Source organism: Flavobacterium sp., from assembly GCF_044357305.1.
Taxonomy (GTDB): Bacteria; Bacteroidota; Bacteroidia; order Flavobacteriales; family Flavobacteriaceae; genus Flavobacterium.
The window spans coordinates 1-57,671 of sequence record NZ_JBIKPS010000005.1; the positions used below are offsets into that span (position 1 = coordinate 1).

A 57,671-nucleotide genomic window follows, 5' to 3' on the forward strand; every position below is an offset into this window, starting at 1 on the left:
ATTTCTTGAACAACTTGCAATTTAAAAGACATAGTATAGTCTTTTTGTGTACGCTTTACATAGCGACTTTCTTCATGTTTTTCCATAAGGATACTTTTTGTGTATCGCTATTTCAGGACAAGACATTGTATGTAGAAAATTAATCCCCTTTACGCACGTTAGATTTTTTTTTATTTACAGGTTCTTTTTTTAAATATTTTATTGTTCCGGAACGCATTATGAAGGGAACAAATACGTAGCCAGTAATATTTCCCGACTTAACTTGATAATATTTGTCATTTACTTTTTTTATTATAAGAATTTTATATCCGACGATATTTTCTAAAGAATTTCCATTTACCATATCGGGTATATTATAAATAGGAATTGTGTCACTAGTATCTATATATCCCGCGTATGTAGGCAATGAAGAAAAATCAAATTCGCCTGCTGATTTACTGGTATTACTACCACTATTACTTATATTTTTGTCATTATAGTTATAACTTTTAGCTGAACCATTCATTATAGTTAATCGATTACCATCTAATTGAATTTTACCTAATTTTTCAATAACAGATTGCCCTAGAAGTAGTGGAGCAGAAGTTTGATGAGCAATTGAAGCACTAATATTGTACAATTTTAAACCACCGAATTCAATTTCTTTTATATTCAATTTTGTTCCCTTTTCAACATCACCATTTGCTATACTAAAGTAAACACTTTCACCTAGATCTTCTTTTTTTAAATATCCATTTTTGAGCATAAACATTGCCTCAGTTAATGATATTGATACATCAGAAGCTCCAGTATCGAAAATAAATTTTAATGGTAACCCATTTACTTTACAAGGGACTTTATAAACTCCATTTTCTTTCTCCATAAGAATTGTAGTTTGTGAATATCCAAAGAATGATGTTATAAAAAATATTATCAACAGAATGCTTTTTTTCATTTTATTTATTTGTTTATTGTGCCACTTAAATTTCCTATGTTTCAAATAATAAATCATATAATTTTTATATGATAAAAAAAATTGACATAAACTCCAGTTTTAAAGATATTAAAATTGTCATAAGTCAATTATTAATGCGGTAAAAATAGAAATTTATTATAGATAATATAAGTTTAAATAAACTTTTTCATCGTCCTAGTTATGAATTTTATATATTATTTACAATAGCGATATAAAATAACTCTCCGCATATCGTTTATAAGATTTAGATTTTCATGGAAACGTTTTTCGCTTTGTTCCAAAAGCTTTAATGCTTGAACGCTTTTAACGTGTTCTTCGTGGTCTTTTATCTCTTGATTAACTTTCATTGAAAATTCCTTTCTAATGTCTTGTAAGCTCAAAAATGGGATTACTGAACCTTTAAGGAATTGATGCCAAAATTTTGTTTTCCAAAGTGCATAAGCAGTTAAATTGATGGTATCAAAATCAGATTCGTTTTCAAATAGGATAACGAAACTGTTTGTAAATGGCTCTTTTTGTGGTTTTCCGCTGTTCATCCCTTTGTTAAGTAGGAATAAATGAGGTTTAGAATAAATAGCGTCTTTTCGGTGGGTTTTAATAGAAAATTTCAGCATAACATTTGGCTTTAAAAATTGATACTATTTTTCAATTTTTCGCAGATTTTCTGTTGAATTACTGGAGTGCCTCGCGATGCTCGACTCATAAAACATTTCAAAAGAAAAAAAAGAAAAAAAGAAAGCCATTTGTTCAAGTGGAAGGTTTCAATAAAGCAAGTTTTTCAGATAAAATACTACCCGATAGGGTGGAGATTTTATCTGAAACCCGAAGGGCTTGAACTTGCTTTATTGTAAACCTGGAACTTATCTTTGCTTCCTTTTTTTTTATTTTTTTGTTTTGTTTCCGAAATTGTAAACGTGATAAAAGCATTAGAACGGAATCGGAGTGGGATTGTGTTTTTGGGTGTTGAATTGAAAGATAAACGTCTTGGGAAAGGGTGTGAATTTTTGTGGAGGGATGAAAAAACCAACTACTAAATAACACTGTTTTTCAACCCGTAACGAAATTTCACACTCTTTCCTACTGCTTGTTTTTTTGAGGATGCCTAAAGTTAATTATGAATTGCGAATTATGAATTACTAAAATAGTTGTTCTGAAAAGGAATGGCATCTTCAAAAAACAATGCAAACACTTGCCGAGTGCGACGGGGCAGAAGCGCGGGCAAGGGTATCTTTTTTTTATTTGCTTATTGGGGATTTCTGATTGCTTTTAGGTTTAGCGGATGCCCTGAGTGTTGTTCTGAAATTTAGGGTTCCATTTTACGATAGATTGGTATTGGAAATTTAAGGGCATCCGCTAAGGTGAAAGCAATTACTACTGTAGTTGTAGCAAATAAAAAAAGATACTCTTGCTGGGAATTTTGGTTTTGTGGGTGCCTGATACGTGTTTAGAATCGAAAGTTGAATGTATTGAAATATGGCAATTGGAAAGGTTAAGGCACGCGCAGAAGCAATGAAACTATAAATCCGATTTATGGATAAAGTTGCTAAAAACAGTTAACGGAAAAGTTCTTGAAATAACTGGTAACCGTAAAGTTTCCTATGAAATACTGAACGTTGTTGAAGGCAGTGGCGAAGGGTGGTTTTTTGAGTAGCCGGCTGGTGCGATGGAAGCTGCTCAAAAAGTTGCCCTGGAGCCACTGCCAAGCGCGTTGGCCGAGGGGCTTTTTTACATAATGTTATTATGGCTTCGCAGAACCATAATGCCACATTATGTAAAGAAGCTTGGGGAAAAAAATTACTGGCGCAAGTTGCGAAGCGTACGTGTTTTTTATAAAAACTGTGCCAGTAATTTTTTTAGGAGCGTTGGCAAAGGAGTGGCATTTGAAAATTAATTTTACACCTAGAATTATTTATAGAATAAAATATTTTTTTTTGTTAAGAGCAATATAATTCGCTAAAGATATTATTTAAGAAAAATAAATTTTTACTTTTACTAAAAATAGATTTAACTAAACTAATTAATATAAATTTATAATTATGCCAATATATAAAATATTATTTGTTAATAACAGCGAAAAATGGTCTAGTTGGGAATTTGAAAATTTTACTAATAATGATGAAATCATTGCATTTAGAAGAATTAACGAAGTTGATGGTGATAAAATAAATATTTTAGAACCAGCTGAAAGTTTAACTGAAATTTTAGCTCTAAAAATGCAAAATGATTATAATAATGTTTCCTTTTATTTTGATGAATTATGTGAAAAATTTGACCTTAATTTCATAAAAAATCAATTTCCTAATGAAATGTTTAATCGAGAATTAATAGATAAGGTTGAAGCTATTTATGATGAAATGCAAGGCGAATTAATGGCTGAATATTATGAAAGTGATGATTTTAAAAAAACAATTTATTATCCAGAAAATAGTGCTGAAATCAGTGCAGGAGAAGAAGAAATGAGAAGATGGGATGATGAGACTGATGGTTCATGGAGAAGCGCTAATGATTTCGGATAATCTACTAAAAATTATTCAGCCAATTTTTTTAATATATTATAAGGAGAAGAGTTTATTTTACTTTTTAAAATTTTTAAATAATCTTTTTTCTAAAAAAATAATCTCCACTATTTTTTAAGAAATTAGCGAAATGAAACAAACAAAGATGTGAGTTTAGGAAAACTTGGACTAAACGAGGATTTTGTGCAGATGAATGAGATAATGATTAGATAATACCTCTTTTTTCTAAGTGGTATTTTAAAGATGAAGTATTTTCGTAGTTATCATCAAAAGGTATTTGATTTTCTTGTTCTTCCAGAGATAGTGTATTGTATTTATTCAATTTGAGCATTCATTTGTTATATATATAATCGAATTTATTAATCAATTTAATACATCTATATTGTCGTTTTTATATTAAACCAATGTCCTTCCTTTATTTTCCCATTTTATATATCCGTAAAGCCTCATTATATTAAAACAGTCCATTAGTATTTCCAAATCATTTACTGCATTATGGGCTTTTACAGGTATATTATCTTTAAAAAGCAATTCATAAGCATCTGTTAATTTTAGGTATTTACCTCCAAATACCGAATTAATTTTTTTCATTAAGCAAAAAATTTGTGAACCATCTCGTAATGTATTTCTAATATATGAAAAGTTATTTTTTAATCTTATGAATTCACTATCTAATATAGAAATATCAAAATCAGCATTATAACATATTATAGGGTTTGACATTTCAACTTCACTAAAAGATAATAAAGCTTCATGTATTGGTATACCAAATTCTATTAAAAATGAATTAGTAATACCCGTTAATTGCTCGATTTCTATAGGCACTGAAAATCCATTCGGTTTTATATAATTATTAATAATAATTTTTCTGTCCCGCCAATCCAAAGAGGCTGCTATTTGAATTATTCTAGGATATTTATCATAGTCTGTTTGATCTTGTATAAGGCCTGTTGTTTCAATATCAATAAAAATAGGTGTATGGTGATAACCATTTGAATCAAAATAACCAATAAATTCGCTATTATCTATATTATTTGCATAATCTAAACTGAAGTTTGATACTTTGTGAGCTGAGATAGATTTACTACCTCCTGAAAGTTCAGTTAACTTAAAGTTAATATTATTAATAACTAAATTTTCATTATTATAACCGCAGTATTTGACTAAAAAGCAAAACAAAGTATTAGCATTTAGTCCTTGCGGTTCATTGGAAGGTATTGCATCTTCGCGAAGAAAAACAAATTCATAGGGAATACCGTTTATAACGGTAGGAGGAAGTACTGCATGGTGTGCCCATCTCATTTCAATTCTTTTAAATTTATTTTTAGAAGAATCATTCGGTAATAAAGCTAAAACACCCTCTTGTAATTCTTTATCAGTTACAAAAGGCAATGGTGCTGAAATAATATGAATATGAAAGCCATTTGGTGTTTTAACTGCCCATTCATAATCTTCAGGTAATCTTAATTCTTTTAAAAATTCATGTAAAACCGAAATGTCATTGCAATTATCTATATCAATACATCTATTTGTATAGCCTAAAACAGTCCCAATACCATTTGAAACACCCCAGGGCAGATTTTGGATTTCAGTTAATTCAGGCGTTCTTATTTGCCACCTGCGCCATGAATGACAAGGGGATTTTTCAGGATTAGTTTCATTAATATTGTATTTAGTTTTTATATATGAAATACATGTTGGTTTTAATCCTAGTTTAAAATATTCTTCGGCATGATCTTTATACATTATCGTAATTTTTAATTTAAACTAATCAAAGTCCAACAATTTCATTTGCTGATTTTGGAATACCATTACTGTTTAAATAGAAAATTTGAATTTCCATGCCCATTCTTGCTATAGCTTTAAGATTGCCAAGCCAAGGTTCGAAAATTTCAGTATCCACTTTATCAGTAAGCAAGATTATTTTTTTGTTTTTAGGGTAACAAGTTCCTACTACTTGTTGTACTAATTTTTTAAGTACGTCATCTAAAGAAATCATTTGGTCTTTCTTGAATTTTAAACCAAAAGCAGGTTTATGAAAACTTACGAACATGGCTACTTCATAGCACCCTCCCTTGTTTTCGCTTGGAAAAAAATTCATGTCGATACCACCACTAAAATTATCAAATAATTCGTCAAAGGTTATTGATTCCATTTGAGGTCTGTTATTTCTATCAATCATTTCACTTCTAAAATCAGAATTACTCCCTCTTATTAGCATATTAATAAAATCATTTACAATGTTTTCCATATTTACTTAAATTATATCAATTATTATTTTTCTTTATTTTTTTACATTAAATGATAAAACCTTTATTTTTTAAAAAAGTCTTTTCTAGATTATTTAAAACAAAATTTCTACTCTTCATTACCATTTATAGTTTCCATGATTTCTCTAAAACTATTTAAACCAGCTTCAATATTTTCAATAATCTCATTAGCTAATATGTCAGGGTCAGGTAAGTTGTCTAGGTTTGTTAAACTCTTGTCTTTTATCCAAAAGATATCTAGGCTAGTTTTGTCTTTAGTTATAATTTCATCATACTTGTATTTTCTCCATCTACCTTCTTCATTATCTTCAGACCATGTTTCGGTTCTTTTATTTCGGTTTTCTGGATTGTAAAGTTTGATAAACTCTTCCAAATGTTGCATTGTCATGGTTCGTTTCTTTGGCGTATGGTGAATATTGGTTCTGTAATCATAAAACCAAATATCTTTTGTCCATGCTTCTTTACTTGCTGGCTTATTGTCAAAAAACAACACATTTGCTTTTACTCCTGGTGCGTAAAAAATACCGGTAGGTAATCTCAAAATAGTATGTAGTTCTGTTGTTTTTAATAGTTGTTTACGTACTTCTTCACCTGCACCACCTTCAAATAGAACATTATCCGGTAAAACAACTGCTGCTTCACCATTAATTTTCAACATCGTTTTGATGTGTTGCAAAAAGTTCAACTGCTTATTCGAAGTTGTTTCCCAAAAGTCTTGACGGTTGTAACTCATGTCTTGCTTTTCCGCATCTCCTTCTTCATTGGTAATAGTCATGCTACTTTTCTTTCCAAATGGAGGATTTGCCAAAACATAATCTACTCTTAATCCATCATCTGAAATTAAAGCATCGGTTGATTTTATTGGAGTATTGCCATCTATCTCACCAATATTATGTAAGTACATGTTCATTAAACACATTCTTCTCGTATTGGCTACAATTTCATTTCCATAAAAAGTATCGTTTTTAAGAAATGCTTTTTCATCACGGTCTAGTTTGTTGTTTGATACTATCCAATCATAAGCCGCGAGAAAGAAACCTCCAGTGCCACATGCTGGATCTGCAATAGATTTCATAGGTTTTGGTTGAATACAGGCAACAATAGCTTTGATTAATGCTCTTGGAGTAAAATACTGACCTGCGCCTGAACTACCGCTACTGTCAATGGCATTCTTTTCTAATAAGCCTTCGTAAATTTTACCTTTGATATCAGTTCCCATTAAGTTCCAGTTTTCTTTATTGATTAAATCAATAACCTTTAAGAGCTTTGATGGATCTTGAATTTTATTTTGGCTTTTAGTAAAAATTTGACCTAACATTCCTTTTTCAGTAGAAAGACTTCTAAGTAATTGACTATAGAACGATTCTAATTCTGCACCTCTTTTGCTAGAAAGTGTTTCCCAGTCGCAAGTTTCAGCATCAGGAATTTCATTTCCTTCTACATCTTTTAGTTTTGGAAAATCTAATCCTTTACCATAAGGAGGTTTGTTGAGTTCATCTGCCATTTTAAGAAACAGCAAATAGGTAATTTGTTCTAGATAATCTCCATAACCAACCCCATCATCACGTAATACACTAGCAAGGTTCCAAATTTTTGATATTATACTTGAGTCTGTCATTTTATTTATTATATTTCTAATTTTAATTTAAATTCTTCTGCTAATCTATAAACACCTGATTTTGCTTCTCCACCGAAAACAACAAATTGATGTGCTTTTAATAATGCTATATCTTTTTGCATAGTTGCTCTAGCTACATCAAAAGCAAGCATAAAGTCTTTTAAGTTTTTACCATCTTCTACTATTAACAGTAGCACTTCGTTTATTAGTCTGTTAATTACAGCATCACTTGCAGCATCATTTACAGCATCATTTACAGCATCACGAACTTTCTTTTTTATTTATGTTATCCGGTAACTTCCGGTAATCATTTAAAAGAATGTCTTTTTTTGTCCGGCAATGTCTGGTAATTAATTTTAATTGAAATTACCGTAAAATGCCGTTTTCCAAATGCTTTCCGGTAACGTCCGGTAAAAAAATAGACCTCTACCTATATCACAATAGACCTTATCCGGTAATTTCCGGTAACTTCTTTTCGGTTCTTTCATACTTTGTAACTGCTCCCTGACCTGTTTTAGATAAAATACCCATTTCAATCAGTTTTGAAAGATCGTTACGAGCTGTTTTTTCTGCAATAGTACCTTTAAAATAATCTTCATAATCCTGTCTAGTGAAAATTGATTCCTCATATTGATTTATGAACTCCTTCATTCTGTCATTTAATTGAATTTCTGCAGCTTTACTAAACAAAGTCAACGTAGTATAACCACTTTGAAGAGTCCACTCTGGTTTACGGTATCCATATTCTACAAATCTATCGCTAATAAGCGTTAAACCTCTGCCTAGCTTTTCCATTTTACCACGTAAATAAAACATATGTGCAATTGTTGGATTTCTTAAAACAGCATGATGTGGTTTTATTTTTGATTTGCCTGTAATAATGCCATCAGGAATTTCTCCTGAATTTATAATCTCAATTTTATCCTTATAAATATTAATTGTTATTTCTCCTGAAATATCACCATAATCTCTATGAATCATTGCATTTACAATAGCTTCATCTAAGGCGTCGTTTGGAAATTTTAATTGGCTTTTACGATCCCAATCTTTTTCAGTAAACAAACCAATTAATGGATTGTATCTTGAGAAATAGTCTTGTACCCTATTAAAAGCTTGAAAAAGATTATTTTCTATTATTTCAGTATCCTCAATTCTACTTCCCGTTTTTCCTTCGGGTAAAACAGAAATTCTAATTCTACATTGAGACAAAAACTTAGCAGGTTCTTTTCCAAATAAAACAACAGCGCCATTTTTAATATTACCATAATCTGATAATTTAAAATAATTTAGAAATTCTTCCACTGAATTAGGTAAAACCTGACCCTTGGTCATTTTTTTAGCTTCTACAATGGTGTTGTTTATTTCATTATTATCTAAATCATTCATTGAACAATCAATCGCAGTTGTTTTTTCCCAAGTAGAATTGTATTCATTAGAAGAACGTAATAATAAACTTATTTCATCTTGATTTGCAATAATTGTAGCGTCTCCTCTAAAAACATAGTATTTATTATTCAATGTATAGGGCTGTCTAGAACCCTTTAAAACATTTATTAAAAGCACATCATTGGTTCCATCCGAATCTTTAGCAATATAAACTAACGGTTGTGGAGCAATTTGTGAATTTACTTCTTGCTTAAGATTTTCAACTAAACCATCATTTAAATCTAGATAGATTGATTCTGTGCTGTTATGCCCCACTAATATCCAACCACCATCTGTGTTGAGAAAACCACAAATATTTTGAAGAATTGTTTCTGAATCAAAATTTGTAAGAAAGATTAAGTTTAACTCACTCTTCTTTTTTAATAATTCTTGTATAAAAGTTTGTTTTTCCATTTTATTCCAAATTTGAATTATCAATTAATTTTTGAATTCTTGCTGGATATTTGAATTGACTTTCAAGATGCATTTTTAAAGCATCAAAATCATAATATTCTTGAACCCAATTTCCTGTTCTTCTAGAAGCTGGTTTTACACTGTCTTGCACTGCTTCGTTATACATACAAACACATCTTGTGTCCATAACCTTACAATTATCAAAAGAAATAGTGTCAAAGTTAATTTGTTTGGCAGTACTATCTTCAATAATATAACTGTCTTTAAATAAGCTTCTAGTAAAAGTTACTCTATAATCGGCTAACACAAAACGAGGAATATTTCTGTTCCTAGCTGTTATGAATTCCATATGTGTAATAGACATTCCGCCTCTTTCTAGAACACCTGAACCATAATCTGGTCTGATAAAACCGAGGAAAACATCACAGTCTTCAACGCCATCTGTACAAACTTGGGCATTAGACTTACTGCTATCTAATGGTATTGTTCCTTTGTGTGACATTAATACATCATATCCATAACCATCTAATAAGTTATAAATACGATCTAAATCACTTTGAAAATTATATACTGTGGAAGCCACAAATACTTTAATATGGTTACGTTCTGCTGCCATAATTTAAATTTAATTTACTTTTTATTTTTCTTCTCTGCTTTAATTTTTGCCAATAAATCTGCAGCTGGTTCATAATCTTTTTCTTGCTTGCATCTTGCTATTTCTGCAGCAGAAAGTAATTTGCCCTCAAAAGCTTTTTTGAGAATACTTTGTCTTAACGCTTTTGCTTTTTCTAAACTCTCATTAATGCTTTGTTCAACTTTTTCACAAATTGAAAGTCGAGATTCTATTTCTTTTACAACTTGTCCTTGCTCATTTTTTGAACAGTAAGGAATTAACAAATTTTCAAGTGTTGTCAAATTAATATTTTTTTGCGCTGTAGCTGGAGCGTATGCACTAATTCTTCTTTTCGCAGATTGAAAAAAGTAATCAATATATTTTATATCAATAATACTTTCATAAGGAGTATAGCCCACTATACTATCAGGAAAACAGGCATCAATTCCTAAAAAACCAGTTTCAGCTATATTAGCCGCAATAGTAATACAAAGAGTGCCCGCAGGCCAAAGTTTACTTTGCTTTAAACCAAATTCACTATAAGTTTGAGTGTATGAGCTAATAATTTCTTGGGCTTTTACCTCAGATGTTTGAAAGAAAGGATAGGGACCTCCAAAAAGTCTTTTATCATTCCTTGGACGATGCTTTGATTTTCCTCTACCAAGATCCCCAGCATAAGCTAAATAGTGATATTTCCATACCTTAGGAATAGGTATTAGTTTTTTTATATCATCTTCTTTTAAAGAATTTACTAATTTCAAACTTTTTGGTTTAATAGGTTTTAGACCTTTCTCACCGTTTTGCTCCCATACTTTAACTACTTTTTTCCAATCTTCAATTTGTTGTTTGTAGTGTTTTTCACGTTCAACTTTGATTTGCTCTATTAACTCATCAGCAGAAGGTAAATTAATTTTTTTCTCTCTCCACTCTTTGGTTAATTCACCCTCAAACGCTTTTTTCAAAACGGCTTGTCTATAAATTACCAATTGGTCTTTTGCTTTTTTGAGGTCATCAATACCTTTCTCTAAATCGCTAAAGAGTTCTTCTATTTTAGAAATAATTGCTTTTTGTTCCACTAAAGAAGGCAATAAAAACTTCTTTTTTGCATATACTGAAATCCAATATCTTTTATGAGTGTCATTCCTTATTTGATTGACTTGCATACAATAAAAAGCAAATCTCATATTTACCAATTTACTTGTAGGCACCAAGATTTTCATTGCTGATGACTTTACTTTGAATTTAAAATCAACATACTGTGATGCTGTGGTAAAATCATCAAAAATGATAGTCGGTAAATTTGCGAATATACCTTCTGTTTCATTGGTATATCCTTTTATAAATGATTTTCCTGCTGTTAGTACAGGCATTTCATAAGCATCGTTATAGTTAGTGCTATTTACTATATATTTTGTAGGTTGTTCGTAATCTAATATATCTTCGAAGCAACATTCTGTCCAATCTTCTCTCATTATGCTGCTAATACTTCATTAAGTTCGTTAATAATATCCTTCATTTGGTCTCCAAATAATTGGTGCATTTTTCCTCTACCTCCTTGGCTGTCAAATGGTGTGTAATCTAAATCGTCTAGTTCTATATGGTAACTGCTCACTACGTGGTCTTTAATCATTCGTAGCCAATCCATTTGCTCATTGGTAAAACGGTTGTGTTTACCGGCATTTTGTTTAAATATCCAGTTTTTAAAGTTTTCGTCAATGGTTTTGTCAAAACCTTTCAGTTCTTTATCTATACCACAAGCTCTGCGGATTAATGAAACTAAGGCAGTTAGTTCGTCTTTAGGTTGGTCGCTTTTTACATTTTCTAAAGCTGCATAAGCACTCCAAACATAATCTGGAGCCAGTACTGGTTTTTCTAAAGCCAATTTACTAAACACATCCTGGATCATTTTAAAAGTAATTTCTCTTCGATTATAGGGTTGATTATAGAAAATACTCAATGCTTTAATTTCGTCTTTGTGTTGCTCTAAATATTCGCTAAAATCTTTTACAATTTCTGTTGCTTTATCTATTGAGGTAGTATCCCATTCTGATTTGGTAATGGTGTCAATATTTACACTGTCGATAATTTGCTCGTGTTCACGACGGACATTGTCTAAATAGTTATTTAGTTCACCATTAAAAGTTTTAGTAGCAGCTGCGATTAATTGTTCTTGGGCTGTTTTTTTAGCTTCTTCAACTAGCGCAGGTGTTAGGTCTTGCCTTGGGATTTTGTCTATTTCAACTTTTGCCAAGCTGTCGATTTCATCTTGGTCGTAAGCTAAAATTAACTCTTTGGTAATTTGTTTTAAGTTTTTACCTCCAGAGTATTCTAATAATTTTTCTTTTTCCTTTTCTGTGATTTGTTTTTCCAATCGGATTAAACGGTTTGCCAATGATAAAAACAAATCTTCGTCTGCTATACCCATTGTTACAGCTCCTAACAAATCTTTCATAGGCACTGTAGGTTGTCTTTCTAAAGGACGGCTGTCGGTCTTTTTAGATTTGGTAGCGCCAATGGCATCTACTATCACAAAGTGCGTTTTGCTTTTGGCTGTACGAGAAACTTTCTGAAGGGAATCATTAGATATAGTTCTAGTACCTCTTCCTTTCATTTGCTCAAAGTAATTGACACTTTTCACATCACGCATAAAAAGTAACACTTCTAAAGGTTTAACATCTGTACCAGTAGCAATCATATCAACAGTTACAGCAATACGAGGATAATAGGAATTTCGAAAACGGTTCAAGACCGATTTAGAATCTTCCTCTGCTTTGTAAGTCACTTTTTTACAGAAGTCGTTTCCTTCATCAAATTCCTCTCGAATGATTTTTATAATATCATCGGCATGGCTGTCTGTTTTAGCGAAAACTAACGTTTTAGGCACTTCATAATCACCATTTTTATCTACACGATTTGGAAAAATTTCTGTTTTTAAAGCTTTTTTATATTCTCTAATAATGTTTCTAATTTGACTAGGATTGACCACTTTTTTATCCAAATCATTTCGTTTGTATTCTGTATCTTCGTCTTCTTGTTGCCAACGTTTTGCGCGAGTTAATTTATCTCTTCTATCAATAAACCAACCTGCTTTAATGGTTTCGCCATTTTGCGAAATCTCAGTTTCAATAGTATACACTTCGTAAGGCACGTTTACACCATCTGTTACTGATTCTTCGTAGGTGTATTGGCTTACCACATTTTCGTTAAAAAACCCAAATGTGCGTTTATCTGGCGTAGCTGTTAATCCAATCAAGGAGGCATCAAAATAGTCTAATACTTGTTTCCACAAATTATAAATGGAACGATGGCATTCGTCAATAACAATAAAGTCAAATTGCTCAATTGGAACTTTTGGAGTATAATCAACTGGAAGTGCTGCTTTTTTATTTATTTGCTGTTGCATCCATGAATTTTCTTCTGGATTTTCCATTTCTGCACTTTCGTCTAGTTCTTCTCCTTTTAAAATAGAATACAAACGTTGAATTGTAGATATACACACTTGACTATCAGAAGCGATGTAGCTTGAATTTAAACGTTGAACATTATAGAGTTCCGTGAATTTACGATTATCATCATTTGGCTGAAAAGTCATGAATTCTTGTTCCGCTTGTTCTCCTAAGTTTTTGGTATCTACTACAAATAAGATTCGTTTTGCATCAACATGTTTTAATAATCTGTAAACAAAAGTGGCTGCTGTAAATGTCTTACCTGCACCCGTAGCCATTTGGATTAAGGCTTTAGGGCGGTTTTTCTTAAAAGAATGTTCTAAATTTTCAACTGCTTTGATTTGCGCAGGGCGAAGCCCGGTTGGATCTAAAGCAGGTAATGATAAAAGTCTTTCTCTAAGTGATTTTCCTTTTTTAATCCATTCGGCAATTGTTTCAGGTTTATGAAACCAAAATACATTTCTTCCTCTAGGTTTAGGATCTCTGTAATCTGTAAACCTAGTTATTGTTCCAGTACTTTCATATACAAAAGGCTTTACATTATCCAAAGTATATTTACCGATTTTTATGGCATCAGTAGAGTATCTTGCTGATTGCTCCTCAACTTGCAATAATTTATAACCTAGGTCTTCTGCTTTTGCTTCAATAACACCTACTGCTTTAGAATTAACAAAAAGAATATAATCTGCAGATCCTGATTCGGTATTGGTTTCTCGAAGTGCTATTCCAATCCCAGCAGATAAATTTACTTTGTCTTTAGACTGAACAATCCATCCTGCCAAAACAAGCATTTTGTCAATTTTATCTCGAGCAATTTGTTCTGGGTTTTGGTTTCTATTGTCAGTCATTTAACTTGATTCATTACTAGTTTTAAACTACTTTTTATTTATTAAATTTTTCTTTAAAAAGAATGTATTTTATGATAGTGTGTAAAGATATAAAAAAGCAAACTAACGTAAAAGGGAGAAAATCTGAATTTGTGTGAATTTTCTTTATACTTTTTTATAGATCATTAATTTGTTTAAAATAACCAAACTTTTCATCAATCAATAATTTTCTATCTAAGAAGCTATTAAATAATTCACAGGAAGTTTCTGGTAATAATGAACAACTAAAACACGCTGATAGGTTTAGGTTTCCAACTCCTTGGCCAGTTGTATGATAACAAATTGGATCTGTTGCACAATCTTTTGCCCTAATAATAGCAGATTGAATTAGTTTACCAATTTTATTATCATCACATAATGAAGTTAAACCACCATAACTACCCTCTGAACCTGCTATTGTGTATATTAATACTCCATTCATATTCGGGTTTTCACTAACATAGATACGTTCTTGAATTGAAGTTGATGGATAACCACATAAATATTCTAATTCTTTGATAATTAAATGTGAAAAAGTATGAATCAGTATTAGCTTAGGATTAACCTCAATGTCTTTATTAAATGCTGAATCAAAATTAAGATAGTTGCTCAAAATTGGTTCAACTCTTCGGTTGATTAATTCATTTGAGCTTATCCATTTATCTAAGTTCTTATTATCAAATTCAAAAAATATTCCTTCACCAAAACTTTCAATTGCTGGTAAATATTTTGTTATTAACCCTTTATTAGAGGTGTATTTTTTTCTTATAGCATCAACATTCTCATTTTCAATATCTTCTTCTTTCAATGCTGCATCAATTGAAATAGGTTCTTGTCTCGTATAAGATGTTTGAACTGATGTGAATTTTATTTTATCCATTCTAAAAATAGATTTTATTAATTCATTTTGAAAATAATTAGAATCCACTTTATCAAATATCAATAAGTCTTTTATTTCATCATTACCTTTTTCAGTTATATATTTAAACTCATCAAAACGATATTCATTTTCACTTTTCGTTATTTCAGCATCTCTCTCTATAAAATCGTTATCAATTAACCTTTGAATAGTTTCAACTGAAATAGAAACATCCTTATTTCTTTTTAAATCTTTTGCGATTCGCGAAGGTTCATCACCATCATTATTTGATTCTTTTATATAATCAATTAAAGTTTTATTTAATTGGTCTTTTGCAGGAATGTAAATACTAGACAAAATGTTAGGATAATAGACACTATTACTAGAACGAATAACAGGTTTAAAAAGAATATCTTTTACTTTAACATTTGAAATTAATTCCTGATTTTTAATTCTTAAATTGAATAAACCTGATAATGTTGTGAAATTCAATGTTTCACCCTCTTTATTTTTTGCAATAATATTTATACCACTTAAATCATCTAACTTATCAGATGTGCGATATTCTAATACTAAATCACTTGGCACATCAATATTGGATAGTGAAATTGTTTCTTCAGTAGTATCATTTTCCTTATTTTCATTATTTGAATTGTCTTTTTTTTGTCTTTTTAACATTGACCATTTATCCCAAGGTATATCAGCAATTTCGCCATCGGGTGACGTTAAAATGAACCGTACTTGTTCTAAATCAAAGAATTTTCTTTTGCTATTGCGGTTTTTTGAATAACATTTATAACATTTTGGAGGAAAAAAATTATCTCTATGATTAATTTCAACATTATTTAACCAATTATATTTCCAATTTGAGATTTTATCAAATTTATTACAACTACTACAATAAAACCATTCGGGAAAATAAGATGCTGCAATTGTATTTTCATCACCATTTTGCAATTGAAAACCATTTTTTAAATCATTTACAGGTATTTTAACCAATCGCTCTAGATTTATAAAATATTTACTTAATCTGTTTTTGAAACGGACATCTTCAATATTATTATGGTCGAGGAAATTACCATCAATACTAATAAAGAAAGGCCATTCATCAAATGGTTTTATTATTATTGAACCATCTCTAGTTTCGATAATAGATCCAACACCACCATAAGCACTTATGGTTTTTCTTGTCTGTATTTGTTCGTATTTACCCATTTAGTTTGCTAATTTTATTATACTATTTGTGTCTATTTCTCTCATCGACATCATTAAGCTCCATTCATCTAGGTCAGCAATTTTCTGAATTAATAATTTGTACGTAAGTCCTTCTTCTTTTGTAATCCATTTATTTACGTATTCATCAAGTTTACTTATTGCATAATCACGTTGCTTTTTGTTTTTAATTCTTTCAAATAAAAATGTTTTTAACTCATCAATATTGCCATCAAAGTCTTTTGCTTGAGTGTTTAAATAAAGTCCTTTTTTATGTCTGACATAAGCAACTAAAAGACTTGCCATAACTTTATCAACCGCTATTTCTGTAAATGGAGTAACACTTAATGGTTCTACATATTTATAATAAGCATTATGGAAACTTACATAATTTTCAAAGTATGATTTATCTCTAGAACGGTTCGCATCTAAGAGGTTTATTACTATGCCCATGTCTTCACGACCAACTCTACTTGATGCTTGAATGTATTCTGCTACATTTTTTGATTGTCCATTCATTAGCATTACATTTAGTCTTTTTATATCTATACCAACAGAAAACATATTTGAAGCTAAAACTAAATCAACTGTTTGATTAACATAATCTCTTCCTTCATATCTATTTAAGCTGAATGATTGTTCTAATTGATCTAACAGTTTTTTAATTGAATTACTCTCGATACGACTAGTTAATTCTTTAGTTCTAGATGGTAATCCTTTCCAGTTAAAAGCATATTTATCTCTATTTATATTGTATCTGCTGTGAAGTAACTTTATCAAAGAAAGTATTTCTGCAGGAACTTTATTATAAATTTTACCAACATCTCTTAAACTATTGTAAAATGAAACAATTGTCCAGAAATAGTTCATTTTAATGACGCAATCTTCTTGGGATAAATTTTCATTTTCTATTAAATGTTTATACAATTCTATTCTAGCTATAAAAAGATTACCTAATATTTGAATTTGTGAATTTAGTCCTGTTTTACCTGTAGGCATGAATCCAATGTGCTTTCTTGTACTAGCATTAGATACGAAAGAAAAAAAGTTGTCGTTATAACTTAATCCCATTGGAGGAAATACGTTTAATTGCCTATTACCATATAACATTTCAACTTGATGTGCTGTATTTCTTGTTGTTGCAGTTGATGCAATAATTTTAGGCTTTCTATTTCCCTTTGTCGAAAGTAACTCTACTACAGATTCATAAATTCCAGTTATGGAACCAAGAGGACCACTGAGTAAATGCAGCTCATCCTGAATAATTAAATCGGGAGGTAGTTTGTTTTTATCAAGGGAATTAAATAATTTATGTCCTTCTTCTCTGTGAGAAATCATTGCAAATTTGTCCACTGTAGCAAAAAGTAATGTCGGTGGTGTTTGATAAATTTTATCATCTACAAAATATATAGGTAATTCAGTACTAAATGCACAAGCTTTATTTATACATTTTATTTTGAACGAATTCGCTGTTGCATGGTAGCCTTGTTCTAAGAAATTATTTTTGTTTTTTGATATAATTTTACATCCACACCAAGAACAATTTTCAATTGGAAACTTATTAGCTTTATTTATATCGTGATTTTGTTTTGAATTAGCACGAACTAAATTTTGAGAAATGTTATCATATATTTTCTTTGCGTCAGCAAATGAGTTAGGAGTTGATGAAGCTCCGACCCACATACCAATTGAAATAGGGGCATTGCCAAAATAAAACTCATCTTTATTATTAAATTGGTTCTTTAAAAAATCTAGAGATAGTATTAATTTTGTTGCACGTTCAAACTGCTGGGCAGTTAAAAGTCTTAACGTGTATCGCATTATTACAGCTACACCGTCGGCATTTTCCTCATTTAATATCCTTCTGCTAATTATAGTAAAAGCAGTTAATGCTAAATATGCCTCTGTTTTACCACCACCAGTTGGAAACCATAATAAATCAACTATATTATTTCTATCTTCAGAATCAGGGTTGATTAATGATTCAAGATTTAAAAGAAAAAACGCTAATTGAAATGGTCTATATTTAGGATTAAAAGTTGTATTGTCTTTAAAAAAATCAAGATTATTAAATTCTATATTTATATCTATTTCTGAAAGTTCAATATTTTTTTTACCAAAATGTTTTTCATTTGAAACAAACATTTGAATGAACATTGCAGTATTAGCTAACTTAAATGATTTTAATGCTTCTTCGTTGTTTTTCAGAAATGTGATATTATTGATTAGTCTATCAAATGTTCTTGATTGTTTTTCAATTATACTATTTTTTATATTTAGAAAATTATCTGCTGTTTTAATAGCTATTTGTTTATCAATCCACTTTTGATATTCTTCTACAAATAAATATAGTTGGTTAATAATTTCAGTATCACTCAAATCTGACCAAATAGATATCTTTTTTAATTCTGTAATAGATTTTAAATCTTCTGGAAAATCTTCTTTAAATTCATTACTATAACTCTTGATATCAATTTCTGGTAAGAATGTTGTTTTAAGTTCAGTAGGGAGTTTGTCATTATTCCAATGAACTGCACAGCCGTGGCCAATAGCATAAGAAAATTCTTCTCTGTATTGAAAGTTTATAGTGTTTAATTCTTCATCAAAAGGATTATTTTCAGTGAATTGTTTATATGGTAAAAAAGTTGTTCCATTCACTTTAATATGTGCTTGAAACATAGCTTTTGAATTTAATCGCTCATTACTGAATGAAAATTTCCTTTTTGAATGTTGTAATCTATTAGCAAGTAAAATTTTGATGAACTTACCATGTTTTGTTTGTAATACTTTTTTATAGAAACAAGTAATTGTTTCCTTTGTCTCTTCCTCAATTTCTAATGGAATTGGAATGGCTTCATTTGAATTTTTATCTTCAAGATTAATGGTTATTATCTTTTGTTCACCAGGCAAACGTTTCCATAATCTACCCAACAATAGTTCAACCTTTTTATATCCTATGGAGTCTATTAATTCTTTTTGCTGTTCGTGTTCTTGAAACTTCTTCTTTAGGTTTCTAACATTTATACCGCTTTTTCCAAATGTTTCTTTATTGAAAACTAAAAATCCATTTTCAAAAACTAAATTTTGTTTAATTGGATTAAAAGGATGATTTATGAATTTATCAAATTCTTGTTGACTTATTTCAACTTTTGCTTCAAGTGGTTTTAGTTGTTTGTATTTTGCATAAATAAATTCAACTGTAATTTCTTTTTGATCGTTAGGAACACAAAAAGTTAAGCCAAAATTTGTTGGAAAATATTGATTGGCTTCTGAATATTCACTATCACTATTAATTTTAGCTTTCTTTTCTGAATTATCATCTTCTACTTGAATAGAATCATTATTCTCGACTAAATAATTAGTGATTTCAGTATTATCATCTATTGTTTCCGCGTTTGCATTTGATTCATTATCAAAACCAAAGCTATCTTGAATATTGTCAATAATTCTCTCAGGGAAAACGATTCCAGAAAAATATCTGCTTAAAGGATAATCTGATATAATTTCATTTTCAGCATCACTGATTAAAATATCAGAACCTGGACCAATTAGGTTCTTTTGTATAGTATCTCTAAATATTAATCTCGGCTCTTCTTTATAATTACTCTTCATTAGAAATCTTTTTTTGTTTAATAACTTTTTCTACAATAGTCTCTATTAGCTGTTCAATCATTTCATCATTAAGTTTTTTCAAAGTATCACTTTTTTCTGTTTTATTAGAAGCTATATAATCTAATAAATCGCTTCCCAGCAATCTACCCGCCTGTTGCCTAATTGAGTGATCTTTTTTTGAATAAACCACGAATTTATCATAATCTTTAACAATCAATTCGTTTATTAAACCAATTCTTTCACAGTGATTTTTTATAGCATTCAGCACTTTAATTCTTGGAAATCTTGTGCTTGAACTTTCATCAAAATAGTTTTTAAATGTAACAATATTGATTTTATTAGAAGTATCAAATATTTTTGAGTGAAGTGTTTCGATACTATTGTATTTTAACAATAAATTTTTTAAAGTTGTTCTCCAACTTTCTGAATAACTATCAAATGATATTAATAAGCCTTCTGAATCAAAAATTTTGAGTATTTTTTTAAACACTTCTGGATTGTTGTTTTGATAAAATCTGATTTTAGCACCTACGTATATTTCGCCAATAGTTGTTTTAATTTGCTCATTATTTTCAATTAAAAATATTCCTTTTGTTGATTCAAATTTTTCAATAGTACCATCTGAAAAGACTATTTCATAAAGTATTTTATCTTTTGGCAATTCTAATTCTTCATTTGTTGTATTTGATTTGGCAAGTAAATAAAAATCTAAATCGAAAAGACTATTAAGTGGATTATGCTTTAATGGTTCTTCTTTTAAAGTGAATTTTGTTTTTATAAAAGAGTTTCTATCCTGATGAGTTATTCTTGAATTTTCATCAGCTAACTTTTTTTTAATAAGATTATTAAATCCAATTTCATCAATGCTCTCATAACATAAAATAATTGTTTTACCTTTCAATTCATATAATCTATTTAAAACATCTAAATTGTTTAAATAAGGAATTAAGAATACTTTATCTTCTGAATTAAATCCATCACTTAGACATTTATCCCAATAAATAATCTTGTTATCAATTCTTTTATCACTTACTAAAATTACATTTTTGATATGGTATTTTTGTAATTGATTTTTAATAATATCATAACTTTTCTTCTCAACCAATAAGTAGAATTTTTGCAGTTCTTTACTTTTTTGAACAATTTTTTCCCATTTTGGATTTCTTTCTTGTAAAATTGTAGAAATTGTTTTAAAATGTTTGATTATTTTTTCTTTACATTCACTTATTTGAGACGGGTTATAAATATCATTTTTATAAAAATTGTTTTTTAATTCTTCTTCAAAATTTTCATTTGAAAAATAAAATAATAATCTATCTGCATATTCTTGATAAATTCCTCTTGAAATGTTAGAGTCAACAACTATAATCTTATAAAAAAAGTTCAAATATCTTAGGACAAATGATAGATTGATATTGAATTTTGTCTTATAATCTTCTATTAAACATGAAAAATCTAATAATTCATCACGTAAGCATTCAAAATTTACAACATCCTTATAAATTTTTTTATAAGATTCATTATTTGCTATTCTAATTTCCTGATTTGACCACAGCCATTTTTTGAAAGGATGCTCTAATGAAGGCACTTCAGTACCTATAGCTATAATGTTGTTAACTTTGCCACTCCATTTACATTCTTGTAATATTTCAATAAAACATTCACGATACTTTGTATCCCCAATTACTACAATTTCATCAAAGGTATATTCACTATCAAGAAGATAGTTTTTTGCAGTATTAAAATCGTTACAACATTCGATAAGATAATTAAAAAAAGGAAGTTCATTTTTATTATTGCCTTTTTTATTTGTATAGTTTACTGGCAATGAATCATTTTCTTTAAAAAATTTTGTGTCAGCAATAACTAGCGTTCTTTTTGAAAAGTCTGTTATAAATGGAAAATTTGCACCAAAATTTTCATTTAGAAATTCTTTATAAGCATCTATGTATTTAACTGTGTTTCTGCCATTTGTAAGATTAGGATTTATTTTTGTTTGATTTTTAAAATCAATAATCATGTTTTCGGCCTTCTTTTCAATACCAACTGGAAATTTATAATTTACTCTAAGTTTTTCAGGACCTACACCCTTAATAACTAATATTCTATTTTCATTTTTAATTTTACCATAAACTAAGTCATTAGTTTGTAAAATTGGTCTATGATTATTGTGATAAAAATAATTTTGAAATAATTTAATTAATACAAGTGAATGAAAAATTGATGCAAAGAAATTTGGTCTATATTCATCCTCAGGAATACTTATGAAAAAGTCTTCTGGATCATCATTTAAAATATATTTATAAATCAAGAAAAAATTGATATAATCAAAACTTGAAAAATCTTTTAAAAAAACATTATTTAAGTTAAAATCATTTTCAATATTAGATTTTACTTCTTCTGTAATTTGATCAATAAAAGTCCTTAAATTCATTTATTAACTTTATTAAATTCTTTTAATTATTTGCATTCAAAACATCATGTTTTTTTTGAATTAGGTAAATATATAAATAAGTCTTTTACTTAAAAGGTTTGAAAACCATAAAAGTAGGAAAATAATGCAAAATAATGCAAAATAATTTAGGGTGTAGGGTGTAAGGGAAAAACGCGTAAAAGATTTTTTATTTTTCAGGATTGAAATAAAACGGATTTATTGGGAATATTGGGTGCAAACTGGGTTTTGTGGTTTATTAATTTGCAGTAGTAAGTTCTTATGTTACTCGATTTATTTTTTGAAAAAAAATAAAAAATGTTTCTGCTGAAAAGTGGTTACACCACCTTACACCCTAGAATAAAAGTAAATAGGTGCTTTTTAGTGATAAGCTATTAGTTTGTATTGTTTAGATAATTATAATAGAAAATAAAAAAAGTGGAATTTTTATGTTCCACTTTTTAGTTGTTTTTTATTCTTCGACTTCTTTGTTTTTTGCATCGACTTCTTCGTATGTAAATTCTTTAACTGCATAAACTGGTTTTCCTTGCCTCATTAATCTAATAAAATTGTGTTTTTTTAATGCTTTACCCAATTTGTTTATTGTGCCATCATTCAAGTTTAATTTTGTTCTATCGGCAATTTTAGCAGCTATTTGAGAAGCATTTAAAAATAGAGTTGCTTCTTCTTTAGGACAAGGTTCGAACCACGTTAACAATAATTCTTCTTCTGGACTATGCAACTGGTATTGTTCGTTATTGGCTGTTATGTTCTTGATTTCTTCCTGATCAAACCAAAATCTAAATCCACTTTTGAAGAGAAATAACGCTTGTGAAAAAGCCATATTGATATCTACATCGTGTTGGTATTTAATGCCTTCTAATTCAAAACAAAGAAATCTTCTGCTGCCTGTACTGTCGTTCAAAAACTGAGCTGTGTTTACACTTCCTGCAAATGATGCGCGTCTTGGCATAGTTTCGTTGTTGTGTCCGTATGCTTTTCTCATTCTGATTTGGGTTTTTGTAATGATTTCTTTGAGTGATCCAATTTCAGAACGATTTAAATTTTCTAGCTCGTCTAAATTAATTAACATACATTCAGCTAGTTGTACTAAAGTATCTTTATTATTTGGGTTTATGGTTCCGGAAAATAAATATTCTTTCAAAGGTTTGGGAACGAGTTTCTCCACCCAAGTTGTTTTACCTAATCCTTGTTTGCCACTGAATACTATTACTGTGTGATTGATTACTTTATCATCGAGCACACAACCAACCATAGCCACCAACCATTTTTTGAAACATTGTTGCCAAAGGTCTTGTTTTGTTGTGGTTATTGTGTTGGCTAATTCGGTAATGTAATCGGTCTTTTCATCATAAGAAGGTAAATTAAAAAAGTAATCTTCAAATGGGTTGAACAGCACACAAAAGTCAGAATACAATAAGTTTCGTAATGATGATAAATTGGTTTTAATTCTTCCTTTTAAACACTCCCGAAGCATTGAATTTTCTATAAAATCATTCATTACTCCCCACCCCAGCCCTCCCCGAAGGGGAGGGAGTTGCGACTTGCTTGAAGATATCGTTTTGAATTCTAATTTACCCGATACAATGTTGTGCCGAAAAACGTATTTGCTTGATAAAAACAACTCTAAACGGTCTATTTGGGTTGGTTTTGGTTTGTCTTCATCGTCATCCTCACCCCAGCCCTCTCCAAAGGAGAGGGAGCCAGAAGGTGGAATTTCCTTTTTTGTTTTTGCCACCCCGTCCTTCGGCCACCCCTTCAAGGGAGGGGAATTTTTGGCGAATTCGTGTAAGTTTCCGTAGGCGCTGTTGACTGCTTGTGTTACTTCCTTTTCATCATAGCCAAAATCATTTAAGATATAACCTAATGCCTCGTGAAGTGAAATCCCTTTTCGATTTAGGTTACAGGCTAATTGGTGTACGAATACGTTGCGACTACCATTCGCAAATTGCACTTTTTTTTCGGTGAAATTTATGCAGTGGTGATAGATGGCTTCTGAGTTGGTTCTAGGTTCTAGGTCTTGGGTTTTAGGTTCTGGTGGTCCTTCAATTAAAGACATCCCGACTGCGCCCGATGTGACAAAGGTTGTAGCGTTTTTGTTTAGATATAGATTTTCATCCCAGGAGTAAAAACACAATCGGGTTATATCCTTGCCGGATTTATCAATTTTAAGATTTAGTGCTTTTTCATAATGATACTGGATAGCTAAAAAAGTTTCTTTGTGTTGCGTTTTAGTGCTGCTTACATTTACTAAAATCTTTAATCCATTTCCTGAAGGACTAATGAAACAAGCATAAGTAAACTCGCATTGTCTTGCCAAATGATTGACTTTTGCTAATTCTTCTGGTTGTAATTTGTCGATGTCTAAAATGATGCAATTGGAATATTCAGTTAAAAACTCCATTTTTCTTCCACCAATAAATTTTCCTGAAGGTGTGAAAGCTGGAAGTGATTTCTTAGCTTTTTCGTAGGCTTCTAATTTGTTTTCAGATAATGATTTACGTAAGTAAATTATCGCGTGTTTGTATTTTCCGGTGCGGATTTCATCCAAGATTACCGGTATTGATTTATGTTCAACGACTTCGTTGAAATTCTTGAAGACTGTTATCATTTTTAAAAGTTGATTTTGTTGATTAATTTTCTTTTCTCTTTTCTTTTGTCTTGACACAAAAGAAACAAAAGGTCAAGCCTGCATTCCTCAGCTAAAAATTAATTTTAATTCGGAAATTCTCCGAACTCGCTGCGCTCAAACAGCGGATAATTTCTATCGAATTATAAATTAATTTTCTTAACGCTTCCGGAACGCTAGGGCGATTGAAAACCGTATAAAATTCTATTTACGTTTTCGATCAACACTCGCCTCCAAATCCCTAGGACAGAGAAGATCGGATTGATTAACTTTTTTGGTTTACAATCACAACTCTCACAAGTTCCGTTGCAGCTGCACATACTATCGTCCTTTGAATGATTTGTTGTAATGCTCTTGTAATAGCTTTTCAACATCGGAAAGTTTGTAGTAGATTTTACTTCCTACTTGACTGAATGAAATTTTGCCTTCGTCTCTCCAGGTTTGAGCAGTACGTTTTGAGATTTTCATTAGTAATAGAAATTCTTGATTGTCTAAAAAGGTTTCTTTCTTATTGTCACCTTTAGTGTTTAATTGGTTTTGGATTAAGTCTAATTTTGACATTAAATCGCTGAACTGGTCTTTTGTGATGATAATTGCTTCCATTTTTTTTACTATTTAAAAGTTATAGTGCAAATGGAAGAAATAAAAAAAAGTCCGATTAGTTCTATTTAGTCTTATCGGACTAAAAAGTTTGTTAGGGCTTATGAATAAAGGAAAGTAAAAAACACACTTTTGACTAAAATCTAACTTTCATATCATTATTTGGATCTTTGTCGGTGCGATTTGGTGAAAGATAGGTTTGAATTGTGGCTTGAGAAATAGGTTGTCCTTTGTCATCAATGAAGTTGTCGCTGATGAAAATAGCAATGTCTTTTATCTTATACGAAATGTAAGCGGTTCCGTTGGGTTTAACATTTACCATCATCTGTTTGAATGCATTGGTTAAAATGTTTATTGGACCGTTTATTTGAATTTTAATTTTTGGAAGAGGGTTGGATTCAGAGGTATTATTCTCAAGTTCTTTCTCTTTATCAAATTCGCTTTTCATTTTACGGATGGTTTGAAGTTTTTCGATTAGTTGCGTGCATTGTTCATCGAAATGTTGCAATTTATTATTAACTGAAATAATATCTGCTTGTTTGTATTCGAATATTTCTTCGGTTATAAAAATGATTTTTTCATTGAAATTTTGAATGTTTTCAATAGAATTTTTTACTTCTGTAAACGAAAAATGCCGGTCTTCTGCATCAGCATTTATGAAGCGTTTTGGTGTTTTGATTGCACTTTCTTTTACTCTCGAAGATTGCAGTTCGTCTCGTTTTTTATCAATGTAAAGAAACATTTTATTGTAACGACCTATGATTTTGTTTTCAAGAAACAAGTCTTCGTTAATGGTAATTAGTTTTTCTAATTTATTAATCCACTTCAATTCGTCTTTCATAAGTTCTGCTTGGAAGTCAATAAATGCAGCAAATTTTGAATGTGGCAATTCAAAAATTTTATGGACTAAAGCAATGCAATAATTCTCATTAGTTGCATTTTCATTTATTACAATATCATATAAAGGATTTTCAGATTTGGGGGTTGGCACTGAAATGAACTCAGGAAAAAGAGTTGTTTTTACTTTCATTTGTATTGAATTGAAAATTTAGGAACTTATTTTTTATTTTCTCTAATCTTTGAAATCTCTCATTGGCAATTCTTTTTTATTTATTACTAGCATCTTAAAATTTCCTTCAAATACGATTCAATTTGATTTTTTTTTGAAATTAATATCGATTTAATTTTAAATTTTCAACAAAAAAAATCCTTTTAAAAAAGGATTTTACAACAGCCTAAAGCCGTATTTTTAAAATATTGGCGTCTAATTGCTTATGTTTATAATAACGCAAATAAGCGCATATTAGTATACAGCAAATTGGGGCAATTAGTAGATGTAATTGTCTACCGCCTTGTCTAGTTCTTCGCTGATTATTTTGGCATATACCTGGGTGGTGCTAATGTCTCGGTGGTCCATAAGTTTAGAGACATGTTCTATTCGCATTCCGTTATTTAAGGCATTGGTTGCAAAACTGTGTCTTGATAAATGGAAGGAAAGGTCGAAAGGTAATTTGATTTTTTCTCCTAATTTTTTCAGATGCCAATTTGCCAATTTATTGAATTTTGCAGTTTGAAAATAACGTTTTGCTTCGCTATTCAAATAACCTTCTTTATCGACTAGAACCGGGAATATAAAATCATCGTGATTGGCATTTTCCTTTTTGTATTTTTCTAAAATATCAATCGCTACTTTTCCAATTTTGAACTGGTGTATTCTTCCGGTTTTACGAATGTGTTTGTTGATTTTATGTTCTGCTTCATTGTAATTGGAATATTGCATTTCGATAACATCACTAAAACGCAAACCTCCTGCATAGATTGAAAATAAAAATAAATCCCTCCACATGGTTGCTTTTTTGCCTTCTATGAGTATTATTTGGGATAAATCTTCAATCTGTTTTTTGTTTAGAAATAATCTTTTAGAAGAACTTATTTTGAGGGTTATTTTGCTAAAAGGAAACATTGTTTCTGGAATTACTTCTTCTTTTATGGCATCCCTGAATATGGTTCCGAGCACAATTATGGAAAGGCGTTGCGTTGTATCTCCGTTGCCTAATGTATTGCCTAAATGAAATTTATAGTCGTTTAATAATGCTACCGTAATTTCATCAAAATACACATCCTTTGTTCCCATATATTTTTCAAATTTATCAACCTGAGAGGTGTATGCTCTGTATGTGGAATATGAAACGGTGCTTTTGATTTTCTCTAATCTCTTTCTGGCATATTCAAAAAAGTTTGGCACTTCTTTTCCCTTTATGGCTTCTTTAAGTTTTTTAACAGATACGGTTTTGATTTTGCGTTCCATGTCGGCTACCTGTCCCTCGGCATCTGCAATCTTTTGAGATAATGCAGCATTCATTCGGGCACTGTTGGAATGGTTCTTTTTTACTTTCTGCTTTACTTCATCCCATTCATTCTCTTTGAGTTTTACTCCAGCAGTGATAAATTTCGTTTTTCTGTCTTTTATAATTCGGATATACAAAGGGCTGTGTCCAGTTTGATCTTTCTGATTGGTGCGAAGGATTAGTTTGATAGAAGCCATAATAATAGAGAATTTAAAATGTTATACTATATTTTTATTGCGAAGCAAAAGAGTGAAGTCGTTGATTCTATTGGGTTTTCAATCTAGTGCAACACAGTACTAAGGTACAACATTGGGTACAACAAAACAAGTATTTCGTTGCTTTTTTGTGCTTTATTCTGCTTTTACTAATTTAAAAATGTCAATGAATACGGCACTTTAAGTGCAAAACGGAGGGTTGGAAGAAAAGTTGGAGATAACTTGTATATTTGCGCTACTTTATAGTGCTATATTCATCAAATATATACATTATTTGTATAAAAAGACACCGCTTTTATTTAATTATTGCTTCTTTTTAAATTCTATTTTTACAAAAGACATAACCTATCTAGCCCTGACAGAAGTGGAAATCCTGGCATTGCGAAACTAAATAGTTGTAGGAGATTGCTTCGTTCCTCGCAAGGACAGATTGTAACGTATGGCAGGAATTACCTTTACTAAAATGCCTACTGTTTCGCTCCTAAAAAAAAAAGCAACATTCTATTTGGAATATTGCTTTTTACTTGAGGATATTTAAGTTGTTTTAAACTGAAAACCAATTGGCTACCATTTCTTTCTCTGGATTGGTGGCGTTTTTATGGATGAATTCGTTGGTTTTATTGTTGTATTGGTAGTCGATTTCCCAATCTTGATGGTGGTTTGCTAGGTCGTTAATGCTTTGGCAAACAAAGATAATTTCCTCGGTGGTGGTGGTTGGGTGGATGGACATTCGGATCCAACCTGGTTTATTTATTAAATCGCCAGAGGTAATTTGGCACACCAAATCGTTGGAGGTTTCTTGGTCTACATGGAGTAAATGATGGCCGTAGGTGCCGGCACAACTGCATCCTCCGCGGGTTTGTATTCCGAATTTGTCGTTTAGCATTTTAACGCCTAAATTAAAATGGAGGTCTTTTATATAAAATGAAATTACGCCCAATCGGTCTTGGTGTTCTTGTGCTAAAATCACCACATTTGGGTTGGTATTTAGTGCTTCAAAAACATATTCTACCAACTCGTGTTCGCGTTTTAAAATATTGGCTACGCCCATTTTTTCTTTCAACTGGATTGCCAATGCGGTTTTAATAACTTGCAGAAAACCGGGGGTTCCGCCATCTTCTCTATCTTCAATATTGTCAATGTATTTGTGCTCTCCCCAAGGGTTGGTCCAACTTACGGTACCGCCACCTGGGCAATCGGGAATGCTATTTTTGTATAGGTTTTTATTGAAAATTAATACGCCGGAAGTTCCTGGGCCACCCAGAAATTTATGTGGCGAAAAGAAAATGGCATCGAGATAACTTTCGGGGTCTTGAGGGTGCATGTTTATTGGCACGTAAGGCCCAGAACAAGCAAAATCTACAAAGCAAAGTCCGTTGTTTTGGTGCATTAATTTGGCTACTTCGTGGTAGGGCGTTTGGATTCCGGTTACGTTGGAGCACGAGGTGATGGAGGCGATCTTGAAACTTCGGTCTTGGTATTGTTCTAGTAAAATTTTTAGATTTTCTATGGAGAATAAACCGTTTTTATCGGCAGGAATTACCACTACATCTGCCGTGGTTTCTAGCCAAGAGGTTTGGTTGGAATGGTGCTCCATATGGGAAATAAAAACAATCGGTTTTAATTCTTTGGGGATGTTGGTGTACTGCTTTAGATTTTCGGGGATTTTTAATCCTAAAATACGTTGGAATTTATTGACAACGCCGGTCATTCCGGTTCCGGTGTTGATTAAAATATCGTCTTGGGTAGCGTTAACGTGTTTTTTTATGATGTGTTTTGCTTCGTGGTAGGCCATAGTCATGGCGGTTCCAGAAACGGTGGTTTCGGTATGGGTATTGGCAACAAAAGGTCCGAATTGGTTGATCATTTTTTCTTCAATTGGACGGTACAAACGACCACTGGCAGTCCAATCGGTATAGATGATTTTCTTCTTTCCAAAAGGGGATTCAAATTCTTGGTCAATTCCGATGATGTTCTTTCGGAATTGTTGGAAATACAGTTCTAATTCGGTGGTAGTTTGGGTGGTATTCATTGCTTAAAATTTGTTTTCAAATATAAGAATATTAAAGAGTATATTGAGTTGTTTTGAGAGAAAGTTCTATTAGTCTATAATTAGTAATTTAACCACATAGAAACATAAGAAATAAAGAATTGCATAGCCCAATTCTTGGGTCACATAACTCCGGAAAGGAAATTCAATTAGTTTACAACTAATAATTTAACCACACAGAAACATAAGAAAAAAGAGTTGCATAGCCCAATTGCTTCGCCTGTTTGCTATCGCTCGGGTACTTGGATTCACATGACTATGATTTTCTTAAATAAAGTGAAACGTCTTTAAAAAATTTTATAATCTATGATTCTATGTGGTTAAAAAAATAAATAATATTAGACAATTATTGTATGTTTTTAGAAGTGCACTCTTTTAGTATCCAATCCATTTCGGGGTCTTTGTTTTCTAATCGGTCGGCAAGGGTTGGGATGATTTCTTTATCGGGGTAAATTCCGTGGCCAACCACTTCAGTTTGGTTGGTAGTTCGTACATCCATTAACCCAATACGCAAAGGCAATTTGGAATTTGGAAGTGTTAAAACGGGCAACAATCCTGCTACGGTAGTGTTGAATCCGCCACCAGTTTCTTCTCCTACAACTGTAACCTTTGGATTTGATTTTAAACTGGAAGCCAACAAACACGAAGCCGAAAAACTGCCACCATTGATAAGGACATAGACTTTGCCAGAAAAATGGTTGGGTTGGAATTTTCTTTTTTTGGAACCAACTAAAGAATAAGTATATATTCCTTGTTGGTTTTTCTTGGTTCGTAAGGTGGAAAATCCCATATAAAACGGGTAAAATGCTGCTGCAAATGGGTAAGCAACCATCGGTATTTTATTAAACAAACCAAGTTTCCAGAGGCTTGTTTTGGAGGATACGATGGCGCTTTGTAGCATTACAAAATCTTTATCGGTTAGGTAAGAATACAATTCTACTGCTTCTGCAACTCGGCCACCGGGGTTGTTTCTTAAATCAACAATTAGGGTTTTGGTTTGTTTTTGCTGTAAAGTAGCAAATATCTCTTTGTAGCCTTTTCGGAAATTTCCTTTGGAGAAATCTTTTACTTTCAAAACGGCAATACTGCTGTCTTTGGCAACAAAACTTAAGTTTTTGCTGTAGGTTTTAGTAGTGGCATCGTAACCGTAAATACGTTGTTTCTTTTTGTCTGCAACAATTGGTTTTGGTTTATTTTCTGCAGAAACTGTAGTTTTTACTTTTGCCTTTTTCTCTAGAATTTGGCGGTGGATTACACAACTTATTAGCGAATCATTTTGTTTGAAAACATAGGCTAAACTATCGTTAATTCCCATTTCGTTAGTAAAATAAGTAACGAATCTTTTGGTAAATCCACGAGGAATATAGGTTGTATTATACCCATCCGACGAATAGGTATTTCGGTATTTGTTGTAAATATTTTGGGGTGGAACTTGGTTGATGCTAATGACTTCGGCACCTGCAGAAATTGCTTTTAGGTTAGATTTATTTTTGGCTACGTATAATTTGTAATTTATCCATTCCAAATCAAATTGCGATAAGGGACCTGCACCTAATTTGGTAAGTCGGGATAGTTCTTTTTTTTCTGTCTTTTTAAAAGGAGGGGATAAAACCATGTGCCCTTGTCTAACCGAAGCAATTACCGGACTTAACAAAAAGAAAAACTCTTTGCTGGTTAAAGGTTTGTCGATTGCCCTACGAACACTATCGAATTTGAAATTTAATGCTTCTTTAGAAATATAAGTATATAAACTTGGATGTAGTTTTTCTAGTTTATGCTGCACATAATCTACATCTGCAAGTAATTTTTGATTAGTTATGGTTCTGTCCAACTTTTGATTATACTCTGCTGCGGATGTACAACCCACTAAGTAAAACAATACAAAAAGTAAAAGAAGAGTAGACTTAATAACCGTTATTTTTGGTGTGATTTTCAAATGCTCTTGGTGTTATTTCTAAATTTCAAATATAGTATTTAATAGAAATTAACAATCCAACTATAAGATTATATTAACATTCTGCGGTACTATTCCGAAATATTTCTTTACATTTGATAGTAATCCTATAAAAAACACAATGCAATTACAGTTAGAAAATAAGTTTACTAGCCTATTACCAGCAGATACTAATGAAACCAATGAAACTCGCCAAGTTTTAAATGCTTGTTTTTCGTATGTTTCACCAAGAATACCGTCCAATCCTACATTAATTCATGCAACCGAGGAAGTTGCAGAACTCGTTGGAATTTCTAAAGAAGAGGTAGAGAGCGAAGATTTTGTAAATTATTTTTCTGGCAAAAAAGCAATTCCAAATTCAAGACCTTACGCTATGAATTATGCCGGACATCAATTTGGGAATTGGGCAGGTCAATTGGGAGATGGTAGAGCAATTGTATTATCGGAAATAAAATATAAAGACCAAGTTTTTACTTTACAACTTAAAGGCGCAGGTAGCACACCTTATTCCCGTAGAGCGGATGGATTGGCGGTATTACGATCCTCTATCAGAGAACATTTGTGCAGTGAGGCTATGTTTCATTTGGGCATCCCCACTACCCGATCGTTATCTTTAATTCTTACGGGCGATTCCGTTTTAAGGGATGTTATGTATAACGGAAATCCTAATTATGAAAAAGGCGCTGTGGTTTGTAGAGTGGCTCCATCGTTTATTCGATTTGGGAGTTTTGAATTGTTTTCTTCGCAAAATGACATTCCAACTTTACAACTACTTACCGATTTTACTATAAAACACTACTTTCCAGAAATTACTTCTTCGGGAAAAGAGAAATATTTAGATTTTTTTAAATCGGTTGCCAATAAAACCCGAGAAATGATAGTGCATTGGCAACGAGTGGGTTTTGTTCATGGGGTTATGAATACCGATAATATGTCTATTCTAGGATTAACAATTGATTATGGCCCTTATGGTTGGTTGGAAGATTATAATTATAATTGGACGCCAAATACCACCGATAGTGAATACAGAAGGTACCGATTTGAAAACCAACCCAATGTTGCCCAATGGAATTTATACCAGTTGGCAAATGCTTTGTATCCCTTAATTGAAGAAGCCAAACCATTGGAATTACTATTAAAAGAATTTCAACAAATGTACCATTCGGATTATATAGAAATGATGCGATCTAAATTAGGCTTAAAAAAAATAGATGCCGACGATGGTAAACTTATTGCCAAATTGGAAAAAGTCTTGCAACTTTCGGAAACCGATATGACTATCTTTTTTAGAGAATTGAGTTCTGTAAAGAAAAACACTTCTCCTGGAAGTGGTATTGCAACTATAAACGATGCTTTTTATAAACCTGAAGAAATAAAAAAAGAAATTTTAAAATCTTGGGGAAGATGGTTTGAAAAATACCTTAACCGACTGAGCATTGAAGATGTATCAGACGAAGATCGAAAAATAGCAATGGATTTAGTTAATCCAAAATATGTTTTACGAAATTATATGGCGCAATTGGCCATAGAAAGTGCTGAAAAAGAAGATTATTCTATTTTAAAAGAGTTGCATGAGCTACTAAAAAAACCTTATGATGAGCAAGACGAATATGCTAAATGGTATGCTAAAAGACCCGATTGGGCTAGAGACAAAATAGGCAGTTCGATGCTATCTTGCAGTTCTTAATTAAAAAAGGTTATTGAAAATATTTTCAATAACCTTTTTAGTATTCTGTTTAATTGTACCCAATGGCAATTTAAATCTGGATTATTTAATCCTTATATTCCAGCAATAACTTTTATTTCATTAATAATTTTTACCGCTAAGTCGTCAGCTGCTGCTTGGGTTGGAGCTTCCGTATAGATTCGAATTATTGGTTCGGTATTGGATTTTCTTAAGTGAACCCATTCGGTAGCAAAATCAATTTTTACGCCATCAATAGTGGTACTATCTTCGTTTTTGTATTTTTCGGTCATGGCAACTAAAATAGCATCCACATCAATTTGAGGCGTTAATTCTATTTTGTTTTTACTCATATAATATTGTGGATAACTTGCTCTTAATTCGGCAACAGTCATGTCTAAACTTGCTAAATGCGTTAAGAACAAAGCAACTCCTACTAAACTATCTCTACCGTAATGGGATTCTGGATAAATAATTCCACCATTACCTTCACCACCAATTATGGCATTGGTAGACTTCATCAATTCCACTACATTCACCTCTCCAACAGCACTTGCCTGGTAATTGCCATTATGTTTGTTGGTAATATCGCGCAAAGCACGAGAAGACGACATATTAGAAACCGTATTTCCTGGAGTTTTGCTCAATACATAATCAGCACAAGCCACCAACGTATATTCTTCGCCAAACATTTCACCATCGTTAGAAATGAAAGCCAAACGATCTACATCTGGATCTACCACAATTCCGAAATCGGCTTTTTCTTCCAAAACTAATTTACAAATATCTCCCAAATGTTCTTTTAAAGGTTCTGGATTGTGCGGAAATTGACCGTTAGGTTCGCAATATAATTTTACGCACTCTACTCCCATCAATTCCAACAACTTCGGTATAATAATTCCACCCGAAGAATTCACACCATCAACAACTACTTTAAATTTTCTTTTGGCAACTGCTTCTGCATCAACCAAAGGCAAATCTAAAACTTCATCAATATGAATGTCCATGTAAGCATCGTTAACGGTGATTTCTCCTAAAGAATCTACATCAACAAAATCAAAAGCTTCGGATTCGGCAATTTCCAAAATCAATTCCCCTTCTTTTCCACTAAGAAATTCGCCTTTAGCATTCAATAATTTCAAGGCATTCCATTGTTTCGGATTGTGGGATGCTGTTAATATAATTCCACCATCGGCTTGCTCCATAGGAACTGCAATTTCAACCGTTGGTGTTGTTGAAAGACCTAAATCAATTACATCAATACCCAATCCTAACAATGTGTTCATCACCAAATTATGTATCATTGGCCCAGAAATTCTAGCATCACGACCGATAACTACTTTTAGTTTTCTTCCGTCTTCCAATTTCCCGCTTCCTTCTTTTAGAAAAGTACCGTAAGCCGAAGCAAATTTCACGGCATCTACCGGAGTTAAATTATCGCCAACTTTACCGCCAATAGTACCACGAATTCCAGATATTGATTTTATTAAAGTCATTATTTTTAGTTTAGAAGGTTATGTGCTTATAGAGTTTAGTAAGCCCTGAATATTATTGGCAAATATAGTTATTCTTCTAATTTATTAAAAAGTAAATTATCTATATTTACAAAACCTTAAACTCGGAACCCGAAACTTTAAACCAATAAAATGAATTTCCTAGCCCATATTTATCTTTCTGGCGATAATGAAATGCTTAAAATTGGGAATTTCATGGCTGATAGTGTTCGTGGCAATCGGTATTTAGAATATTCCGATGACTTGCGAAGAGGAATTTTATTGCACCGGTATATTGATACTTTCACGGATGCGCATCCTATTTATAGAAAGAGCAAACACCGTTTTCACGAAAAATACGGTCATTATGCTGGGGTGATTATGGATATTGTTTACGATCATTTTTTGGCAAAAAACTGGAACTCTTATTTTGATGAAAATTTAGAAATTTATGCCGCTAATTTTTATTCCTTATTAAATGAGAATTACGACATTCTAACTCCTAAAACACAAAACCTTTTACCTTATATGATCGATCAAAATTGGTTGGTGCAATATGCTAGTTTAGAGGGTTTAGAGATAATTTTATTTCAAATGGATTACCGAACCAAACATCGAGTAAATATGCAGGAAGCCATTGTAGAAGTTAGGATTTTTTATACCGAATTAGAAACAGAATTCACATTGTTTTTTGAAGAACTACAATTACATTGCCAACAAAAATTAATAGAATTAGCATGACATTTATTACCTATTTAGAAGCGGAATTGCGGAAGAATTCCAATGCCGAATTAGCAATTCCGATGGCGAATTACATGAAAAATAAGTTTTCCTTTTTAGGAATTCAAGCCGACAACCGAAGAACTATTTTAAAAAGCAATTGGAACCAGCATAAAGAGGAAGTTCAAACTAATTTCAGAAGTATTTGTTGGGAACTTTTCAATAAAAAAGAACGAGAATTTCACCAATGCGCCATTGATATTTTAGTGAAAGAAATCAAGAAAAAATATGTTTTAGAAGATATTAATCTGATAGAAAAATTATTAGTAACCAATTCCTGGTGGGATTCTGTAGATACTATCGCCAAATTTATTTTAGGTGGCTATTTGCAACAATTCCCAAAGGAAACTGAGAAGGTTATTGAACATTTCTCTAACTCCGAAAACATGTGGCTAAATAGGTCGGCTATTCTTTTTCAATTGAGTTATAAAGAAAAAACTGACTTTAATTTGCTTAAAGCAGAATGTGAAAAACATAAAGAATCTAAGGAGTTTTTTATTCAAAAAGCCATTGGTTGGGCATTACGGGATTATAGCAGATTCAATCCAAATGGCGTAACTGCTTATGTAAATGCCGCTAATTTAAAACCTTTAAGTAAAAGAGAGGCGTTGCGAAATATAAAATAACCTATATTTGTTTTCCTAAGAAATTTTATAAAATGCCAAATCGCAAAACAGTCTCTGTTCAATTATTTTTCCGACGAATTGCTCGACGGTTGGAGGCGGTATTTTTCTTAGCCAAAACCATACTATCCGAGCGGAATTTTATTTATTTATCTAGTGTTGCCGTTGCAATATCTTGCGCTTTGGCAGTAATAATTTTAAAGAGTTTTGCGCACAACGTTTTTAAGTTTGCTAATTATGCCAATGGGTATTTGAAATTACCTTATGCCAATAGTATTTTTCCAATTATCGGAATTCTATTAACCGTTTTCGTGGTTAAGAAATTTCTAGATGGTTCTATTGAAAAAGGAAGTTCCCAAATTTTATTTGCTGTTGCTAAAAAAGGAGGTATACTTCCTAAAAAGCAAATGTATGCTCAAATTATTACAAGTTCGCTTACTGTAGGACTTGGTGGATCGGCAGGATTAGAAAGTCCAATTACCATAACAGGAGCAGCGTTTGGATCTAATTTTGCTCAAAAATACAAATTATCACAAAAAGATAGAATTTTACTTTTGGCATGTGGGGTTGCTGCCGGAATTGGCGCTGCTTTTAACGCCCCAATTGCAGGAGTACTTTTTGCTATAGAAGTAGTTCTTACCGATGTTAGCATTTCTGCGTTCATTCCAATTATAATTTCTGCAGCAACGGGTGCTTTGGTTTCAGAAATCCTTTTGAGTCAGGATGTTTTGTTGAGTTTCAAACAAGAACTTACTTTTAATTTTCACAATACGCCTTATTATATTCTTTTAGGAATTTTAGCAGGATTTGTGTCGGTATACCATGCTAGAAATTTCAGAAAAGTAGAACATTTTTTTAGCCGATTTAAAAATAATACGTATAAAAAAGCACTCTTTGGAGCCAGTATTTTAGCAGTACTAATTTTCTTTTTTCCAACCCTTTTTGGAGAAGGTTATGAAAGCATCAAAACTTTATCTACAGCACATCCGGAAGCACTCTTAAATAATACATTGCTGGAAAACTACAAAAGCAAACAATGGATTTTATTGGCTTTTGTAGGAATTATCGTTTTACTAAAATCCTTCGCAACCGGACTAACTTTGGGCTCTGGAGGTAATGGAGGAAATTTTGCTCCAGCATTATTTGTAGGATCTTATTTAGGTTTTTTTGTTGCAAAAGCAATCCACCTTTTAGGTTTATCCAATACTTTACCAATTGCCAATTTCACGATTGTAGGAATGGCGGGAATATTAAGCGGATTATTTCATGCCCCTCTAACTGCAATTTTCTTGATTGGTGAGATTACAGGTGGATATGAGTTAATGGTTCCGTTAATGATTGTTTCCTCCATTAGTTACGCAGTTTCTAAACAATTTGAATACCATTCAATGGATGTAAAATCCTTAGCAGATCGTGGCGAAGTTTTTACTAGTGATAAAGATAAAAATATCCTACAAAGTATTGACTTTTTAAAACTAGTACAAACCGATGTAAAAACTATCACCTTAGAAAAATCCTTAGAAAACCTTGTAGAGTATTTGTCAACAGGAAATCAGACCATAATTCCGGTTTTAGATGAAAAAAATAAACTCTTAGGGATTGTAGATTTTGAAGAAATTCGACCTATAATTTTTAATTCCTTTAGAATAAAATTCACATTGATTAAGGAAATACTTACACAACCTAAAGAAACCATAAATCACGATGACGGAATGGAGAGTGTCATGGAGAAGTTTGAGTCTTGTAATCAAGCACTGCTTCCTGTTATTAAAAACGGAAAATTCTTCGGGCTAATTTCTAAAGTGGAAATTCTAGAGGCTTACAGAGATAAATTAAAAGAAATGATTATTGAGTAGTTCATTTGTTTCAATAATTGCAATATCACCAAATACAAGCTGATCTGATAATTCGCTTTACCATTAATTTAAAATTTCTAGACATTAATTCCCAAATCTCCATAATAAAATTTGTAAGTTTGCAGAGTTCTATAACCTATTATGACAACAAGTATCACTGATAAAAACTATAAAAAACTAGCTATTCAAGTTTCCTTGGATGGGATGTCGTTTTGCGTTTTTGATACAATAAGTAACAACCCATTATTATTACAGAAACTGCCTTATACTAATATGCAACGCAGTACTAAGATGGAGGATTTATTGGAATCCGTTTATCTTGAAAATCCAGAATTGAAACATAACTACGATGAAATTCTTGTAATTCACAGTAATAATCTTTCCACGTTTGTGCCTATAGCACTATTTGACGAGGAGTTTTTAGGAAGTTATTTGCAATACAACACTAAAGTTTTTGAAACTGATTTCTTCACTTTTGATGCTTTAGAAAAATACGAAATTAACCATGTTTATATTCCATATGTAAACATGAATAATTTTTTTATAGACCAATATGGCACATTTGATTATAAACATGCCAATACCATTTTGGTTTCTAAATTATTAGATTTATCTAAAAACAAAGAAGAACGCAAAATGTTTGTTCATGTAAATGAAAGTCATTTTGAGATAGTGGTGGTTCAAAATCAGAAGTTACTCTTATTCAATTCATTTGAATATAAAACTCCCGAAGATTTTATTTATTATGTGCTTTTTACTGCCGAACAATTGCAATTGAATCCTGAGAATTTTAGATTGGAATTTCTTGGTGCTATTTCTGAAAGTGATGTTTTTTATCAAATAGCTTACAAATATATTCGGAACATTTCCTTATTGGATGTTTCAGAAATTAAAAATACGTTGACCGAACAAGAAAACCGGGAACACTTTATACTACTAAACTCGTGAGAATTATTTCCGGAAAATACAAAGGCAGAAGAATTACCGCTCCAAAAAACCTTCCCGTTCGACCTACAACCGATATGAGCAAGGAAGCCTTGTTTAATGTACTGAACAACCATTACCATTTTGCGGAATTGAAAGTCTTGGATTTATTTTCTGGAACTGGAAATATAAGTTACGAATTTGGTTCTCGTGGTTGTGAAAACATAACCAGTATTGATGGCGATGTTGGTTGCATAAATTTCATCAAGAAAACTGCTAAAGAATTCGACTTGAACATTACCGCAATAAAAAATGATGTTTTTAAATTTCTAGAAAAACACAAAGCCACTTACGATATTATTTTTGCTGATCCTCCTTATGGAATCGAACAAAAACAATTTGAAAAACTTATCGAATTGGTATTTGAAAAAGAACTTTTAGGTCCTAACGGAATGTTGGTTGTTGAACATTCTAAACGAACCAAACTCGACCATATGATGCACTTTTCTTTTGAAAAAAATTATGGCGGTTCTGTTTTTACTTTTTATGAATTGGAAGGTGATGATGAAGATAATGAAGACGAAGAAGATACATATTAGAATGTTGTTATAATATCATTTTCAAAAATCAAAGTCTCTGGTTTGGCACCCAAATCAATCAAATTTCTAATAATATCTTTCACTAAATTATCGGGACCACACACATAAAAGTTCTGACTAAAATCTACAATATTTTCAATTAAAAAATTTCGGTCAATACGTTTCCCAATATAACCTACAATGCCTTGCCGAGTTAAAACGTTAACAAAATCTTTTTGGAACATTCGCAACAATTCTTCCCCAACAATAATATCATCGGCGGTTTGATTGGTATAAATAAGACGATTCCCTCTTAGTTTGTTTTTTTGATATAAATCCCGAAAAATTGCAATAAAAGGAGTGATTCCGGTTCCTCCTGCAATAAAAACTCCTGGTTTATCATATTTTATAGCGCCAAAAACATCATGGAGAATTAGTTCGTCACCTGCATTTATCCGTCCTAAAATTTTGGTAACCCCACTATGATCCTCATAGATTTTAATCATGAATTCAAGAAACTTAGCATCTCTTAAACAGGTAAATGTAAAAGGACGTAATTGCTCTTTCCATTCGGGTAAGTTAATTGAAATATTTATAGCTTGCCCAGGAATGAAATCAAAACCATCTGGTTTTTCGACTACAAAACGCTTTACATTATGGGTGATATATCTGGCTTCTAAAACTTTAACTAGGATACTCATTTAAGATAATTTGAATATCAAATATAATGAAAAAAAATAATTTTTAAAAAAATGCAGACCTATAAGCCGGATTCTGTCACCAATAAATTGATGCCTTATCATTTATCTAGCCTTGCAATTACTCACAAGATCCATCTTTCTACCCTTCGACAACGGACGAGTAATCCTTAAATGTCGATATACTTGAAATTTCACCGCATAGAGTTTACCTGGTTTCACTACAGCATTACCTGTACCTGCTTTCTGTTGCACTTGTCCTAATCCAATTTCTTGAACCGACGGATGTTATCCGCTATGCTACTCTTTGGTGTCCGGACTTTCCTCTCTTCATTTATGAACAGCGATAAGGCGGTCTGCACTGCAAAGGTAAATTAATAGATATGAATAAAAGGTAAATGCTATTTATTTTAACCCTAAAGCATAGAAAAAACTACGTTTTCTGTTTTTTCTTCTTTGCAGCAGGAAATAATACGTTGTTTAATATTAATCTAAATCCTGGAGAATTTGGATGTAAATCTAAAACAGTTGGTGCGTCCCCTACTCTATGTTGGTAGTCTTCGGGATCGTGACCTCCATAAAAGGTGAAAAATCCTTTTCCTTTTTGCCCATGAATATATCGAGCTTCCCCATTTAATTCATTTTGGCCCAGAATTAATACATTCGATTTGATTAATTCTCCATCAAATGCAGTGGTTTGTCCCATAAAGCCTTTCACTAAAGAAGTGTGATTTTGGCATAACATACTCGGAATAACATCCCATTTCGCAGAGAAATCCATTAAAGAAAAATAATCTTTTTCCATTATGATATTTCGTTTTTCCGTCATATCAATATTCGAAAATTCATAATGCTCTGGTTTTCTATCTAAAATAAAATTTTTGAATGCAAATGTTTTAGTGTAATCTATTTGCGCTTGGTAGTTGGGAGAACTGTCGTCGCCATCAAACATTGGCTCGCAAATATCAACTCCTTCGGCCGAAAGTGCAATATCAAAACTATCGGTTGCCGAACACATGGCAAACATAAAGCCACCACCAATTACAAAATCACGTATTTTTTTGGCTACAGCCAATTTATCTTCGGATACTTTAGCATATCCAAGTTTGGTTGCCAGGGCTTCTGCATCTTTCTTTTGATCAATATACCAAGGTGCATTTCTATAAGCTCCATAAAATTTTCCGTATTGACCCGAGAAATCTTCATGGTGCAAATGCAACCAATCGTATAAAATCAATTGATCGGAAAGTACTTCTTCATCGTAAATTGGAGTAAACGGAATTTCGGCATAGGTTAAAACCATTGTAACGGCATCGTCCCAAGGTTGTTTTCCTTTGGGTGTATAGACTGCAATTTTGGGTGCTTTTTCTAAAACAACCGTTTCCATATTTTGTGAAGGAGAAGAAATTTCTGCTAAAATAGACTCTTCCTCGGCATCGGATAAAATTTCAAAACTAACTCCTCTAATTTGACATTCTTTACGAATTTCGGCAGCATCAGGCAATAAAAAAGAGCCTCCGCGGTAGTTTAGCAACCAACTGGCTTTGTATTTTTTATCCAAACACCAATAGGTAATTCCGTAGGCTTTTAGGTGGTTTTTTTGAGTAGTTTCATCCATTGGAAGCAAAATGAAATTTGCTTTAATAGAAAAGGAAACTAATAATATAATAAGTGTGATGGACTTTTGAAATTGCATGTATTGGATATTATTTTTCTAAAAATATTAAATGTAATTCTTTTATATTTTTAAAATCTGCATCGGAAGTTAAAAAATGGATATATGTATTAAAAAATTAGTGTCTACTAAAAAATCAATCCCTTTCATTTCTTAACATTTTTTGATAAGAAACTGGATCTAAACCTCCAGTATCAATAAAATTAAGTCCAAAAAATTTTCTTAAACCTTTTTTACCTGGGTTTTTCATTTTTTTTAGAATTTTCTCAACCTCTTCCTTAGTTGCATTCTTTTTTATAATTACTGTCATACTAATTATTTTTATCAAATTTAATCAAAAAATAGATTCAAAAAAAGATTTAACAAAATTTCAACACGTTTTACTTAAAAAGGAACATCGCTATCATCTTCGTTAGAATTGATATTACTTCCAAAAGCTTCATGAGCCGTTGGTAAACCTTTAGTTAAAAAAGGATTATCATCATGATTCATTTTAGAAGGTAAATCGTCAAACCCGCCGCCATATTCTTCTAAATTATCAAATTTACCCAGATTTCCTATAAATTTCAATCGGATATTTTCTAACGAACCATTACGGTGTTTAGCAATGATAAATTCCGCTTGACCCGCAGTTGGCGATTGCTCTTCGTCATCCCATTCTTCAATTTTGTAGTATTCTGGACGGTAAATAAAGGAAACAATATCGGCATCTTGCTCAATCGCTCCCGATTCCCGTAAGTCGGAAAGTAATGGTCGTTTACTAGATCCACGGGTTTCCACCGCACGCGATAACTGGGATAGTGCAATAACTGGAACTTCCAATTCTTTGGCTAAAGCTTTTAAGTTTCTAGAAATAGTTGAAATTTCTTGTTCTCTATTTCCGCCGCCTTTACCATTTCCACCGGCTGTCATTAATTGAAGGTAATCAACAATAATAAGCTTAATTCCGTGTTGGGATGCTAAACGTCTGGCTTTGGCACGTAAATCGAAAATAGAAAGCGAAGGCGAATCATCAATAAATAAAGGTGCTTTTTCAAGATCTTTTACCTTAACGGAAAGTTGTTCCCATTCGTGTTTTTCTAATTTTCCGGTACGAAGTTTCTCGGAAGACAAACCAGTTTCCGATGAAATTAAACGCGTAATCAACTGAACGGAAGACATTTCTAGTGAAAATAATGCTACAGGATGTCCAAAATCTATCGCGATATTTCGAGCCATGGAAAGTACAAACGCAGTTTTCCCCATCCCCGGCCTAGCCGCAATAATCACTAAATCAGATGGTTGCCAACCTGAAGTAATTTTATCTAATTTATCAAAACCAGTTGCAATTCCAGATAATCCTTCTTTATTAGCAATTTCTTCAATTCGCTTTTTTGCCTGAATTACTAAACTTTGCGCCGTTTCGGAACTTCGTTTAATATTTCCTTGTGTAACTTCGTAGAGTTTAGTTTCCGCTTTATCCAATAAATCGAAAACATCGGTAGTTTCATCGTAGGATTCTTCAATAATTTCAGAAGATATTCGAATTAAACTTCGCTGGATGTATTTTTGTAAGATAATTCTGGAGTGGAATTCAATATGTGCCGACGAAGCTATCTTTTGCGTAAGCTGAATTAAATAAAAATCACCACCAGCTAACTCTAGCTTGGCATTCTTTTTTAATTGAGATGATACTGTTAATAAGTCGATAGGTTGCGAATCGGTGAATAACTGAAAAATGGCTTCAAAAATATGTTTGTGGGCATCTTTATAAAATGCATCCGACTGTAAAATATCAATAACCTCATCTACCCCTTTTTTATCAATCATCATGGCACCCAAAACTGCCTCCTCAAGATCGAGTGCTTGTGGTGGGAGTTTTCCTTTTTCTAGATTGATAATAGTAGTTTTATCTACTCTTACGGGGTTTATATTTTTGAGATTTTCCATGTAGCGAAAGTAACCAATTCTTTATTTTAATTAAAGTTTAGTTATTACAAAATATTGTTAATAAGTATCTGTTTTTTGTTAACAAGCCAAAAAAAATCCGAAACCATAGGGCTTCGGATTTTAATGATATTGTAGGAATTTACTCCTTATATTCGCCCATTTTACTGTATTTATCCATCCTTTGCTCTAATAGCTTGGATGTTGATAAATCTTTTAACTCGTTAAAGGACTTGGTAATGTATTGTTGCACCGTTTTAAAAGTAGTATCTCTATCATAATGCGCCCCACCAAGTGGTTCTGGAATGATATCATCCACTAATTTTTGTTTTTTCATATCGGCAGAAGTCAGTTTTAGTGCTTCGGCTGCTTGTTCTTTATATTCCCAACTTTTCCAAAGGATAGAAGAGCAAGATTCCGGAGAAATAACAGAATACCAAGTATTTTCCATCATTAAAACTTTATCTCCAACGCCTATTCCTAATGCACCTCCAGATGCACCTTCACCAACAATTACACAAATAATTGGAACTTTAAGTCGACACATTTCTAGAATATTTCTAGCAATAGCTTCTCCTTGACCTCTTTCTTCTGCTTCTAAACCTGGGTAAGCCCCTGGAGTATCAATAAAAGTTAGAACTGGTATTCCAAATTTTTCGGCCATTTTCATCAAACGCAACGCTTTTCGATACCCTTCAGGATTTGCCATTCCGAAATTACGATACTGACGCGTTTTGGTATTGTATCCTTTTTGTTGACCAACAATCATAAACGATTGTCCGTCAATTTTACCTAATCCACCAATCATTGCTTTGTCGTCTTTAAAACCTCTGTCGCCAAAAAGTTCTAAAAAGGAATCGCCACAAATAGCATTAATATAATCTAAAGTATAGGGTCTATTAGGATGACGAGATAATTGTACTCGTTGCCAAGCGGTTAGATTCTTGTATATTTTACGTTTAGTTTCTTCTAATTTCTTCTCTATTTGTTTGCAGGTGTTAGTAACATCTACATCTGATTCTAAACCAATAATTTCACATTTGTCTAATTGGTCTTCTAATTCTTTTATAGGAAGCTCAAAATCTAAGTATTCCATAGTTTTGGTGCAATTTAATTAAAATTCGAGCTACAAATATAAAATTTTAAATGTTCTTTAAAAGGAATTTTATGTTATAAGTTGTAAAAATAAAGCTAACTTGCTTTATGTCTTGATTTTATAATTCCGTTTACAATTACAGTAATTAAGATAACTGCAGCACCAACATAAAATGCTGGACTCATTTGTTCTTTATCTTTAAATATTAAAACGGCTAATAAAATTCCGTAAATAGGCTCTAAATTGATGGTAAGCATCACCGTATAAGGACTTAAAAATTTCATTACTGCCGTAGATGCGATAAAAGCATAAGCGGTACAAACTGAACTTAATATCATCAAATACATAAAATCGTGAGACGTAAGTTGGAAAAACTTTGTATCAAAACCAGAAGTACCTAATATAAAAATAGAGAAGAAAAGAACGCCTCCAACCAACTCATAATAGGAAATAATTGTTGGTTCGTAGTCTTTTACAAACTTACTGTTTATCACTGCAAAAGAGGCAGAAAGAAAGGCAGAAGTCAGCGCCAGAATTATTCCTTCCATGTATTTTCCTTCAACATTGAAGATAATCGTCAATCCGAAAACGACAACTAAGCCGAATAAAATTTCATACCAAACGACCTTTTTATTAAAAAAAATGGGTTCAATTATTGAGGTAAAAAAAGCACCGGTAGACAAGCATGCTAAAGTTATTGATACATTAGAAACTTTGATGGCTCTAAAAAAAGTGAACCAATGCAGCGCTATTACTAAGCCTGCCACTAAAAATTTCAAAAGGACTTTTTTAGGAAGTTTTAAGGGAACTTTCTTTATTTTGATATAAATAAAAATAAAACCAACTGCAAATAGCATTCGAAACCAAACTAAAGGCAGGGCATCTAAAGTAATTAAGCGTCCTAAAACTGCGGTAAATCCCCAGATGAAGACTATCCAATGAAGATGTAAGTAACTTTTGGTATTATCGTTTAGCATTTCGGAGTAGAAATATAGCTAAGATACCAAAAACAATATTTGGAAACCAAACTGCAATTATTGGTGGATAGGTTGATTTTTCAGCCAATACCCCAAACACTTTATCTAAGAAAACATAAGCAAAGGCTAATAAAATTCCGATAGCAAGATTAATTCCCATTCCGCCACGACGTTTCATAGAAGAAACTGCAACCGCAATTATTGTTAAAATAAATGCCGAAATTGGAATGGAATATTTTTTATATAAAACCACCAAATAAACATTGATATTGGTAGAGCCTCTTTGGCGTTCTTTTTCGATGAATCGAAGTAATTTGTTATAAGGTAATGTCTCTGCAATATAAACTACCGGGGTTAAATCTTCTAAATCAAATTTAAAAACAGTATCTTTCTTTTGACTGGTTTCAATAATATCTCCTAAGGGACCCACTTTTCTTTTGGTATAATTATTTAAGGTATAACTGCTGTCTTTGGGGTTCCATTTTATACTATTGGCAGTTACTTTGTATTTCAATTTGTCATTTTCAAATTTTTCCATAGAAAAATTGAAACCCATTTTAGATGCTGAATTGTAATTACTTACGTAAATATATTCGTCTTTATTAATTTGACGGTAGACATCTGAATTGTCCCGCATCTCGTTTTGACCATTACCAATAAGATACATATACCTAAAGTTTTTAAATCCGTCACTTGCTTTTGGCACTAAGAAAAAACCCATTAACAAAGCAAAAATTGAAACAAAGGTTGCTCCTATAATATAAGGACGTAAAAATCTTGTAAAGGATATTCCAGAACTTAAAATGGCAATAATTTCTGTTTTATTAGCAAGTTGTGAAGTAAACCAGATAATGGATAAAAACAAGAAAATAGGAAAAAGTAGATTCGCAAAATAAATGGTGAAATCTAAATAATACTGAGCAATTGCAGAAAAAGGCACCTTATTTTCAATCATTTTATTCACTTTTTCAGAAATATCAATAGTTATTCCGATGGGAATAAACATCAATATCATCACTGTAAAAGTGCTTAAATATCGCTTTAATATGTACTTATCTAAAATTGTCAGCATTAATAAAGGTTTAGGGTTTAGGGTTTAGCGTTTAGGGTTTAGGAATTAATTAGTAACTCCAAACAATAAACTATAAACCACAAACTATTAACTGTTAAAGTCTTTGACTCATTTGTTTGACCATCATTTCTTTCCAAACTCTAAAATCTCCTGCTAAGATATGTTTTCTAGCTTCACGAACCAACCACATATAAAACCCAAGGTTATGAATGGTTGCAATTTGTTTTCCAAGATATTCATTGGCAGCAAATAAATGTCGAAGATAGGCTTTAGTATATTCAGTATCTACAAAGGTAATTCCCATTGCATCAATTGGAGAAAAATCGTCTTCCCATTTTTTATTTTTGATATTAATGGTTCCGTGGGCCGTAAATAACATTCCGTTTCGGGCGTTACGAGTTGGCATCACACAATCGAACATATCCACGCCAAGTGCAATATTTTCAAGTATATTAATTGGAGTTCCAACTCCCATTAAATATCTAGGCTTTTCTTCTGGCAAGATATCACAAACAATTTCGGTCATGGCATACATCTCCTCAGCAGGCTCCCCTACGGATAGGCCGCCAATAGCATTTCCCTGTTGACCGGAATTGGCAATATATTCTGCCGATTGCATTCGCAAATCTTTATACGTACTTCCTTGAACAATTGGGAAAAAAGTTTGGTCGTAACCATATTTAGTCGGCACTTTTTCCAAATGATTGATACAACGATCCAACCAACGGTGCGTCATTTTCATAGAACGTTGCGCATAGCGATAATCACATGGATATGGCGTACATTCGTCAAACGCCATGATGATGTCGGCACCAATAGTACGTTGAATTTCCATCACATTTTCGGGTGTAAAAAAGTGATACGAGCCGTCAATATGCGATTTAAATTTTACGCCTTCTTCTTTAATTTTTCTATTTGCCGAAAGGGAATATACTTGGTATCCTCCAGAATCGGTTAGGATATTTCGATCCCAATTCATAAACTTGTGCAATCCACCTGCTTTTTCAAGAATTTGTGTTTGCGGACGAAGGTATAAATGATAGGTATTTCCGAGAATAATATCGGGATTAATTTCTTCTTTCAACTCGCGTTGGTGCACTCCTTTTACAGAAGCAACAGTTCCAACAGGCATGAATATAGGGGTTTCAATAACGCCGTGATCGGTAGTTATTTTTCCGGCTCTGGCTTTAGAATTTGGGTCTTTTTGTAATAATTCGAATATCATATTGGCATTTTCAGTTGGCAAATATAATTTATTTAGGTTTTAGGTTTCGGGTTTTAAACTTTAATTTAACAGATACTATTAAAAAGTAGGCTTCCATAAATTAAACATACTTAAGAATAGATTAAATATATCTTAATTTAAAATAAGGTATTTAATAATTGAGTAAATTTGCTAATAACAAAGTATATAGAAAATCAATAAATATGAAAAGGATTATCGCCTTAACATTTTTATCCTTATATCTAATTTCAACAACTGAATTGCATCAGTTATTGAAATTTCCTGCTTTGGTAGAACATTTTTCGGAACACCAACAAAAAGACAAGACTATTACGCTTTGGAAATTTCTATGCATTCACTATGCTAATGGTTCTGTTAAAGATGCAGATTATGATAAGGACTCTAAATTACCTTTCAAAACATTAGATAATTGTAATAATTCCAATCACATCATCCTTTTACCCGAACAAAAATTTTGTTTTACTACTATTTCGCTTCCTTCTGAAAAGAAAGTTATTAGCAAATATTACCCTCGTTTTACCAATGCTACTTTTCTAAAATCTATTTGGCAACCACCTAAATTTAGTTAATTTTTTCATTTAAATAATCGCTTCAAATACTTGATTATTTGTGCCTTTATATGTTTAAAGATTTCAAAAATTAATTAATATTGATATGCTAAATAAAATAATTGAGTTTTCTATTAAGAACAAACTCATAGTTGGATTGTTTACCCTTGTTTTGCTTTTTTATGGCATCTACCAAGTTACAAAATTACCTATTGATGCCGTTCCGGATATTACCAACAATCAAGTTCAGGTCATTACTATTGCTCCTTCTTTTGGTGCAACCGATATTGAACGATTGGTTACTTTTCCGATAGAACAAGCCAATAACAACATTTCTGGATTAAAAGAAATTAGAAGTTTTTCTCGTTTCGGATTGTCCTTAGTTACCATCGTTTTTGATGACGAAACCGATATTTATTGGGCTCGACAACAAGTTGCAGAACGATTGCAAAAAGTGCAAACCCAAATCCCACAAGGAATTGGCACTCCTGAACTTGGACCAGTTTCTACCGGTCTTGGAGAAATCTACCAATATGTGGTTCGACCTGAAAAAGGGTATGAAAAACAATACAACGAAACCGAATTACGAACCATTCAAGATTGGATTGTAAGAAGACAATTACTTGGCGTTAAAGGAGTTGCCGAAGTAAGCAGTTTTGGTGGGAAATTGAAACAATATGAAATCGCAATAAATCCTAACAAACTACAATCGTATGGATTAACCATCAGCGACGTATTTACAGCAGTAGAAAAAAACAACCAAAATACCGGTGGATCGTATATTGAAAAAGGAGCAACTTCTTTATTTATTAGAAGTGAAGGCCTTATTGGTAAAATTGAAGATATCGAAAATATCGCTATAAAATCTACTGCAAGCGGAACGCCTCTTTTTATTAGAGATGTTGCAGAAGTTAAAATTGGTTTCGCAACCCGTTATGGTGCAATGACTTATAATGATCAAGGCGAAGTTTCTGGTGCCGTGGTAATGATGCTAAAAGGTGCCAACAGTAGCGATGTTATTAAAAATGTAAAAGAACGAGTGGCTCAAATTCAGAAAACATTACCCAAAGGTGTTGTTATTGAACCCTTTCTGGATCGCACTAAAATGGTGAATAACGCCATCGGAACTGTAGAAAAAAACTTATTGGAAGGTGCCTTAATCGTAATTTTCGTTTTAGTTGTTTTCCTTGGAAATTTCAGAGCCGGATTATTAGTGGCTTCGGTAATTCCGTTAGCAATGTTATTTGCAATTATTCTGATGAATACATTTGGTGTAAGCGGAAACCTTATGAGTTTAGGAGCACTTGATTTTGGATTAATTGTAGATGGTGCCGTTATTATTGTAGAAGCGGTAATGCACCAATTAAGCCACAGTAAAAAACTCAAAAACGAAAGTGAGTTATCGCAAAAGAAAATGGATAAAGAAGTGCAAACTTCTTCTAGCAAAATGATGAATAGTGCTGTTTTTGGTCAAATTATAATCTTAATTGTGTACCTTCCCATCTTCACGCTGCAAGGAATTGAGGGAAAAATGTTTAAACCAATGGCGCAAACGGTTGCTTTTGCATTATTAGGTGCTTTTATTTTATCGCTAACTTACATCCCAATGATGAGTGCATTATTTTTGAGTAAAAAAGTAAAACACGAGCCAAATCTTTCGGATAAAATAATGATAAAAATAGAAATGAGATACCAACATTTGCTTCAAAAAATATTAAATTATCCTAAAATAGTAATCTCTTCAGTGGTTACCTTGTTTATTCTTGCAGTAATTACCCTTACAACTTTGGGAGGTGAATTCATTCCTGCTTTAGAAGAAGGCGATTTTGCTGTAGACACCAGAGTGCTCACCGGAAGTAATTTGAACACCACTATTGAAAGTACCCAAAAAGCGGCACACATATTAAAAACTCAATTTCCAGAAGTTGAAAAAGTAGTCACCAAAATAGGTAGCGGGGAAGTTCCAACCGATCCAATGGCGATGGATGCCAGCGATATGATTGTGGTGATGAAAGACAAAAAAGAATGGACATCGGCAAAAACTTTTGATGAAATGGCAGCAAAAATGGGAAAAGCGCTAGAAAACGTTCCCGGAATTACAACTGGATTTCAATATCCGGTTCAGATGCGTTTTAACGAATTGATGACGGGTGCCAGACAAGATGTTGTTTGCAAAATATTTGGTGAAAATCTAGATACTTTGGCAGTATACGCTCAAAAATTAGGGAAAATTGTAAACACTGTTGAAGGTACGCAAAACCTCTATATTGAGCCCGTTACCGGAATGCCTCAAGTGGTTATTGAATACAACCGAAACATTATTGCGCAATACCATCTTACTATTGATGATATTAACAAAGTGATAAATACGGCTTTTGCAGGTCAAAGTACTGGGTTGGTTTTTGAAGGCGAAAAACGTTTTGATTTAGTGGTTCGTCTTAACAATAACCAACGAAAAGATATTGAAGACGTTCAGAATTTACTAATTCCGACGCCACAAGGAACTCAAATTCCGCTATCGCAATTGGCAAATGTTGAAATTAAAAACGGTCCCAATCAAATACAACGAGAAGATGCTAAACGCAGAATTGTTGTTGGTTTTAATGTGAGAGGTCGCGATGTGCAAAGCATTGTAAACGAATTACAACAAAAAGCCGACAAACAAATCAAATATCCTTCTGGGTATTACACTACTTATGGCGGTGCATTTGAAAATTTAAACAAAGCAAAAGATCGGTTAATGATTGCCGTTCCGGTATCGTTATTTCTAATATTTTTATTACTGTTTTTTGCTTTTAATTCGGTGAAACATGGATTGCTAATTTATTCTGCAATTCCGCTTTCAGCCATTGGAGGAATATTCTTTTTGGCCTTGCGCGGAATGCCTTTTAGCATTAGTGCGGGAGTTGGATTTATAGCCTTATTTGGAGTCGCCGTTTTGAACGGAATTGTATTAATTTCGGAGTTTAACCAATTAAAATCGGAAGGAATGACTGATTTACATCGAATTGTTTTAATGGGAACCAAAGTACGTTTACGCCCCGTATTAATGACTGCTTTTGTAGCATCTTTAGGATTTTTACCAATGGCGGTTAGTAATGGCGCAGGTGCCGAAGTGCAACGACCATTAGCAACGGTGGTAATTGGAGGCTTGATGATAGCAACATTTTTAACGCTATTCGTGCTCCCTATATTATATGTTACTTTTGAAAAAGGATTTAGTAAAAAATAATTTAGACATTTAAAATAATCCCGCAGAGTTCCCATAAACTCACAGAAAAATTAAAGTCTGCGAAAATCTGTGAACTCTGCGGGAGAAAAAAAATATATTTGATATAAAAAAAAGCCCATAGAGTTCGCAGAAACTCACAGAAAAATTAAACTCTGCGAAAATCTGTGAACTCTGCGGGAGAAAAAAAATATATTAGATAAAAAAATCCCGCAGAATTCGCAGAAAAGCGCAGAAAAATTAAACTCTGCGAAAATCTGTGAACTCTGCGGGAGATAAAACAAAAATATATTTGTTAAAAAAAAATCCCGCAGAATTCGCAGAAACTCGCAGAAAAATTTAAGGTTTGCGATATTCTGTGTATTCTGCGGGAGGAAAAAGTAAAAAGTAAACAATTATGAAAGAAAACGAAATTTCATATACAATTAGAGGTGCCATTTTCAAAGTATATAGAGAACTTGGACCGGGTTTATTAGAATCGGTTTATGAAGCAGCACTTTTATACCAATTAAAAAAAGATGGTTTAGAAGCCAAATCTCAAGTTCCTATTCCTGTAATTTATGACGGACAAGAGCTAAACATTGGTTTTCGAATAGATATTTTAGTTGAAAATAAAGTTATCGTAGAAATTAAGTCGGTGGAAGAATTATCTCGTATGCATCACAAACAAGTATTAACTTATTTAAAATTAACAAAACTAAAACTCGGAATTTTAGTGAACTTTAATTCCGATAATGTAATAAATTCCATTTTTAGAAAAGTAAACAATTTATGAAAAATAAAAAAAAAAATTTAATTTCGGCGTTTCTATTTGTATTCTGCGGAATATTAAATGCTCAAACGCCTTATACTATACAAACAGCAATAGAAACCGCATTGAAAAATAATTCAAGCATTAAAAGTGAACGATTGAAAGCAGATTATCAGCAAAAATTAATTAAATCGGCAACAAATATTCCAGCAACAAATATCGTTGCGGATTATGGTCAAATTAATAGTTTTTACAATGACAATCGCTTTGGGATTTCGCAATCGTTTAACTTTCCAACGGTGTATAGCCGACAAAAAAAACTGTTTAAAGAAGAATGGCAAACGGCTACCTTAAACGTTTCTATGAAAGAAGCGGAACTTAAAAAAGCAGTTTCACAAAGTTTTTACACCTTAGTTTATTTGTATGAAAAAGAGAAACTTTTGCAAAAGAGTGATACTATATTTTCGGAATTTTTAAAAAAATCGAATTTAAGATTTCAAAAAGGAGAAAGTAATATTTTGGAGAAAACTACTGCCGAAACCCAACGTGGCAACATTCAGTTGCAATTAATTCAGTTGCAACAAGAAAAAGAAGTTGTGAAGAGTCAGTTTCAATTGCTTTTAAATTCGGATACCGATTTTATTCCTAAAGCGGAAAATTTGAAATTAATTTTAGATACAACTATCGATAGCACTTTGGTGGCGCAACATCCAAATCTTAAAGTTTTAGAGCAACAAAAGAAAGCAAGTTTGGCTTCGACTAAATTAGAAAAATCGAAATTATTACCCAGTTTTACTCTTGGCTACAACAATACTTCTATAACTGGAACTGGGGCTAATGATGTGGTTTATGATAAATCGGTAAGATTTCAATCGGCTCAAGTTGGACTTGGCATTCCGATTTTTGGAGGATCTCAAAAAGCAAAAATAGCGGCTTCCAAAATAGGAGAAAGTATTTCTGAAAATGAATTCCAAAGAGAAAAATTGTTGCTACAGATGCAATTTCAAAATGCACTTTCGCAACACCAAAGTAACTTAGAAAAATTAGATTATTTTGAAAAAACAGCACTTCCAAATGCTAAAATAATTATTGAAACTGCTAATAAACAATTTTATAACGGTGACATTAATTATCTGGATTGGGTACTACTTGCCAACCAAAGCATTACTATTAAAAGTAATTATATTGATGCTGTCATACAACATAATGAAATAATTATCCAACTTAATTACCTTACTTCAAAACAATAATAATGAAAAATATATTAATAATTTCAAGTCTAATGTTACTTCTTATGGGGTGTAATTCCAAGAAAGAAGAACAAACTGTGGATGCTAATGCCAATACAAATTTAGTTTCCATCACTGAGGCACAATTAAAAAATGCTACGATCGAAATTGGAAAACTAGAAAAAAAGAGCATTTCATCTCTCTTAAAAGTAACCGGGAAAATAGATGTTCCCCCACAAAATATGGTTTCGGTGAGTATGCCTCTTGGTGGTTATTTAACCTCAACAAAATTATTGCCTGGCTTGCATATTGCAAAAGGAGAAATCATTGCAACTATGGAAGACCAACAATACGTTCAATTGCAACAGGATTATTTGACTACAAAATCGAAATTATATTTTGCAGAAAAAGAATACCAACGTCAAAAAGAACTGAATCAAAGTCAGGCAAGTAGCGATAAAGTTTTCCAACAAGCCGATGCCGAATACAAAACCTTAAGAATTACGTTAAGTGCTTTGGCAGAAAAACTGCGTTTGATTAGTGTTAATCCGAATTCGCTTTCGGAAAAAAATATTTCTAAAAGCGTCAATATTTATGCGCCTATAAATGGTTTTGTATCGAAAGTAAATATCAATATTGGAAAATATGTAAATCCGTCCGACGTTTTATTTGAATTAATTAATCCATCCGATATTCATTTGAATTTAAAAATATTTGAAAAAGACATCACAAAATTAGCAATTGGTCAAAAATTGATGGCTTATACCAACAACCAGCCGGATAAAAAACATGCTTGTGAAATTCTTTTAATTAGTAAGGATTTATCAATTGACGAACATTCGGCAGATGTACATTGTCATTTTGAAAATTACGACAAAACATTATTGCCTGGAATGTATATGAATGCAGAGATAAATGTGAAAAGTGAGAATGTTTTAACACTTCCAAAAGACGCAGTAGTGAATTTTGAAGGAAAAGAATATATTTTTGTTGTTTTAAACAAAAATCAGTTTCAAATGACCGAGGTAAAAACCGGTAATTCAGAAAACGGATTTATTGAAATTTTAGATAATGACCAATTAACTGAAAATTCCATTGTTACCAATGGAGCCTATACACTATTAATGAAATTAAAAAATAAAGCCGATGAGTAATTACTAAATATTTCAAAAGATATTTTGAGTTTTTTAAATTATTATACTATAAAAAAAGCACGATAAGAATAGCCCTAAAAAAAACCTTAATCAAAGTTGTAATACTTTGATAAAGGTTTTTAATTTTTACAGATTATTTACATTTTTGTAATAATAAACTCACTTCTTCTGTTCAATTGATGCTCGGTTTCGGTACATTTCACACCATCGCTGCAGCCATTTACCAATTGGGTTTCGCCATAACCTTTATAGGTTAATCTATAAGCATTGATTCCGTTTTTAACCAACCAATCAAAGGTAGATTTTGCTCTTCTCTCAGACAATACTTGATTGTATTTATGAGAATGACGACAATCGGTATGAGATCGAATATCTACTTGAATTGTGGCATATTTTCTTAAGTAAGTAGCAATTTTTTCTAATTCCAAAGCTGCATCTGGACGAATATAATATTTATCCAAATCAAAATAAATTGTATTAAGTTCTAGTTTTATTGCTAAATCATCGCCTTTTACTACTATTTTATCCAATGCTATATCTAAGGTTGTTTTTCCATTTTTAGAAGGAATTGTAACTGGTTCTTCCTTTGTGTTATAACCTTCTTTTTCAGCTTTAACATAATAGGTTTTTCCACAATTTACATCAAAAGAATAAGCCCCATTTGCATCCGTTTGTATTTCTTTTATTTTAACAAAATGATCGTCACTTAAAGTTATTTTTGAGTTAGCAATATTTTTATAAGTATCGGCATCAGTAACGACACCAGTTAAACTTTGCTCACAAATTAATCGTTTCGTTTCCACAAAATTGTAAATATCATCTAAGCCTTTTCCTCCAGGTCTATTGGAACTCAAGTACCCTTTTCTAGTAGTAGTATCAATTATATAAGCAAAATCATCATCACTAGAATTTGCGGGAGCACCAATATTAATTGGCTCCTGAAATATATTGTATTTGTTTAATTTAGAAACAAAAATATCATAACCTCCCAACCCTAATAGTCCATCGGAAGCAAAATAAAGTTCGTTTTCATTGGTAAATGTTGGGAACGATTCACGCCCTTCGGTATTTATTTTAGGCCCTAAATTTTCAGGGGCACCAAAACTTCCATCGTCATTGATGTTCACTTTCCAAATATCCAATTGCCCATAAGTTCCTGGCATATCTGATGCAAAATACATTGTTTTTCCATCCTCACTTAATGCAGGATGTTCGGTGGAATAATTATTATCATTAAAAGGTAACTCTTTAACATCTTGCCAAGTACTATCAATAAATTTGGCTTGGTAAATTTTTAACAAAGTAATTTTATTATCGCTTTTACCTCTTTTACCATCTACATAATTATTTCTAGTAAAAAACATTGTTTTTCCATCATTAGTGAAAACTGGTGTGGATTCATGAAATCTGGAATTCAAACTTTTTGCATATTTAGTTACCTTAATTTTGCCTGATTTATCTGGAATTAAATTAGAAGAATATAAACCTGTAAAATATTGATGCGACCATTCGTGTTTTCGTTGTGCAAAATTTCCAGTATCTCTTGCTGAAGTAAAAACTATTTTATCACCTACAATTGCAGTTCCATAATCGACATATTTTGAATTAATTCCAGCATCTTCAATAATATACCTTCCAGAATTAGATTTTATTATATCTAAATAATTAGATTTATTTATGAAATTTTTACCCCTACTATCAGCTTTTGATTTTTTATGGAAAAGTAATAGCATTTCGTTTGCCTTATCATAGTTACCAATACTTTTTAGACATTGAGAATATCTAAAATAATATTCTGGTTCTACTGCTACATTTAGTGCAAAAAGTTCATTGTACCATTTAGCCGCGCTTTCTAAATTTGCATTAAAATAATAGGTATTTCCTAATTTTTTAAATAAATCAGGTGATCGATACCCTTTATTATATGCCTTTTCATATGCTTTTGCAGCATCCATATAGGAGTATTTATCGTATAATTTATTGGATTTTTTCATTAATCTGCTTTCTGCAACATTGGCATAGACGTTAAGAATCTCTTCCTTAAACTCTGAAGATAGGGTATCTAAAGTTTTATTCTC

At 32.0% G+C, this 57,671-nt stretch carries 42 protein-coding genes and 1 other RNA gene (1 of these 43 running past the window's edge); 12 read left to right on the top strand and 31 right to left on the bottom strand.

Annotated elements, in window-relative coordinates:
* Positions 1-139 precede the first annotated feature (139 nt).
* Together ACIQ2J_RS05115 and ACIQ2J_RS05120 are read right to left on the bottom strand one after the other, a co-directional pair.
* A complete protein-coding gene (locus ACIQ2J_RS05115) occupies positions 140-934 on the bottom strand; it encodes a TIGR02281 family clan AA aspartic protease (protein WP_396167309.1) in 795 nt (264 codons plus the stop codon).
* A 215-nt stretch (positions 935-1,149) separates the two neighbouring features.
* Positions 1,150-1,569, bottom strand: coding sequence for a DUF6943 family protein (locus ACIQ2J_RS05120; RefSeq protein WP_396167310.1), 420 nt, complete (start codon positions 1,567-1,569; stop codon positions 1,150-1,152).
* A gap of 1,422 nt (positions 1,570-2,991) precedes the next feature.
* Here ACIQ2J_RS05120 and ACIQ2J_RS05125 point away from each other — a divergent pair.
* Positions 2,992-3,471, top strand: a complete 480-nt coding sequence (locus ACIQ2J_RS05125; RefSeq protein ID WP_396167311.1) for a hypothetical protein — start codon at positions 2,992-2,994, stop codon at positions 3,469-3,471.
* Positions 3,472-3,676: 205 nt separating this feature from the next.
* On the opposite strand, the gene ACIQ2J_RS05130 is transcribed toward ACIQ2J_RS05125, so the two are convergent.
* The 18 genes from ACIQ2J_RS05130 to ACIQ2J_RS05215 all read right to left on the bottom strand — a co-directional run bounded on the left by ACIQ2J_RS05130 (position 3,677) and on the right by ACIQ2J_RS05215 (position 32,036).
* On the bottom strand, positions 3,677-3,802 hold the full coding sequence (locus tag ACIQ2J_RS05130) for a hypothetical protein (RefSeq protein ID WP_396167312.1): 126 nt from the start codon (positions 3,800-3,802) through the stop codon (positions 3,677-3,679).
* A 65-nt stretch (positions 3,803-3,867) separates the two neighbouring features.
* Positions 3,868-5,217 (bottom strand): exonuclease domain-containing protein, encoded by a 1,350-nt coding sequence (locus ACIQ2J_RS05135; RefSeq protein WP_396167313.1) that lies wholly within the window; start codon positions 5,215-5,217, stop codon positions 3,868-3,870.
* Positions 5,218-5,242: 25 nt separating this feature from the next.
* Positions 5,243-5,722, bottom strand: a complete 480-nt coding sequence (locus tag ACIQ2J_RS05140; protein WP_396167314.1) for a hypothetical protein — start codon at positions 5,720-5,722, stop codon at positions 5,243-5,245.
* Positions 5,723-5,829: 107 nt separating this feature from the next.
* Positions 5,830-7,359 (bottom strand): N-6 DNA methylase, encoded by a 1,530-nt coding sequence (locus ACIQ2J_RS05145; RefSeq protein ID WP_396167315.1) that lies wholly within the window; start codon positions 7,357-7,359, stop codon positions 5,830-5,832.
* 8 nt (positions 7,360-7,367) lie between these two features.
* Positions 7,368-7,556: a hypothetical protein gene (locus ACIQ2J_RS05150; RefSeq protein WP_396167316.1), complete on the bottom strand. Its 189-nt coding sequence runs from the start codon at positions 7,554-7,556 to the stop codon at positions 7,368-7,370.
* A 250-nt stretch (positions 7,557-7,806) separates the two neighbouring features.
* Positions 7,807-9,198, bottom strand: coding sequence for an ATP-binding protein (locus ACIQ2J_RS05155; RefSeq protein WP_396167317.1), 1,392 nt, complete (start codon positions 9,196-9,198; stop codon positions 7,807-7,809).
* A gap of 1 nt (position 9,199) precedes the next feature.
* Positions 9,200-9,814, bottom strand: a complete 615-nt coding sequence (locus tag ACIQ2J_RS05160) for a DUF4062 domain-containing protein (protein WP_396167319.1) — start codon at positions 9,812-9,814, stop codon at positions 9,200-9,202.
* 14 nt (positions 9,815-9,828) lie between these two features.
* On the bottom strand, positions 9,829-11,283 hold the full coding sequence (locus ACIQ2J_RS05165; protein ID WP_396167320.1) for a restriction endonuclease subunit S: 1,455 nt from the start codon (positions 11,281-11,283) through the stop codon (positions 9,829-9,831).
* A complete protein-coding gene (locus tag ACIQ2J_RS05170) occupies positions 11,283-14,105 on the bottom strand; it encodes a DEAD/DEAH box helicase family protein (RefSeq protein ID WP_396167322.1) in 2,823 nt (940 codons plus the stop codon). The genes ACIQ2J_RS05165 and ACIQ2J_RS05170 overlap by 1 nt, the downstream gene beginning before the upstream one ends.
* 154 nt (positions 14,106-14,259) lie before the next feature.
* Positions 14,260-16,197, bottom strand: coding sequence for a DrmB family protein (gene drmB, locus ACIQ2J_RS05175; RefSeq protein WP_396167323.1), 1,938 nt, complete (start codon positions 16,195-16,197; stop codon positions 14,260-14,262).
* Positions 16,198-19,806: a helicase-related protein gene (locus ACIQ2J_RS05180; protein ID WP_396167324.1), complete on the bottom strand. Its 3,609-nt coding sequence runs from the start codon at positions 19,804-19,806 to the stop codon at positions 16,198-16,200.
* Positions 19,796-22,240, bottom strand: coding sequence for a hypothetical protein (locus ACIQ2J_RS05185; protein ID WP_396167325.1), 2,445 nt, complete (start codon positions 22,238-22,240; stop codon positions 19,796-19,798). The genes ACIQ2J_RS05180 and ACIQ2J_RS05185 overlap by 11 nt, the downstream gene beginning before the upstream one ends.
* Before the next feature lie 469 nt (positions 22,241-22,709).
* Positions 22,710-24,869, bottom strand: coding sequence for a VapE domain-containing protein (locus ACIQ2J_RS05190; RefSeq protein ID WP_396167326.1), 2,160 nt, complete (start codon positions 24,867-24,869; stop codon positions 22,710-22,712).
* Positions 24,870-25,208: 339 nt separating this feature from the next.
* The gene (locus tag ACIQ2J_RS05195; protein WP_396167327.1) at positions 25,209-25,490 is read right to left on the bottom strand and encodes a helix-turn-helix domain-containing protein; all 282 of its coding nucleotides are present in this window, start codon (positions 25,488-25,490) and stop codon (positions 25,209-25,211) included.
* 133 nt (positions 25,491-25,623) lie between these two features.
* Positions 25,624-26,517, bottom strand: a complete 894-nt coding sequence (locus ACIQ2J_RS05200) for a hypothetical protein (protein ID WP_396167328.1) — start codon at positions 26,515-26,517, stop codon at positions 25,624-25,626.
* Positions 26,518-26,814: 297 nt separating this feature from the next.
* Positions 26,815-28,032: a tyrosine-type recombinase/integrase gene (locus ACIQ2J_RS05205; RefSeq protein ID WP_396167329.1), complete on the bottom strand. Its 1,218-nt coding sequence runs from the start codon at positions 28,030-28,032 to the stop codon at positions 26,815-26,817.
* Positions 28,033-28,594: 562 nt separating this feature from the next.
* Entirely contained in the window at positions 28,595-30,082 is a 1,488-nt protein-coding gene (locus ACIQ2J_RS05210; protein ID WP_396167330.1) for an aminotransferase class V-fold PLP-dependent enzyme, read from the bottom strand.
* A gap of 364 nt (positions 30,083-30,446) precedes the next feature.
* Positions 30,447-32,036 (bottom strand): S41 family peptidase, encoded by a 1,590-nt coding sequence (locus ACIQ2J_RS05215; protein ID WP_396167331.1) that lies wholly within the window; start codon positions 32,034-32,036, stop codon positions 30,447-30,449.
* 139 nt (positions 32,037-32,175) lie between these two features.
* Between ACIQ2J_RS05215 and ACIQ2J_RS05220 the strand changes: the two genes are divergently transcribed.
* A complete protein-coding gene (locus tag ACIQ2J_RS05220) occupies positions 32,176-33,741 on the top strand; it encodes a YdiU family protein (protein ID WP_396167333.1) in 1,566 nt (521 codons plus the stop codon).
* Between the two features lie 92 nt (positions 33,742-33,833).
* Here ACIQ2J_RS05220 and glmM read toward each other — a convergent pair whose 3' ends face one another.
* Complete coding sequence (gene glmM, locus ACIQ2J_RS05225; RefSeq protein ID WP_396167334.1) at positions 33,834-35,234, bottom strand: phosphoglucosamine mutase; 1,401 nt, start codon at positions 35,232-35,234, stop codon at positions 33,834-33,836.
* A 150-nt stretch (positions 35,235-35,384) separates the two neighbouring features.
* On the opposite strand from glmM, the gene ACIQ2J_RS05230 reads away from it, so the two are divergent.
* The 5 genes from ACIQ2J_RS05230 (at position 35,385) to rsmD (ending at position 40,013) form a co-directional block, all read left to right on the top strand.
* A complete protein-coding gene (locus tag ACIQ2J_RS05230; protein WP_396167335.1) occupies positions 35,385-35,972 on the top strand; it encodes an ACP phosphodiesterase in 588 nt (195 codons plus the stop codon).
* A complete protein-coding gene (locus ACIQ2J_RS05235; protein WP_396167336.1) occupies positions 35,969-36,637 on the top strand; it encodes a DNA alkylation repair protein in 669 nt (222 codons plus the stop codon). Before ACIQ2J_RS05230 ends, ACIQ2J_RS05235 begins: the two co-directional genes overlap by 4 nt.
* A 32-nt stretch (positions 36,638-36,669) precedes the next feature.
* Positions 36,670-38,490: a chloride channel protein gene (locus ACIQ2J_RS05240; protein ID WP_396167337.1), complete on the top strand. Its 1,821-nt coding sequence runs from the start codon at positions 36,670-36,672 to the stop codon at positions 38,488-38,490.
* Positions 38,491-38,631: 141 nt separating this feature from the next.
* Entirely contained in the window at positions 38,632-39,438 is an 807-nt protein-coding gene (locus ACIQ2J_RS05245) for a DUF3822 family protein (RefSeq protein ID WP_396167338.1), read from the top strand.
* A complete protein-coding gene (rsmD, locus tag ACIQ2J_RS05250) occupies positions 39,435-40,013 on the top strand; it encodes a 16S rRNA (guanine(966)-N(2))-methyltransferase RsmD (RefSeq protein ID WP_396167339.1) in 579 nt (192 codons plus the stop codon). Before ACIQ2J_RS05245 ends, rsmD begins: the two co-directional genes overlap by 4 nt.
* On the opposite strand, the gene ACIQ2J_RS05255 is transcribed toward rsmD, so the two are convergent.
* The 9 genes from ACIQ2J_RS05255 to tgt form a co-directional block, all read right to left on the bottom strand.
* Entirely contained in the window at positions 40,010-40,693 is a 684-nt protein-coding gene (locus tag ACIQ2J_RS05255) for an FAD-binding oxidoreductase (RefSeq protein WP_396167341.1), read from the bottom strand. The genes rsmD and ACIQ2J_RS05255 overlap by 4 nt on opposite strands.
* Positions 40,694-40,739: 46 nt before the next feature.
* An RNA gene (gene rnpB, locus ACIQ2J_RS05260) (RNase P RNA component class A) lies at positions 40,740-41,053 on the bottom strand.
* A 70-nt stretch (positions 41,054-41,123) separates the two neighbouring features.
* Positions 41,124-42,386, bottom strand: a complete 1,263-nt coding sequence (locus tag ACIQ2J_RS05265; protein ID WP_396167342.1) for an asparagine synthetase B — start codon at positions 42,384-42,386, stop codon at positions 41,124-41,126.
* 115 nt (positions 42,387-42,501) lie between these two features.
* Positions 42,502-42,675, bottom strand: a complete 174-nt coding sequence (locus ACIQ2J_RS05270; protein ID WP_396167343.1) for a hypothetical protein — start codon at positions 42,673-42,675, stop codon at positions 42,502-42,504.
* Positions 42,676-42,749: 74 nt separating this feature from the next.
* Positions 42,750-44,294: a replicative DNA helicase gene (gene dnaB / locus ACIQ2J_RS05275; protein WP_396167344.1), complete on the bottom strand. Its 1,545-nt coding sequence runs from the start codon at positions 44,292-44,294 to the stop codon at positions 42,750-42,752.
* A 139-nt stretch (positions 44,295-44,433) separates the two neighbouring features.
* Entirely contained in the window at positions 44,434-45,387 is a 954-nt protein-coding gene (locus ACIQ2J_RS05280; RefSeq protein ID WP_396167345.1) for an acetyl-CoA carboxylase carboxyltransferase subunit alpha, read from the bottom strand.
* Positions 45,388-45,482: 95 nt separating this feature from the next.
* A complete protein-coding gene (locus tag ACIQ2J_RS05285) occupies positions 45,483-46,364 on the bottom strand; it encodes a DMT family transporter (RefSeq protein WP_396167347.1) in 882 nt (293 codons plus the stop codon).
* Positions 46,351-47,436 carry an LptF/LptG family permease gene (locus ACIQ2J_RS05290; RefSeq protein ID WP_396167349.1) on the bottom strand — a complete coding sequence of 362 codons (1,086 nt, stop codon included), beginning with the start codon at positions 47,434-47,436 and terminating at the stop codon, positions 46,351-46,353. Before ACIQ2J_RS05290 ends, ACIQ2J_RS05285 begins: the two co-directional genes overlap by 14 nt.
* A 94-nt stretch (positions 47,437-47,530) precedes the next feature.
* The gene (gene tgt / locus ACIQ2J_RS05295; protein ID WP_396167350.1) at positions 47,531-48,661 is read right to left on the bottom strand and encodes a tRNA guanosine(34) transglycosylase Tgt; all 1,131 of its coding nucleotides are present in this window, start codon (positions 48,659-48,661) and stop codon (positions 47,531-47,533) included.
* A 203-nt stretch (positions 48,662-48,864) separates the two neighbouring features.
* Between tgt and ACIQ2J_RS05300 the strand changes: the two genes are divergently transcribed.
* The 5 genes from ACIQ2J_RS05300 (at position 48,865) to ACIQ2J_RS05320 (ending at position 55,593) form a co-directional block, all read left to right on the top strand.
* Positions 48,865-49,251, top strand: coding sequence for a hypothetical protein (locus tag ACIQ2J_RS05300; protein WP_396167351.1), 387 nt, complete (start codon positions 48,865-48,867; stop codon positions 49,249-49,251).
* A gap of 85 nt (positions 49,252-49,336) precedes the next feature.
* Positions 49,337-52,462: an efflux RND transporter permease subunit gene (locus tag ACIQ2J_RS05305; protein ID WP_396167352.1), complete on the top strand. Its 3,126-nt coding sequence runs from the start codon at positions 49,337-49,339 to the stop codon at positions 52,460-52,462.
* 394 nt (positions 52,463-52,856) lie between these two features.
* On the top strand, positions 52,857-53,234 hold the full coding sequence (locus tag ACIQ2J_RS05310; protein WP_396167353.1) for a GxxExxY protein: 378 nt from the start codon (positions 52,857-52,859) through the stop codon (positions 53,232-53,234).
* A complete protein-coding gene (locus tag ACIQ2J_RS05315; RefSeq protein WP_396167354.1) occupies positions 53,231-54,460 on the top strand; it encodes a TolC family protein in 1,230 nt (409 codons plus the stop codon). The genes ACIQ2J_RS05310 and ACIQ2J_RS05315 overlap by 4 nt, the downstream gene beginning before the upstream one ends.
* A gap of 2 nt (positions 54,461-54,462) precedes the next feature.
* Positions 54,463-55,593: an efflux RND transporter periplasmic adaptor subunit gene (locus ACIQ2J_RS05320; RefSeq protein ID WP_396167355.1), complete on the top strand. Its 1,131-nt coding sequence runs from the start codon at positions 54,463-54,465 to the stop codon at positions 55,591-55,593.
* Positions 55,594-55,730: 137 nt separating this feature from the next.
* Here ACIQ2J_RS05320 and ACIQ2J_RS05325 read toward each other — a convergent pair whose 3' ends face one another.
* Positions 55,731-57,671: the 3' portion of an OmpA family protein gene (locus ACIQ2J_RS05325; RefSeq protein WP_396167357.1), read on the bottom strand. 72 nt of this gene lie beyond the right edge of the window; the window shows 1,941 of its 2,013 coding nt (coding positions 73-2,013); its start codon lies off the right edge, out of view; it ends in the stop codon at positions 55,731-55,733.

What these genes read in the sequence shown, in the direction of transcription:
- ACIQ2J_RS05200 (WP_396167328.1), bottom strand. Translation starts at nt 26,517, where the DNA reads ATGAAAGTAAAAACAACTCTTTTTCCTGAGTTCATTTCAGTGCCAACC.
- ACIQ2J_RS05170 (WP_396167322.1), bottom strand. Translation starts at nt 14,105, where the DNA reads ATGACTGACAATAGAAACCAAAACCCAGAACAAATTGCTCGAGATAAA.
- ACIQ2J_RS05135 (WP_396167313.1), bottom strand. Translation starts at nt 5,217, where the DNA reads ATGTATAAAGATCATGCCGAAGAATATTTTAAACTAGGATTAAAACCA.
- ACIQ2J_RS05160 (WP_396167319.1), bottom strand. Translation starts at nt 9,814, where the DNA reads ATGGCAGCAGAACGTAACCATATTAAAGTATTTGTGGCTTCCACAGTA.
- ACIQ2J_RS05265 (WP_396167342.1), bottom strand. Translation starts at nt 42,386, where the DNA reads ATGCAATTTCAAAAGTCCATCACACTTATTATATTATTAGTTTCCTTT.
- ACIQ2J_RS05230 (WP_396167335.1), top strand. Translation starts at nt 35,385, where the DNA reads ATGAATTTCCTAGCCCATATTTATCTTTCTGGCGATAATGAAATGCTT.
- ACIQ2J_RS05310 (WP_396167353.1), top strand. Translation starts at nt 52,857, where the DNA reads ATGAAAGAAAACGAAATTTCATATACAATTAGAGGTGCCATTTTCAAA.
- ACIQ2J_RS05235 (WP_396167336.1), top strand. Translation starts at nt 35,969, where the DNA reads ATGACATTTATTACCTATTTAGAAGCGGAATTGCGGAAGAATTCCAAT.
- ACIQ2J_RS05165 (WP_396167320.1), bottom strand. Translation starts at nt 11,283, where the DNA reads ATGAGAGAAGATTGGACAGAATGTTGCTTCGAAGATATATTAGATTAC.
- ACIQ2J_RS05220 (WP_396167333.1), top strand. Translation starts at nt 32,176, where the DNA reads ATGCAATTACAGTTAGAAAATAAGTTTACTAGCCTATTACCAGCAGAT.
- ACIQ2J_RS05145 (WP_396167315.1), bottom strand. Translation starts at nt 7,359, where the DNA reads ATGACAGACTCAAGTATAATATCAAAAATTTGGAACCTTGCTAGTGTA.
- ACIQ2J_RS05280 (WP_396167345.1), bottom strand. Translation starts at nt 45,387, where the DNA reads ATGGAATACTTAGATTTTGAGCTTCCTATAAAAGAATTAGAAGACCAA.
- ACIQ2J_RS05315 (WP_396167354.1), top strand. Translation starts at nt 53,231, where the DNA reads ATGAAAAATAAAAAAAAAAATTTAATTTCGGCGTTTCTATTTGTATTC.
- ACIQ2J_RS05125 (WP_396167311.1), top strand. Translation starts at nt 2,992, where the DNA reads ATGCCAATATATAAAATATTATTTGTTAATAACAGCGAAAAATGGTCT.
- ACIQ2J_RS05155 (WP_396167317.1), bottom strand. Translation starts at nt 9,198, where the DNA reads ATGGAAAAACAAACTTTTATACAAGAATTATTAAAAAAGAAGAGTGAG.
- ACIQ2J_RS05180 (WP_396167324.1), bottom strand. Translation starts at nt 19,806, where the DNA reads ATGAAGAGTAATTATAAAGAAGAGCCGAGATTAATATTTAGAGATACT.
- glmM (WP_396167334.1), bottom strand. Translation starts at nt 35,234, where the DNA reads ATGACTTTAATAAAATCAATATCTGGAATTCGTGGTACTATTGGCGGT.
- ACIQ2J_RS05240 (WP_396167337.1), top strand. Translation starts at nt 36,670, where the DNA reads ATGCCAAATCGCAAAACAGTCTCTGTTCAATTATTTTTCCGACGAATT.
- drmB (WP_396167323.1), bottom strand. Translation starts at nt 16,197, where the DNA reads ATGGGTAAATACGAACAAATACAGACAAGAAAAACCATAAGTGCTTAT.
- ACIQ2J_RS05205 (WP_396167329.1), bottom strand. Translation starts at nt 28,032, where the DNA reads ATGGCTTCTATCAAACTAATCCTTCGCACCAATCAGAAAGATCAAACT.
- ACIQ2J_RS05140 (WP_396167314.1), bottom strand. Translation starts at nt 5,722, where the DNA reads ATGGAAAACATTGTAAATGATTTTATTAATATGCTAATAAGAGGGAGT.
- ACIQ2J_RS05120 (WP_396167310.1), bottom strand. Translation starts at nt 1,569, where the DNA reads ATGCTGAAATTTTCTATTAAAACCCACCGAAAAGACGCTATTTATTCT.
- ACIQ2J_RS05305 (WP_396167352.1), top strand. Translation starts at nt 49,337, where the DNA reads ATGCTAAATAAAATAATTGAGTTTTCTATTAAGAACAAACTCATAGTT.
- ACIQ2J_RS05290 (WP_396167349.1), bottom strand. Translation starts at nt 47,436, where the DNA reads ATGCTGACAATTTTAGATAAGTACATATTAAAGCGATATTTAAGCACT.
- ACIQ2J_RS05300 (WP_396167351.1), top strand. Translation starts at nt 48,865, where the DNA reads ATGAAAAGGATTATCGCCTTAACATTTTTATCCTTATATCTAATTTCA.
- ACIQ2J_RS05245 (WP_396167338.1), top strand. Translation starts at nt 38,632, where the DNA reads ATGACAACAAGTATCACTGATAAAAACTATAAAAAACTAGCTATTCAA.
- ACIQ2J_RS05130 (WP_396167312.1), bottom strand. Translation starts at nt 3,802, where the DNA reads ATGCTCAAATTGAATAAATACAATACACTATCTCTGGAAGAACAAGAA.
- ACIQ2J_RS05195 (WP_396167327.1), bottom strand. Translation starts at nt 25,490, where the DNA reads ATGGAAGCAATTATCATCACAAAAGACCAGTTCAGCGATTTAATGTCA.
- ACIQ2J_RS05285 (WP_396167347.1), bottom strand. Translation starts at nt 46,364, where the DNA reads ATGCTAAACGATAATACCAAAAGTTACTTACATCTTCATTGGATAGTC.
- tgt (WP_396167350.1), bottom strand. Translation starts at nt 48,661, where the DNA reads ATGATATTCGAATTATTACAAAAAGACCCAAATTCTAAAGCCAGAGCC.
- ACIQ2J_RS05255 (WP_396167341.1), bottom strand. Translation starts at nt 40,693, where the DNA reads ATGAGTATCCTAGTTAAAGTTTTAGAAGCCAGATATATCACCCATAAT.
- dnaB (WP_396167344.1), bottom strand. Translation starts at nt 44,294, where the DNA reads ATGGAAAATCTCAAAAATATAAACCCCGTAAGAGTAGATAAAACTACT.
- ACIQ2J_RS05185 (WP_396167325.1), bottom strand. Translation starts at nt 22,240, where the DNA reads ATGAATTTAAGGACTTTTATTGATCAAATTACAGAAGAAGTAAAATCT.
- ACIQ2J_RS05190 (WP_396167326.1), bottom strand. Translation starts at nt 24,869, where the DNA reads ATGATAACAGTCTTCAAGAATTTCAACGAAGTCGTTGAACATAAATCA.
- ACIQ2J_RS05320 (WP_396167355.1), top strand. Translation starts at nt 54,463, where the DNA reads ATGAAAAATATATTAATAATTTCAAGTCTAATGTTACTTCTTATGGGG.
- ACIQ2J_RS05270 (WP_396167343.1), bottom strand. Translation starts at nt 42,675, where the DNA reads ATGACAGTAATTATAAAAAAGAATGCAACTAAGGAAGAGGTTGAGAAA.
- ACIQ2J_RS05115 (WP_396167309.1), bottom strand. Translation starts at nt 934, where the DNA reads ATGAAAAAAAGCATTCTGTTGATAATATTTTTTATAACATCATTCTTT.
- ACIQ2J_RS05210 (WP_396167330.1), bottom strand. Translation starts at nt 30,082, where the DNA reads ATGAATACCACCCAAACTACCACCGAATTAGAACTGTATTTCCAACAA.